Source organism: Sphingomonas sp. PSPC2-2 (genome assembly GCF_049897725.1).
Taxonomy (GTDB): domain Bacteria; phylum Pseudomonadota; class Alphaproteobacteria; order Sphingomonadales; family Sphingomonadaceae; genus Sphingomonas.
In genome coordinates this window covers 1-53,207 of record NZ_JAFCWU010000016.1, presented here as the reverse complement: position 1 = coordinate 53,207, position 53,207 = coordinate 1, and the positions used below count along the sequence as shown (strand labels likewise).

The window sequence follows — 53,207 nt, the reverse complement described above, 5'->3', positions numbered from 1 at the left end:
ATCTGGAGTGAAATCATGGAAAACCGAAGGAAACCTGCGTCTCTCGCCGCCACGCTCGACATAAACTGCGACTGCAAAGAAGCCGTGTAATGTGGAGCTCCACATTACACATATTCGCGGGGCGTGATGTCGACGCGAATGTCATTCCACTCCTCGGTCGGAACTTCGGCCAAGCGCCGTTCCATCAGCGCCTCGCCGGTCGAGACGATCTGGATGACCGCGGAATGCCCGGCCTCCAGGTCCGCCGCGATCGAGCGGATCAACGTCGGCGTCTTCATCGATGTTAGCAGATGACCGAAGAAACGCTGCTTGGCGCTTTCGAAGGCGGAGCGCGCGGCGGATTTGGCCTGGCGGTTCAACGTCCCGGTCGAGCCGGTGATGTTGGCCGCCTGCATGGCCGCATCGAGATGGTTGTGGATGATGGCGAAGGCGCCGGCATAAGCATCGTAGATGCGCCGCTGCTCGGCGGTCAGCTCGTGCTCGACCAGCTCATATTCGACGCCGTCGAACGACAGCGATCGGGCGGTGTAGAGGCCGAGCGCGCGAAGGTCGCGGGCAAGCACCTCCATCGCCGCGACGCCGCCGGCCTCGATCGCCTCGACAAACTCGGCGCGGGTCGAGAAGGGAAAATCGTCGCCACCCCACAGACCGAGGCGCTGCGCGTAGGCAAGGTTCTGGACCGTGGTGGCGCCGGTGGCGGAGACATAGACGACGCGGGCATTGGGCAAGGCGTGCTGCAGGCGAAGCCCCGCGCGCCCTTGCTGCGAGGGCGTGACATCGCCCCGTTCTCCCTTGCCGCCGCCAGCGTTCTGCATCGCGTGCGCCTCGTCGAAAATGATCACTCCGTCGAAATCGGAGCCCAACCATTCGACGATCTGCTTGACCCGCGAAACCTTCTCGCCGCGGTCGTCGGAACGCAGCGTGGCATAGGTTGTAAATAGGACGCCTTCCGGCAGAGCGATCGGCTTGCCCCGCGGGAAGCGCGAGAGCGGCGTGACCAGCAGGCGCTCCATGCCGAGTGCGGACCAGTCGCGCTGCGCATCCTCAATCAGCTTGTCGGATTTGGAGATCCAGACCGCCTTGCGCCGGCCCTGCATCCAGTTGTCGAGCACGATGCTGGCCGACTCGCGCCCCTTTCCGACGCCGGTGCCGTCGCCGATGAAGAAGCCGCGGCGGAAGCGGACGACGCCGTTTGCATCATCGGCGGCGGCCGCCACGACATCGAAAGTGTCGTCGATGGTCCAGGAACCTGCGAGAAAATCGGAATGGGCTTCGCCCGCGAAGATCAGGGTTTCGAGCTGGGAGTCTGAGAGCGAGTCCATGATGGTCGCTGGCAGCGTCGGCCGATAGCTCGGCTTGGGCGGGGCGACCGAGGCCATGGCGGCGGATTGCACGAGCTTGGTGGGATGGGCCTGAGAGCCGGGAATACGGATCGTCTGCAATCCGTATTGCTCGTAGATCGCGTCGCTGAGGCGGGCGCCCTCGGCCGGGGTCCAGTCGACGGTCTCATAGGCGAGCGGCACGCCCTCGGGATCGGCGAGGCCCACGCGGGTCGCCGATGTCGCCGCGGTGCGCGCGAGATAGCCGCGAACGGTGCGCGGCGTGGCGCCGGTCGGCATGACCTGAACAGCAGGCGCGACAGCCAGGCGCGGCGGCACATGCTCGGCGATCCACGTCATCAGCGTGGCGATGTCGGGAGCGGTGCCGGGGGACGCCGGAAATGCGGATGGCTCGTCGGCCGGGATCTTGTCGATCACGGTCAGCCGGGTTTCGACGGTCGTGCCGTGCTTGGCATAGACTGAGCCATGGACGGCGGCGGTGAACACGACGCGGCCCCTCTCCTGCAGGCGGACGAAGGCGTCGCGCCAGGCCGGTATGTCGGGGCCGAAATTCGCGCCGGTGATCGCGACCAGGCGCCCGCCATCGGCGAGCCGCGCGAGCGCGGATGCGAGATGGCGATAGGCTGCGTCGGCGACACGCCCCTCGACATTGGCGAGGACCGAGAATGGCGGGTTCATCACCACGATTGTTGGGACGGTCGCCGGGTCGAGATGATCGTCGATCTGGGCTGCGTCGAAGCGGGTCACGGGAATGGCCGGAAAGAGGGAGGAGATGAGTGCGGCCCGGGTTTCGGCGAGTTCGTTGAGGACAAGCGTGCCGCCGGCGATCTCGGCGAGGATGGCGAGCAGGCCGGTGCCGGCCGATGGTTCGAGCACGCGATCGGCGGGTGTGATGGCGGCCGCAGTGATCGCGGCCAGGCCGAGCGGGATCGGCGTCGAGAATTGCTGGAAGGCCTGCGCCTCCTCGGAGCGGCGCGTGTGGGTGGGCAGAAGTCCCGCGATCTTGCCGAACAGAGGAACCGCCGCAGCCGGAGACCCGGCTTTGCGCAAAAGCGCCTTTCCGTATTTGCGGAGCATGAGGACGGTTGCGGCTTCGCAGGCGTCATAGGCGTCCTTCCAGTCCCAGGCGCCGGCAGTATCGGACGCGCCGAAGGCGGTCTCCATGGCGGTGCGCAAGACCGCGGCGTCGATGCGCTCGCCGCGCTCGATGTGAGGAAGGAGGAGAAGTGCCGCGGCATGGATGGCGGCAGCGTCGGTCGGCTGATCGGCGGCGGTCGGCAGCGCCGCCGCAAGGGTGTGAGCATTCATGGGAGACGTCCTCGGGAGAGCGGAGCGGGAAAGCCCGCCGGCGCTCTCTCTCGGACCGGACGGGCTCAAACCCGTCCCGGCCTTCCTCTCGCTCTCAAGGGGCGCGGCCCGGCCGCGCCATCAAGCGACAGACAATGGTCTCGATGATGTCAGGCACCATCGCCGCCATCGATCACCTCGGCGAGCCAACCGTTGGTATAGATCCACGCCACAGTTTCGCCGGTCGCGAGATCGAGGACATGCGCGCCGCCACCGAAGCCATCGAGACGCGGCCGGGAGCAGGTGTTGGCGTACTGAAAGCCCCATCGGCCGGTGAGGTGGAATTCGGCGGCGCAGCGTATGACGAACTGGATCAGCCGTTCGGGATCGCCGGTGACATCGTCGCGCATCCAGAGTTTGGAGCCGCCATGCTCGGGCTGGATGGACAGGAGGAAGCCATCGGACGGCGGTTCCTCGGATGCTCCGTCCTCGGACAGTTGGTTGTAGAGATCGAGCGCGCGGGCTGCGGTCTCGGGCGTGCCGACATCGAGCAGGCATGAGAAATGGGTGAAATAGTCGGCCATGAGGCCACTCCCGGAGAGCAGGGAACGGGAGAGCCGGCAGGCGCTCTCTCCTCCATGTCCGGCTCGCCACGTCCGGGCCAAACTCTCCCTCTCGATCGGCGCGCATGAAAAAAGCCCGACGCCCCCGAAGGGACGCCGGGCTCGTCAAGTCAGATGAGGACCGCCGTCACTCCGCGGCGGCGAGGTGCCGTTCCTCCTCATCATCGGTGTTGGTCTCCTCGTCATCGCCGTCGAGGAAGTCCGGCAACGCCTCGTCGCCCTCGCCAGAGTCCGCCTCGGTGCTTTCGGCATCGGCGCCGGAATTGCGCAGCGGTTCGGGCAGCCAGCCCGTCTCGGCGAGGAGACGTTCGGCTTCGGTCGCCATGTCGCCCTTCTTCAGATGTGCGATGAGTTGGGCGGCGCGCTCGCCGGCGCCTTCACGCACCGCTTCGAGGATGCGGGGCTTGGTGACGCGGCCGAGATAGTTGGCGACGGTCGGCCGCCACCCGGCTTCGGCCATGTCGAGCCCGACCGCCAGCGACAGGCGATCGGCTTCGGCGATGCGCTGTTCGACACTATGCGCCGAGACACGGCCACCGTAGCGATCGGCCCGCTCATAAAGCGCATTGACGCCGAACGAAGCGCAATGGGCGAAGAGTTCGGCCTGTTCGGGGCCAGTCAGTGCGGCCAGCCCATCCCAGAGATCAGCGACTTTGGCCGGGAGCCGTTTGCGCCAGCTATCGTGCCGGGCCTCGATCGCCTTGGCATAGACGCTGTCACGAAGCCCTTCGGGCTGCGAATGGAAGGTCGTGCCCCGCACGCTGACCTCCATCGCGAAGCCGTACTGGCTGCCGCCGTAGAACACGTCCTGGCAGAACTTGTGCAGGACGGCGACGAAGGCGACCGAGGGATCGGTGGCGAGCTTGTCGCGGAGCGCGAGGGTGCGATCGGCGGTCAGCTCCGTGATCAGTCGATCGGGGAGCGGCTTGATCGTGTCGTCCTCGTCCTCCTCCTCGGGCTCGGCAGGTTTGCCGCAGATGGTGATGACCGCGCGCTGGACCGAAGGCGACGCCGGATAGTCAGCGTCATCGTCGCCGCCATCCTGCTCTTCACCCTCGCCATCGCCCGCCTGGTTGGCGATCTCGTCCTCGGGTCGGACATAGCCGCGGTCGATCGACAGCGTGCCGTCGGCGTCCAGGCTGACGAAGACCCCGGCGATCGCGATGTCGGCGGGTTCGTAGTGGACCGGCCGCTCGTCGAAGCTGGCGAGCGCGGTTTCGATTTCGCCAAGGCGCTGATCGATCTCGTCCGGCAACTCGTCGGCGTTCTCATATTCGGCCTCCAGCTTGGCGCACTCGGCGTTGAGCGCCTCGATGGTCGCCTGTTCGTCAGCCGTCAGGTCGAGCGGCGTGCCCACGATCTCGCGCAGGCCGTGGGTGGCGCCATAGGGGAAGCTCATCGCCACCTCGATCCATTTCCAGCCTTCGCCGGCGATCGCTTCGGCGGAGGCTTTCAGCTTGTCGGCGACCAGGCGATCGAGCAGCGCAGGATCCTGCAGCCAGCCGCCGTCGTCATCCTGGAAGAGATCGCGCAGCACGCAGCCGCCGTTGGTTTCATAGGCATCGATGCCGACGAATACGGCCCGCTTGTCGGATGCGCGGACGGCGGTCTCGGTCAGCATGCGCCGGATCTGGTAGGGTTCCCTCTGCCAGCTATTGCGAACCGACTCCCAGACCTGCTCCTGACGCGCATGATCGTTGGTGACGGTGAAGGCCATGAGCTGTTCGAGCGTGATGCCGTCCTCGGCATAGATATCGAGCAATGACGGCGAGACGGCCGCGAGGCGAAGCCGCTGCTTCACGACCTGGACGGACGCGAAGAATGCAGCCGCAATCGCCTCCTCGGTCATGCCCTTCTCGCGCATCGCCTGGAACGCGCGGAACTGGTCGAGAGGATGCAGCGGGGCGCGTTCGATATTCTCGGCCAGCGACACCTCGTCGACGAGGATGTCGGCATTGGCGTCCGACACCACGCACGGCACCTTGGAGGTCTTGGTGAGGCGCTTCTGCTTGACGAGGAGCTGCAGCGCGCGGAAGCGACGCCCGCCCGCCGGCACTTCGTACATGCCGGTTTCCTGGCCGTCGGCATCGAGCACCGGCCGGACGTGGAGGGACTGGATGAGACCGCGCCGGGTGATCGACTCGGCCAGCTCGTCGATCGAGACGCCAGCCTTGACGCGGCGGACGTTCGACTGGCTCAGCACCAGCTTGTTGAAGGGGATGTCCTGCGCCGACGACAGGGTGATCTTCTGAATGGCAGTTGCCATGAGACTTACTCCGCGACGGGCGCCGAAAGCCTCTCTCTCGACCCTAAACCCGTCACGAAGCGAAGCACCGCCCTCTCACTCTAGGAGGGCAGCGACACCATCAAACGCCATCGGTAAGGTCACTGCCAGAACCGGCGATGATCCCGCGCCAGTCCTTCGTATTCGCCCATGACGGCTTGATGCCGCCCTAGAAATTCGAGCGCGGTTCGATGCCGAGGAAGCGGATCATGTTGTCGGGCGCGACGAAGTTGACACCCGAACCCAAGCTGCGGTCGCCTGTTGCGACGAGGCGGCGGAAAATCGCTACCTTGTCAGGATGCATGGGGGCGCCGCCCCACACAGCGTCCTGTACATATCGCGCGATGAAACCGGCGAGGACGTCGGCGACCTGAATGCCGATAGAATCGTGCGATCGCTGGAATTGCAGGTCGGCCGCCTGCGAGAATTCGAAGTCGGCCGTCTGCAGGGGCAATTTCACGCCAAGCTGCGCCAGGTCCTCTGCGAGCTTCTTGTTGTGCAGAAGAATGTCTCCGAACTGCAATTGCTCGTCGTGGAACAGCGTCACGCCGGAAACCTGCTTTCGCGCGAAGCGATTGATCCGGGCGTAGATGTTGGTGAACGATGTCAGGTTCGGCAGAACCCAGAGCAGCTTCCCGGCGGGATTCTTGTCGGGAATCGGTAATGCCCGCTCGACGGCCTTGGCTTTCGGCAGCTTGCGGAAGTCCTTCAAGCTGTCGCGCGCAAAACGGATGATCCCCGCCGCCACGTCAGTAGGCGGAACTCCGCTTCCCTGCGCCCACCGAATTATTTGCTTGTAAAGTTCGCGTATTTCCGCGTGGTCTCTGCTTTGGCAACATGCGGCAAAGGCGTGAGCCAGCTCGGGAGGTGCATATAGCGCCATGTAGTTCGCCATAACGCCCTTCATCCAAAGGGCGCCAGGTTGAGTGTCGCATTCCCCCACATAGGGCACCACCATTCGCTCGATGATGTTCACGACAACGAAGAAGTGCTTGTCGACAAGCTCGATAAAGATTGGGGCGCGGCGCGTCTCAAGGAGGTCCAGAAGATCAAAGATGAAGCGCGGCTTGTCATAAGCCTGTTTTGATTTGAGCTCCGACGACTGGATGCGGTGCGCCTTTTTTAGTGCGCCCAATTTATCGGTGAAGTCCTGGTCGAGCGTGCAGCCGAATGCAGCCAAGGCGAACATGCGCTGTTCGACGAAGTAGGAGTCGATTTTGACCGTGCTCAGGTCGCCGGTATTGCCGCTTTCATCGATGTAATATTCCGCAGGCGCCTGCTCTAGCATTCTGTATCCAGTCGCTCGTTTGGCGATTGTGCTCCATGCCGCACCACTGAATAGGTGACCTGGATCTGGGCCACAAGACAGCCCGGAAACAGTATGGCTAGGGGACGCAAAGCCGGAGACACGGACAACCGCATCTCCGGCATTGCGGGGATCAGGCGGCGCGATCGAGCAGCTTCTTGGCCTTGCCTTCGAGCTCGAGCCGCGCGTCCTGGTGGGGCTTGTCGCGCGCGACGGCGGTGATGCCCTGGACGAAATCGAAGATGCTTTCCGGCGGGCGGCCTTCCTCGGCCAGCACCGCGTCGATGATTTTGCCCGTCTCGGCTTTCGAGAAGCCGCGGCGGCGCAGGAATTCGGTGCGCTCTTCGTCCTTGTGCGCGACGATGCGTTCGCGCGCCGCCTTGATGCCGGTGATGAACGGCTGCGGTGAGGAGTCCGCGAAGCTGAGCAAGGCCGGCGCCGCCTCATGGGCGAAGCGCGAAGCGGCGTATTTGGAATGGCGGATGGAGATCTCCTCGAAATCTTCGACGCCCCACAAATTGCGATTCTGGCACACGGCCCTGAGATAGAAGGACGCGATACCAAGGGTCTTGGCGCCCACTTCGCTGTTCCAGGCATAGAAGCCCCTGAAATAGAGATCGGGCGATCCATCCGCGAGCTTGCCGGCTTCGATCGGATTCAGATCGTCGACGAGGAAAAGGAAGACGTCGCGATCGGAAGCGTAGAGCGTCGTGGTGTCCTTGGTGATGTCGACGCGCGGATTATAGACGCCGGTCGACCAGTCGAGGACACCGGGCACTTTCCAACGGGTGTCGCCGGTGCCGTTGCCGGCGATGCGCTGCACGGCTTCGACCAGCTCGTGGTCGTAGATCCGGCCGTAGTCGGGGCCGGTCACGGCGCGCAGCTCGACGCGGCCGTCGTCGGTCTCGAGGGTCTTGATCTGCTCGGCGCGGTGGGCGGTCAGCCCATATTGCAGGTTGATGCCGGCGAGCGCGGCGGGGAGCTGCCGCAGATAGGCGGCCGGCGCGCCGACCTGGCTCGCGAGCTGACCGAAACTCCAGTGCGTCGGAGCGATGGGCTTGTCGGCGCCTGGTAGGATCAGGGCAAGCCGTTCGGGATCGGTGCGGCTGGCTTCGACATGGATAAGCGCGGATTCGACAACGCGCGTTCGGCTGCGCTCGGTGCGCTCGCGGACGGTCCGGCCGAGTTCGGCGAGCGAGAGATAGCGCTCGTCGTCGGGTCGCGAGAACCACTCCGAGGAAACCCGACCGATGCGCTCGCCGCGGTTGATGTCCACCTTCCAGCCGCCACTCACGTCGCGCCGGGCATCGAGAACCTGCATGTTCATGGGATCAAACTCCATGACGGGCGCCGGAAGACTCTCTCCCGACCCTCAACCCGTCACGGAAATCCGGTCCACACTCTCACTCTAATGAGGGCGTTGCGGGGTCTCCCCGCAGAAGGGGTCGGCCGAGACCCTGGGCTCGGCCGCAGGGGAAGGCTTTCCCCTCCAGGCCCCCTCTCAATCGCTGGCCCTTCCAGTCGGTTTGGGGGAGATTGAAAACTGTCAGAAAACCGCATATATTTCTGACAGGAGAAGTGCCGTGCAACGACTGACCGAACAGATTCTGGCGCACACCGAGGGCTTGCCCGAGGGCGCTCCGATCGCGGCGAAGAGCCTGCTCCATCTCGGCAATCGCGCCGCGGTGGATCAAGCCTTGTCGCGACTGGCTGAACGTGGCCGGCTGATGCGTGCCGGGCGCGGCGTCTATCTGCGCCCGGTTTCGAGTCGGTTCGGCGTCCGCGCGCCCTCCGTCGAGAAGGCCGTCGAAGCCCTCGCGCTCCAGCGCGGCGAAACCATCGTGTCGAACGGTGCCGCGGCCGCTAACGCGCTCGGCCTCACGACACAGGTGCCGGTCCGGTCGGTCTATCTGACATCGGGCCGTAGCCGGACGATGAATCTGGGCCAGCAGGTCGTCGAGCTGCGGCATGCGCCGCGCTGGCAGTTGGCGCTGGCCGATCGGCCCGCCGGACAGGCGGTGCGAGCGCTCGCCTGGCTGGGGCCGGAAAAGGCAGAAGCCGCCTTGATGACGTTGAAGCGCAAGTTGCCGTCTTCCACGTTCGGCGAACTCGTCGCGGTCGCGCCCCAGCTACCGAGCTGGCTCGCCAGGACGGTCGGCAAAGTTGCATACGGCCGAAGGAGCCATTCTCAGGTGGGCGGCCTACCTATTTAGATTGTCCGAAATTTGTATATTTATTTCGGACAATCCACTTGGTTCGCGTCCGAAAAAGGACTACAATTTTCGGACATGAACACCGACTCGCCCGATCTGAAGAAAGCCATGCTCGAGCGCATCCGTGCGGATGCGCCACGCAAGGTCTGGACGCCCAGTGACTTCGTCGATCTCGCCTCGCGGGACGCGGTCGATAAGGCGTTGCAGCGGCTGACGAAGGTCGAAATCCTTAGGCGGATTGATCGTGGGCTCTACGATCAGCCTGGCTTCAACAAACTCACCCAGAAACCCAATCCGCCTGATCCGCGCTCAGTCATCGACGCCGTCGGGCGACGTGACCAAACCCGGATGCTTGTCGACGGCATGACCGCGGCGAACGATCTGGGCCTAACTGACGCCGTCCCCGCCAAAATCGTGGTGCACACCGACGCTCGGCGCCGCGCGATCAAGCTCGGCAACGTAACGATCACCTTCCGTCCAACCGCGGCCAGCAAGCTATTCTGGGCCGGACGACCAGCGATGCGCGTCGTCCAAGCGCTTCACTGGCTGCGCGATCTCCTGGTTCGTGAAGGAGAAAGTGATCAGGTTAGGCGCAAGCTCGCCAATCTTTTCGAAGATCCCACGGTGGGACCGCCCCTCAAAGCGGATCTCACTGCCGGTATGACAGCTCTTCCGACATGGATGTGGGTGTTTCTCAAGCCGCTCGTTGAAAGCGACGCCGGCGTTCGTCGTCGGCACGTCGATGATGATCGTGATGATGCTGATCATGATCGTCATCAACAAAGAACGGCGGACGATGCCGATGATCAGCGTCATGCTGCCGTCGCCCGGCCCAAGCGAAAGCCGCTCTCCCCGCAGAAGGCACAAACTGCCAAGCGCGGTGCAGCCCGGGCGGTGAAGACATGAATCCGGCTTTCGACGAGGTTCTCGCGGCCGGGTCGGACGCGATGTTGAGCGCCTTCGATACGACGGCGCTACGCCTCGGCACGGCGTCTCAGAATATCGAGAAGGACTTCTGGGTCTGCTGGACGCTGGATGCCTTGTTCAATGGCTTGAAAGAGGGCGGACCCCGCCTCCTCTTCAAAGGTGGAACCTCCCTGTCCAAAGGGTTTGGTTTGATCAATCGCTTCTCCGAAGACATTGATGTCACGGTGTTTCGGGACGACATCGGCGAGCCGGCGACCATCGAGGAGCTCGAAGCGCTGAGTAGCAAAAAGCGCCGGGCGCGCCTCGATGCGATCAAGGACGCCTGCCAAGCCTACATCAACGGCCCGCTGCGGGCTGAGTTGACGCAGATCCTGCAGGACCGGCTTCAGGCTGCCGGCCTCGATGCCGGCGCGGCCCGAGTGGAAGCCGATGACGCTGATCCCGACGGGCAGACGCTTCTGATCTGGTATCCCGCGGCGACGCCGCGATCGGATTATGTGCGGGCAGCGATCAAGATCGAGTCGGGCGCGAAATCCGCGCTCGATCCGAACAGCGAAGTGCCGATCAAACCCTATGTCGATGATGATCTGCCGGCGCTCGACCTGACCGTGCCGGCCGTCCGCACGGTCGATCCGGAACGTACCTTCTGGGACAAGGTTGTCATCCTCCATGGGCTGCGGCGCTGGTTCGACAAGCGCGGCGAGCTGCGCGGGGGCGGCCAACGCGTTTCCCGTCACTATTATGACCTGCACCAGCTCGCCGCGGCCCGCGTCGGCGCCGCCGCCATCGCTGATCCGGCGCTCGGTGCGGATTGCGTCGCGCACGCCCGGATGTTCTTCAATCGACCGGACTTCGATCTCGCGAGCGCTGCGCCTGGCTCGTTTGCACTCGCCCCGCATGACGCGATGATCGAGCAACTGCGCGTCGACTACAGGGCCATGCAGGGCATGATCTTTGGCGATCCACCGGATTTCGAGGCGGTGCTCGACAGCATCGGCTCGCTCGAGACGCGTCTCAACAAGAAGGGCGATACGGGAGGCGGGGCCGCGCGATGAACCAGTTGGAGGGAGCTTTCGACACCGGGCAAAAGGCAGACGCGCGTGGCGCGGGCGAAGCGATCGTAACCCCGCTGCGCAAACGCCGCCTCAGCGGCGAACTCTACGAGCGCGACCCGAAGATAGAAGCCCTCATCGCCGAATTGGCAGTCCTGCCGCGTGATGGCTTGATCGCCAGGGCGGAAATCACCAAGCGCTCGGACCCGGGCTACGTCCCGAGCGAATGTCTCGTTTACTTCATTCGCGCGAGCCGTCGCGACAACAACGAGGTGTGGTTCGAGCGCCTCTATCGGATCTTGACCGAACGGGTGCTGCGCAGTTTGCCCAGGGCGGAAAGCTCCGATGGAAAGACGGAATCGCTGACGCGCGGGGTCGTGCGCGACAAGGTGTTCGGCCGGTTCGTCGAGCTCTTTTCGGCGGACCGCGCCGCCTACGACGAAAAGGTCGACTACTTCGAGGTGCGCTTCGATGGCGCGCTAGCGAGCCTGCGGCGCGATGCGCAGGAAAAGGCCTGGCGCGACGAAAACCGTTCCCAGCCCCTCGAATATGACGAGGAGAGCGGAGAACTGTCACCGGAGGTCGAGGCGGCCGCAGGGACCCACGATCCCTTCGCCGTGTCGGATTTCGACGACCCGTCTTACCGGTCGCGCCTGGATGCAGCGATTGAAGCTCTACCGACAGAACAAAGCAGGATCATTCACATGTTGAGACAGGGCTTCCCCATCGACTCCAAGGAGCCGGACGTCATGACCATCGCCAAGGCTTTGGGCCGCTCCGAAAAGACCGTCCGAACCTACCGCGACAAGGCCTTCGCCGCCCTGCGAGCTGCCATGGCCGACGGAGACGAGCGGTGAGCCCCGGCGGCGGACGTCCATCCCGCGAGGCCGTGCTCGACGCGTTCGCGGTCGAGAGCGAGCCTGGCCGGTCGACCTTGGAACGCTATCTGCGGCTATACCCGGAATATGCCGGGGAGCTCATCGACCTCTCGCGCGAACTCAGCCGCGAGGCTTATGAAGATGCCGCACCCCTCTCTGCTACCGATCGGGCGCTGATCGACGCTGCCTGGTCGCAACACGCGAAGGTTATGCCGGCGGCAGCAGCCGACCCTTTCGCGGCGCTGACGGTCGATGACTGGCGCGCCGTCGCGCAGCGTCTGGACGTGCCCCGGCAGGTCGTGACCGCACTGCGCGAACGGCGGGTCTCTCTCGTCAGTATCCCGCGACGCTTCCTGGCGATATTGGCGGATGCGATGCGCAGCTCTGTCGCACAGTTGGAGTCGTCCTGGGGGCCAGCGCACCTGATTGTCGCGCGCAGCTATAAGGCCGACAGCAAACCGGTGGCCGGCGAGCAGGTCACCTTCGAGCAAGTGCTGATCGATGCCGGCGTCCCGGCCGAGAAGCGCGCCCGGCTGTTGGCGGAGGCGGACTGACATGGACAGTGTGGAGCTCGCCAGGCAAGTCGCCGCCGAGCTTCACGCTCGCCTCGTTGCATCCGGCGCCGATCCCTGGTCGCCCTATGACTTTGCTGTCGCCGAGGCCAAGCGGCGGGGGATTGATGTCGAACGGACTGCCGCCGGCGCAGCCGTCCTCAATGGCGGCCGCGCGACTTTCGTCGCCGCCGACGATCTGATTCTTCACGAGAATATGGGCTCTCCGTTCGAGCAAGCTTTCCTCGTGGCGCATGAGATCGGCCATGTCGAGCTGGGCGACGATCCTGGTGGCGAAGCGGCGCCGATGATTGATCCGGCACGCCCGGCCGAGCCCTCACCAGTCGGAATGGATCGGGTTGTCGATTATGGACGCCGGCAACGCCGCGAAGTCCAGATGGACCTGTTCGCGCGCGAACTGCTGCTTCCGCGCACCGTCGCGCGGGCGCTCCATGTCGACCAAGGGCTCGCCGCGTCCGCCATCGCCGCGAAGCTCGGCGCGCCGTTCGAGGTCGTCGCGCAGCAGTTGTTCGATGCTTTGCTGCTGCCGCCCGTGCCTCCCGCCGCGACTGCGGCGCATGTCGAACGGCCGCTCAATCCGCTGCAAGCGGCCGCTGCGGCGCATCGCGGCGAAGCCTATCTGCTTGAGGCGGGGCCTGGCACCGGCAAGACGCAGACGCTGATCGCGCGCGTCGAGGGCCTTCTAGGCGAGGGCGTCGATCCACGGCGCATACTGCTGTTGACCTTTTCGAACAAGGCAGCGGGCGAGATGGCCGAGCGGATCGCGCGCAAGCGGCCCGAGGCTGCGGCCGCGATGTGGATCGGCACGTTCCATGCCTTCGGCCTCGATATCATCCGTCGTTTCCATGCGGAGCTCGGCCTGCCGAAGGACCCGCGGATGATGGACCGGACCGAAGCGGTCGAACTCCTCGAGGGGGAGTTCCCGCGGCTTAGGCTCGCGTACTACCGCAATCTTTACGATCCGACCCAGATCATTGCCGACATGTTGGCCGCCGTATCGCGGGCGAAGGATGAGGTGGTCGACGCCGAAACCTACGCCGCGCTCGCCGACGCCATGCAGGCGAAAGCCCAGGACTCGGATGCGCGCGAGGCGGCGGAACGCGCCGGCGAGGTTGCCCGCGTCTACGCGGCCTACGAACAGCTCAAGCGCAACGCGCATTGCATCGACTTCGGCGATCTTGTCGCCTTGCCGGTGCAACTGCTCGAAAAGGAGGCGGCCATCTGCGCGGCGCTGCAGGCGCAATATGATCATGTCCTGGTGGATGAGTATCAGGACGTGAACCGCAGCAGCGTGCGGCTGCTGAGCGCACTGCGGCCCGACGGCCGCAATCTCTGGATGGTCGGCGACGCCAAGCAGTCGATCTACCGGTTTCGCGGTGCCTCATCCTTCAACATAACCCGGTTCGGCAAGGAGGACTTCGCCGGTGGCAATCGCGGTCGATTGAAGCGTAATTATCGTTCGGTGCCGGAGATTGTCGCCAGCTTCTCCAGTTTCGCGATCACGATGCGCGCCGGCGATGCGGATAGTGGCCTCGACGCGGACCGCGACGCCAATGGACATAGGCCCGAGTTGCGCACGGTCCAGCGCGCCGAGCAGCAGCAGGTCGCCCTGGCCGACGCTATCGAGGAGCTGCGGCGTGACGGCTACGCCTATCGTGACCAGGCGGTCCTGTGCACCGGCAACGAAAAGCTGTCGACGATCGGGCAGGACCTGGAACGGCTCGGCGTGCCGGTCCTCTTCCTGGGAAGTCTGTTCGAGCGGGGTGAGGTCAAGGATCTCCTGGCTCTCCTCTCGATCCTGGTCGATCGGCGCGCCATGGGCCTGGTGCGCATTGCCTGCTGGCGAGACTTCGCCACCTCCTTTGCCGATGTGGTCGCGGTCTTCGACCATCTGCGGGCGGCCGAGCACGCGCCGGCGGGCTGGCTGCGGCATGGCGAGGCGATCCCCGGTTTGAGCGACAGGGGGCGGCAGACCGTTGCCAAGCTCGCGACTGCGCTCGATGGTTTCGATCAGACGGCCTCGCCCTGGACCGTGCTCGCGACGCTGTTGCTCGATCGCACACGCATCGCCGCGCGCCTGGGCGCGTCGGAGGATCTCGCCGACCGCACACGGGGCATCGCGATCTGGCAATTCCTCAACTTTGTGCGGGTACAACCGGCCGGACGCGGGCTGCCCATCACGCGCCTGCTCGATCGTGTGCGCAGGCTCGTGCGGCTCGGCGACGACCGCGACCTGCGCCAATTGCCGGCGGCCGCCCAGCATCTCGACGCCGTGCGGCTGATGACCATCCATGGCGCCAAGGGCCTAGAGTTCGGTGGCGTCCATATTCCTGGGCTTAACAGCGACACGATCCCACGCACGCCGCCGGCGCCGCCCTGTCCGGCGCCCGACGGGATGATCGCGGGGGCGGAGGGCAGTGCGCTGGAGGCGTTCCGCGCAGGTCAGGCCGAGGAGCAGGAGTGCCTATTTTACGTGGCGCAGTCGCGCGCCCGCGATCGCCTGATCCTTTATGCGCCGACCGAGAAGAGTAACGGCCACAACCGACCGCTTTCGCCATTCCTCGACCGTCTCGGGGCGACCTTAACACGCCGTTCGCTCGTGCCGGCACGGCCGCTTCCCGTGGCCGCGGAAGCTCGGGATATCGATTTGGTGGTCGACGGACGGCTGCGGTTAGGCGCCCCGCAGATCGCTCTTTATGAATCCTGCCCGCGTCGCTTCTTCTACACGCATGTCCTGCAGGTCGGCGGCCGGCGAACCGCGACCGCCTTCATGCATCTGCATGAGGCGGTTCGCGTGGTGGTCGAGGCGGTGATCGCGTCGGATGGACCCGTGTCCGAGCAGGCGCTGCAAGATCGCATCGATGCGGCGCTCGCCGGCGAGGGGCTCGGCGAGCACGGCTATCGCGCGGAATTCCGCGATCTGGCGCTGGCAATGCTGCGCTTCTTCCTGGCGAACCGCGCCGAAGCAGTCCCCGAAGCGCCGGTCGCGCTCAGCCTCAGTTTCGGCGGCGAGGAGATCATCGTTCGGCCGGACGAGGTGCTGGTGCGGCCGGACGGCATCCGCGCCGTGCGCCGCATTCGCACGGGTCACATGCGGTCGGCCGAGGGCAAGGATGTCGGCGCGGCGGCGCTGATGCTGGCGGTCAGGCAGTCCTTTCCCGGCGCGGTCGCAGAGCTCGTCCATCTTTCCGACGGCGAGGCACATGCGCTTGCCTTGTCCGATCGGGAGCTGAAGGGGCGCAAGGACAAGCTCGCAAAGTTTCTCGGCGACATCCGCGCCGGACGGTTTCCGGCCGAGGTTTCGTCGCGCACCTGCCCGAACTGCCCGGCCTTCTTCATCTGCGGGCAGACCCCCGACGGCCCCTTGCAAAAAAAGTTCGTCTGACCTTACCGGTCGGCCTCCCTCGCTCCGATTGGACCCTTAGAGCCGCGGCGCTGCCTCGGCCGAACCTAAGGACCCAATCTTATGAACACCGAAGAACTTCTTGATTACGACGATCTCGGCAACGCCCTGCGCGAAGGCCGGGCGTTGCGTCCGGCGCGGGGGTATCGCTTTCTCCTCGCGCAGGGCGATCTCAACTTCCAGTCCCGTGTGGTGAGCGATCCCGTGCCGCTCGGCCGCCAGTTGCTGGAAGCCGCGGCACTCGACCCGCGGGACGGTTACAGCCTCATCGCGATCCTGCCCTCGGGCGATTTCGAGGATGTGAGGCTCAACGAGCCGTTCGACCTGCGTGAGCGCGGCGCCGAGCGGTTCATCGCCTTCCAGACCGACCGCGACTTCAAGCTGACCCTCAACGACCACGAGCTGCTCTGGGGCAAGCCGGTCATCAGCGGCACGGTGCTCTACGGCCTCGCCAAGCCCGGCGAGGGGGAGGCCGTCTTCCTCGAGGTTCCCGGCGGTGAAGATCGCCTGATCGAGCATGGCGAGCTGATCGATCTGGTCCAGCCCCGCATCGAGCGGTTCATCACCGCGCGGCTGACGTTCGAGATCATCGTCAATTCGCGGCCGCGCACGGTGAACGCCCGCACGGTGACGTTCGAACAGATCGTCCAGCTCGCCTTCCCGGGCCAGCACGAACCCAACGTCGTCTTCTCGATGACCTATCGGCACGCGGCGTCGACGCCGCCCGCCGGTGAGCTCGGGGTTGGCGGCTCCGTCGACGTCAAGAAGAAGGGCACGGTGTTCAATGTCACGCGCACTGTTCAGTCGTAATCCGGACCTCAAGCGGCTGCGGGACGAAGGCTACTTCGTCCAGCAGCAGGGCGGGTATCTCGTTATGCGCGAGGTGCCGTATGTCGATGCGCGCCGGGAGGTGCGCATCGGCACCCTCATCTCCAGCCTCACGCTGGCCGGAGATCAGACGCGCCCGCCCGACACCCATGTCATCCACTGGGACGGCGATTTCCCGTGCCACGCCGACGGCAGGCCCATCCAGGGCATCTCGCATGCGGCCGGCGCCTTCGATCTCGGCCACGGCCTGAAGGCGACGCACAGCTTCTCCAGCAAGCCAGACGGCGGCTACTCGGACTACCACCACAAGATGACGAGCTACGCGAATATCCTCGCGGGCCCGGCCGCAGTGCTGAAGTCCGGCGCGACGCCTCGCACCTTCCGCGAACCGGAAGAGGAGGAGGACAGCGTCTTCAACTATGTCGAGACCGCCTCCGACCGTGTCGGGATCGGCGTCCTGACCGAGCGACTCGTCAACGAGCGGGTCGCCATCATCGGCGTCGGGGGGACCGGCGGCTACATCCTGGATTTCGTCGCCAAGACGCCTGTCCGGGAAATCCGGCTGTTCGACAGCGACGAGTTCCTGACCCATAACGCGTTTCGCGCGCCGGGCGCTCCGAGCCTGGAGGAATTGCGGGAAGCGCCCAAGAAGGTCGAATACCTGAAGCGCATCTACAGCCGGATGCACCGGAACATCGTGGCGCACGATGTCGCGCTCGGCGTCGACAACATTCACCTTCTCGACGGCGTCACCTTCGCGTTCCTGTCCCTCGATGCGGGTGACGCTAAGCGGCTGATCGTAGAGAAGCTCGAGGCGATCGGCGCCGCGTTCGTCGATGTTGGCATGGGGCTCGAGCTCGACGAGGGGTCGCTGGGCGGCATCCTGCGCGTCACCGCCAGTACGCCGGAGAAGCGCGATCACGCGCGGCAGCGCATTTCCTTCGTCGGCGGCGGCGCCAAGGACATCTACGCCTCCAACATCCAGGTCGCGGATCTCAACGCCCTGAATGCTGTCCTCGCGGTCGTCAAGTGGAAGAAGATTCGCGGCTTCTACCGCGACCTCGAGCGCGAGCATCACTGCACCTACACCACCGACGGCAACATGCTGATCAACGGGGATCTCGCGTGATACGGCACAAGCGACTCGAACATCGTTTCGTCGAACACATCCCTGAGCGCCTTGAGGCAGGCATTCTCTATGTTTCGATGGAATATGCCACATCAGCCCACAGCTGCTGCTGCGGTTGCGGCGAGGAGGTCGTCGCCCCCTTCACGCCGACGGACTGGAAGATGACGTTCGATGGCGAGACCGTCTCCCTTCGGCCGTCGATCGGCAATTGGACGCTGAAATGCCGGTCACACTATGTGATCGACCGCAGCAAGGTGATCGAGGCCGGCCCCTGGAGTGACGAGCAGGTCGAAGCCGAGCGTCGTCGTGACCGCGCTGCCAAAGCGCGCTTCTACGGGCAGACGCCAGCGATCGAACTTGCCGTTCAGCCCGCTCCCGTCAAGGCGGCTCCCGGCTTCTGGCGCCGCGCCTGGCGTTGGCTATCTGGCAGATCGTGACGATAGGCCCGACGGCAGGTTGCCGTCGGGCTATCCCGCTTCGGAACGCAGCGCAGCCCTAAGAGACAAATCAAGAACATCTATCAGGAGCTTACACGGTCTTCGCCGAAATCCTTGTGCAAGGAATGACCGACACACCATATATTGATGTTAGGCATGGGGCGATCTCCTAGCACGTGCGCGTCTCCACTCATGGTGGTGGGGACGTGGGCGAGCTTCTTGCGACCTCCTCCGGTGCCTGGCGAGGACAGATAGGCATCGAGAAGGAGCGTGGAGAATGGATGCTACCGAATTCAAGCCCGGCGATCTTGTGCGGGTGAAGTCAGGCGGGCCGATCATGACGGTCGAGCAGGTCGGGAAGACGGCCATGCTGGAGGAGGATGCCGTCTGGTGTGTCTGGTTCGAGAAGGTGGGCAACAAGCAGGTCGCGCGGAAAGACACGTTCGCGCCGGTCGTGCTGGAGAAGGCTGAGAAGCCACGAGCCGCGTTCTCCGTCGGCGTCGTTCGGGCGTAGCGTGGTGCCTCATGCCGTTTCGCGGCCTGTTCATCGGCATCGACCGTTATAGCTCGACCGGCATTGATGAGCTGACCTGCGCGCGTCGCGACGCGACGGCGCTGGAGGCACTGTTCTTCGACACGCTGGGCGGCAGCACAGTCTTGCTGGCAGATGCGGAGGCCACGCGGCAGCGGATTGAGGACGCATTTGCCGACCTGGCCGGCTGCGGCCCCGAGGATACGGTGGTGATCGCGTTCTCCGGCCATGGGTCGGAGACACATGAGCTCGTCACCCACGACGCGAATCCAGATGATCTCGCCGGCTCCGCGATCCCGCTCGAGCTGTTGCAGGAATGGTTCTCGCGGATACCGGCAAAGCGCCTGATCCTGTTCCTCGACTGTTGTTTTTCCGGCGGCATTGGGGCGAAGGTTCTGCACGTCGATGCGAAGCCGCGCAGCCTTTTGTCCGCCGAAGCGCGCCTGGCTCAGCTTGGCGGCGCTGGTCGGATCATCTTCACCGCCTCCGCGGCGACCGAGCCCGCCTATGAGCACCGCCGGTTCGGGCACGGCTTTCTGACCCACTTTCTGCTTGAGGCGCTATGTGGCGCCGAGGAAGTCGTGAGCGGCGGCAAGCTCTCGCTCTACCGCCTCCTCGAGCATGTCACGAGCCGCGTCCGGGCGGCCGCGCTGCAGGGCGGCAAAGAGCAGAACCCGACCATGCGCGGGAGCATCGACGGCGATGTCGCGTGGCCCGTGTTCGTGCCGGGCGCTAAGTATCGGGCGGCCTTCCCGGCGCGTCTGCCTGCCAAGGTGACGTCCGATCTTGCCAGCCTCTCGTCGGCCGGTTTCCCCGACGCGCTTGTCACCGCCTGGGCTGGAGCGATCCCGTCCTTGAATGCGCTTCAGATCTCCGCCATCACCGACTTCGGCGTGCTGGACGGCGAGAACCTGGTGGTGTCGGCCCCGACATCCTCGGGCAAGACGATGGTGGGCGAGCTCGCGGCGCTCCGGAACGTGCTGGATCGCAAACGGGCTTTGTTTCTGCTGCCGCTTAAGGCCCTTGTGGCAGACAAGCGGCGGCACTTCGAGAGCGTCTATGGCGGTTTCGGGGTCCGCACGGTGGAAGCGACGGGCGAGACGGACGACATCGCGCCTCTGCTGCGGGGCCAATACGATGTCGGTCTCCTGACCTATGAGAAGTTCGCCGCGATCGCGCTGACATTCCCTCATGTGCTGGCGCAGGTCGGCGCGATCGTGATCGACGAAGCGCAGATGATCGCCGACCGTGGCCGCGGCGCGAATCTGGAGTTCATTTTGACGCTCATCCGGATGCGCCGGCGTGAGGGGATCGAGCCCCAACTGATCGCGCTTTCGGCTGTGATCGGGGACACGAACGGCCTTGAGCAATGGCTCGGCGCGCGGCTCTTGCGGCGCACGGAGCGGCCCGTTCCGCTTGAGGAGGGCTTGTTGCTCGGCACCGGGCATTTCCGCTTTCTTGACCCGGAGAATGGCAATGAGCAGGTTGAGGGGCCGCTCGTTCGGCGTCTTGTCGGCGGCAAAGGATCCAGCCAGGATTGGATCATCCCGCTGGTGCGCAAGCTTGTCGCCGAAGGCCAGCAGGTGATCGTGTTTCGCGAAACCAAGGGCGAAGCCCGCGGCTGCGCCAACTATCTCGCAGAGTCGCTCGGATTGCCTCCGGCTGCCGAGGCGCTGACGCAGATGCCCGGCGGCGATCCCTCGCAGGCCAGCGCCGACTTGCGGAGCGCGCTGGGGCGCGGCGTCGCTTTCCACAACTCGGATCTCGACCGCGAAGAGCGGCGCGTCATCGAGGAAGAATTTCGCCGTAGCGGCTCGGGCCTGCGCGTCATCGCAGCCACGACGACGCTGGCGATGGGCGTGAACACGCCCGCGTCATCGGTCATCATCGCCGGCTTGAATCATCCCGGCGACGAGCCCTATTCGGTAGCCGAATACAAGAACCTAGTCGGTCGCGCGGGAAGGCTTGGCTTCGCCGAGAAGGGAGCTTCGTATCTGCTGGCGCTCGATCCGCGCGCCGAGCATGATCTGTGGTCGCGATACGTGACCGCGGAGCCGGAAGACTTGGTGTCCCGCTTCCTCGACGGTACAACCGACCCACGCTCCCTGATTATCCGCGTCCTAGTCGCGGCACAACGAGCGGCCGGCGAAGGCGTGCCGAGCGAGGAGATTGTCGAATTTCTGGAATCGAGCTTCGGCGCGTTCCAAGCCCGGCGCGCCCATAGCGCGTGGCAGTGGAGCCGGCCGGATCTGCTTTCGGCCCTAGCGGATTTGGAACGCCACGGCCTGGTGCAGAAGAACGCTACAGGCGCGTATGAATTGACCAAGCTGGGCCGTCTCGCTGGCGAAAGCGCGGCAGAGGTCGGGTCCATCGTCGCGCTCGTAGATTGCCTCGGCTCGCTTCAGCCCCAAGAAATCAGCGATCCCGTCCTGATTGCCGCAGCTCAAACGACGGTCGAGGTCGATCAACTCCTTTTTCCGATCAACCGAAAAAGCACGCAGAAAGAGCCTCAGCTATGGCCCAACGAGCTGCAGAGGCAGAATGTGCCGTGGCACGTCCTGAACGCGCTTCAGCGCGGGACAACAGAAGATCATCAGGCGACCCTGCGTGCGAAGAAGGCGGTCGCTTGTCTTTTGTTCGTGTCCGGTCGTGCCATGAGCGAGATCGAGCGCGTGCTGACGCAGTTCGGTGGTGCGTTTGGCGGCGCCGCCGGCCCCATACGCGCGGTCGCAGCGCGGACTTGCGATCTGATGCCGGTCGCGGCTCGCGTCGCCGAGATCCTGCACCCCACGCTCGATCTCGGTGACCGTGTGAGACGTCTGGCGATCCGGTTGACATATGGCGTGCCCAGCGCCGCCGTCGACCTCGCCCAATTCGCTGGAGCCGATTTGCTGCGGGGCGACTATTGCCGCTTGGCCGCCGCGCAGCTCTGTGAGCCCGAACAGATCGACGCCGCAACTGATGACCAAATTCTGGCATGCGTGGACAAGGACAGGCGCAAGCTTGCACTTGTCCGCGATGCGGCGAAGCGCGTTGCCAAGCGTCGGGCCGAAGCGGTGGCGCCTTCCGCCCCGATCCTTGAAGTATATGTGCCCTAAATTGCGCGCAACGGGGGCGTGAGGCGATTGCGTCAGATGCCCCCTCTGCGAGACGTTCCTGCCTCAGAAAGTCTCCAATGCTGGCGGAGCCAATGCGGCAGCGGGCGATCAAGCGGTCGAACGAGACAACGCGCCGCTACGGCTGCGCTCGGTGTGCAGGAGTGTCAGGATGGTCTGCCGGTTCGGAGCAAATGACCTGGTCGCCGATGGCGCCAAACCGAAGATCGTCGATTTCTTCAAAAAGCTTTTTCGACTGCATCGTGGGCGGCGATGAATTGCTCGCCGACCAGTGGCTGATCGCAAGCCTCAAGCTGCCAAGCGACGCTCCTCGTCCTCGGCTTCGTTCCCCGGCTCTCCAACCGCTTTGGTCAGGAAGAGGTCAAGCGCAGCTCGACGAGAATCACGATCCAATGCGTAGGCCGTCTGTTTGAATTCGATCCCCTCGAGTAGCCCTTGGATGTAACCGGAGATCGTGTCGGCGGCCATGATGAGCGCAGTGTCGAGCGTGTGAATGTATTTGCTCGTCACCGAGCCCTTGGAGTGGCCGACGAGCGCCGCGATGGTCACCTCGGTGAAACCGAGATCGTTGGCGATGCTGGCAAAGCTGTGACGCAGGACATGCGGGGTGACGCCGGCGAGCGGACTGTCGCTGAAAATCTGTTCCCAATGGTTCGGGAAGCTGCCGAACGCATGGTCCTCGCCCTGACCTGGGAAGACATAGGTGCCCGCTGCGGTCTTGCGCCGTTCCTCCAGATACTCGACGACGGGCAATCCGATTGGACGAATGGACTCACCTTCCTTGCTGTCCACCAGGCGCATGCAGCTCGCGTCGGTGTCAGCTTCGATCCACATTAGCGAGATCATTTCCGAGCGGCGGCAGCCGGTGAGCGCGATCTGCCGGATGATGTCCACGGTCATGGCGTATTTTTCGTTCGCCGCGGCATCGCGAAGCATTTGCCCGAGGGTGCGATACTCCGCCTCGGTCAGCCTACGATTCCGAACATTGTCCTTGGGCTTCTTGATGCCGTGCGCCGGATTGACCTCTATAATCCCAGCATCGACAGCGTAGGTGAGGATTCCGCCCAATAGGCCGACGGTGCGCGTGGCGGTGCCCGCGCCACCACGAACAATGGCCTTTCCTCGCAGCTTTTTCGTCTTGACGGCGACGCGCGTCTTGCCGGCCATGATGTCCTTCAAGACCTTGTTGATGTCGGCCTTGGTGAGATCCTTGACCCGGCGCGCGCCGATCAGCGGGATGATGTGCCGCTCGATACGGCCAGTGTCGGTGACGATGGTGGTGGGCTTTTTCGGTCGCCCGCCCTTACCCAGAATGAGGCCCGCGTTCAGATCAGCGGTATAGAGGGCGCAAAGCTCCTTGACCGTGATGGCCTTGTGATCGAGCTGACGTTCTTCGGAAGGGTTGTCGCCGCGCGCGACGCGCCCGAGTTGGACCTTCGCTTCTTGCCGGGCTGTCTCCGGCGTCCACACGCCATGCAGGCCGATGGTGTAGCGTCGCGTGCGTCCAACAGCGCGATATTGGATGAGGTAGCTGCGCTTGCCGGAGGCGAACACGCGGAGGCCGAAACCGGGCAGTTCGTCGTCCCAGATAAAATAGTCCTTCTCGCGAACATCGGCAGCGTCCACGATCCGCTTGGTCAGCTTTGCCATGAGGTGTTCCCCTCGCTAGTGAGGGGCTGCTTCCGCGGAAGCACCACGGAAGCAACCGGATGGATATCGGAGCGAAATTCTGGATAGACAGTTCGGCGCGGAAATACGAATTGTCTAGTATCTTCAGTTACATATCGCATTGTAGCGTGCCCTGTCGTGCATTTAGGATAGGCAGGCTAAATTGCTCCGAAGGCACGTCTCAAGCGCCAGAGCGGGTAAAAAGTACCAGAAAGTCATACGTTTAGGAAGATTGAAAAACGGACTCGAAGAAAAACTCACCAGAAACTCACCGCGATTTTCCAAGGTGGATTGATCTTTCCGAGACCCCCAAATAGGTCAGTTACCCAAGGCACCCGTAGCTCAGCTGGATAGAGCGTCGCCCTCCGAAGGCGAAGGCCACTGGTTCGAATCCAGTCGGGTGCACCAATTTTCTCTTGAAAATCAGTGCTTTGTGCCGTCGAAGTCGGCCGAAGCGCGACCTCGCGTAAGCGCAATTCTCACCATAATCTCAGGCCTGCTTCCTTAAGCAATTGAAAGTGCGAAGAAATATCGCGCACCGCTTCTCACCAGCGTCAAACGAAGCGACATCGGGCTGTCGATGCTGGGCGATCTACGCCATCACCTGTATTTCTGCGCCGGACTGCTACGACGCTAAATCCTTGTTGAACTTCACCTTTTTCTGCGTCTCTTAATCATCCCCATCGCGGCGGGCGCTTGGACCCGCCGCCGAATTGGGAATGTATATGGGCGCGGAGCCGATCCGATCGGAAGCCATCGTCAGGGGCGCACGGATGCTGCGCACCGCGATGGGCACCTCGATTGCGCGCTGGCTCGCCGAGCCCGCAGTGATCGAGGTGATGCTCAATCCCGATGGCCGGCTCTGGGTCGACCGGCTCGGTGGCGGCATCGCCGATAGCGGTGAGCGTTTGACGCCAGCGGACGGTGAGCGCATTATCCGTCTGGTCGCGCACCATGTCGGGGCCGAAGTCCACGCCCGCGCGCCACGCGTGTCGGCCGAGCTGCCCGAAACCGGAGAGCGGTTCGAGGGGCTGCTGCCGCCCGTGGTCACCGCGCCGGCCTTCGCGATCCGCAAGCCTGCGGTCGCAGTATTCACGCTCGACGATTATGCGCAGGCCGGGATCATGTCCCGCTTCCAAGCGACGGTCCTGTGCAGCGGCGTCGCGACCCGCGCCAACATTCTCGTCGCCGGCGGCACCGGCACCGGCAAGACGACGCTCACCAACGCGCTGCTGGCCGAGGTCGCCAAGACCACCGACCGCGTAGTGCTGATCGAGGACACGCGCGAGTTGCAATGCGCCGCGCCCAACCTTGTCGCAATGCGGACCAAGGACGGCGTCGCGTCGCTATCTGAGCTGGTCCGATCAAGCCTGCGCCTGCGTCCCGATCGAATCCCGATCGGTGAGGTTCGAGGAAGCGAGGCGCTTGACCTGCTGAAGGCCTGGGGCACCGGACATCCCGGCGGCGTCGGCACTATCCATGCAGGAAGCGCGATCGGCGCGCTCCGGCGGATGGAGCAACTCATCCAGGAAGCGGTGGTGACGGTGCCGCGGGCGCTCATCGCCGAGACCATCAACCTCATCGCCGTGCTGGTCCGCGACGGCGCCGGCCGGCGGCTCGCTGAGCTGGCGCGGGTCGACGGCCTCGATCCCGTGACCGGCGACTACCGCCTGACCACTCTTTCCGCCCCCAACAATGGAGAACCCCAATGACCGCAGCTTTTCGGCGCCTCCTTCGGCGCGCCTGCCATACCGGCGTCGGCCTGGCCCTGAGCCTGCCGCTGCTCACCAGCCCGGCTTATGCTTCCGGCTCCTCGATGCCGTGGGAAACGCCGCTCAATTCGATTCTTCAATCGATCGAAGGGCCGGTCGCCAAGATCGTCGCGGTAATAATCATCATCGTGACCGGACTTAGCCTCGCGTTCGGCGAGACGTCGGGCGGCTTTCGTCGGCTGATCCAGATCGTGTTCGGCCTGTCGATCGCATTCGCCGCGTCATCCTTCTTTCTGTCCTTCTTTTCGTTCGGCGGTGGGGCGCTCATCTGATGAGCGACAGCGGCGATATCGTGCTGGGCTATTATGCGCCGGTCCACCGGGCGCTCAGCGAACCGATCCTGCTCGGCGGCGCGCCGCGCGCGGTTGCGATCCTCACCGGCACGCTAGCCGGCGCGGTCGGTCTAGGCCTGCGGCTGTGGTTCGCCGGGCTGGCGATTTGGGCGATCGGTCACGCGCTCGGCGTATGGGCGGCGCGGCGCGATCCACAGTTCGTCGACGTCGCTCGCCGGCACCTTCGCTATCCGACGTGGATGCGGCCATGATGAGCCTGCGCGAATATCGCGGGCATGCGGCCTGCCTTGCCGACTTCCTGCCTTGGGCCGCGCTGGTCGCGCCGGGCGTGGTGCTCAACAAAGATGCGAGCTTCCAGCGTACCGCGCGCTTTCGCGGTCCGGATCTCGATAGCGCGACGCCGGCCGAGTTGGTGGCGGTGACCGGCCGCCTCAACAATGCCCTGCGCAGGCTGGGCACCGGCTGGGCGGTGTTCGTCGAAGCACAGCGCACGGCGGCACTCGATTATGCGGACTCAGTCTTTCCCGATGCCGCCTCGGAACTGGTCGATCTCGAACGGCGCGAGCAATTCCGTGAGGAAGGCGCACATTTCGAGAGCCGCTATTACCTGACGTTACTGTGGATGCCGCCTGCCGAAGACGCCGCACGCGCGGAAAGCTGGCTCTATGAAGGCTGCTCCGGCAACGGCGTCGATCCGAACGCGCTGCTCAAGGGGTTCGTCGACCGAACCGACCGCGTTCTACATCTGGTCGAGGGCTTCATGCCCGAGGTCGCCTGGCTCGATGATGGCGAGACGCTGACCTATCTGCACAGCACGGTCTCGACCAAGCGCCAGCGCGTGCGCGTGCCCGAGACGCCGGTCTATCTCGACGCGCTGCTGACCGATGAGCCGCTGACTGGCGGCCTCGAACCGAAGCTGGGCGCGCATCATTTGCGCACGCTCACCATCACCGGCTTTCCGACCGAGACCTTTCCCGGCCTGCTCGATGAACTGAACCGGCTGGCGTTCCCCTACCGCTGGTCGACCCGCGCGATCATGCTCGACAAGACCGACGCGACCAAGCTGCTGGGCAAGATCCGGCGGCAATGGTTCGCCAAGCGCAAGAGCGTCGCGGCGATCCTCAAGGAGGTGATGACCAATGAGGCATCGGTGCTGACCGACAGCGACGCGGCGAACAAGGCGGCGGATGCCGACCTGGCGCTGCAAGAGCTGGGCGCCGACCATGCCGGCATCGCCTATGTGACCGCGACCGTGACGGTTTGGGACCGCGATCCGGCACTGGCGTCGGAGAAACTCCGGCTGGTCGAAAAGGTCATCCAGGGCCGCGATTTCACTTGCATGATCGAGGGGCTGAATGCGGTCGAAGCCTGGCTCGGCAGCCTGCCGGGTCACACCTATGCCAATGTTCGCCAACCGCCCATTTCCACGCTCAATCTCGCCCACCTGATCCCCCTGTCAGCGGTATGGGCGGGGGCGGAACGGGACGAGCATTTCGATCTGCCCCCCTTGCTGCATGCAAGGACCGAAGGCTCCACCCCGTTCCGCTTTTCCCTTCACGTCGGCGATGTCGGCCATAGCCTGATCGTCGGCCCGACCGGCGCGGGCAAGTCGGTGTTGCTCGCCCTGATGGCGCTGCAATTTCGGCGTTATCCTGACAATCAGATCTTCGCCTTCGACTTTGGCGGCTCAATCCGCGCCGCGACCATCGCCATGGGCGGCGACTGGCAGGATCTCGGCCATGCGCTGCACGATGCCGATCTCGGCGAGGCCGTCACCTTGCAGCCGCTGGCGCGGATCGACGAAGCTGGTGAGCGCGCTTGGGCAGCGGAGTGGCTGGCAGCGATTCTCGCGAACGAAGGTGTCGTGATCGACCCGCAGGCCAAGGAGCATCTCTGGTCCGCGCTGACCTCACTGGCCTCGGCGCCGATCCCTGAGCGAACCCTGACCGGGCTCGCCGTCCTCCTGCAATCCTACGCGCTCAAACAGGGGCTGGCATCATATTGCGTCGGCGGCCCCTGGGGCCGTCTTCTCGACGCAGAGACCGAGTTTCTGGGCGAGGCGTCGGTCCAGGCGTTTGAGACGGAAGGTCTGGTTGGCGCTGCCTCCGCAGCCGCGGTGCTCGCTTATCTCTTCCACCGCATCGAAGGCCGGCTCGACGGGCGGCCGACGATGATCATCATCGACGAAGGTTGGCTGGTGCTCGACAGCCCGGCATTCGCCGCCCAACTCCGCGAATGGCTCAAGACGCTGCGCAAGAAGAATGCGAGCGTGATTTTCGCGACGCAGAGTCTGGCCGATATCGAGACCAGCTCGATCGCCCCGGCGATCATCGAAAGCTGCCCGACGCGTATCTTCCTGCCCAACGAGCGCGCGGCCGAACCACAGATCGCGCGCATCTATGAGCGGTTCGGCCTCAATGCCCGGCAAATCGACATCCTCGCGCGCGCGACACCGAAGCGGGATTATTATTGCCAGTCGCGGCACGGCAATCGCCTGTTCGATCTTGGACTTGGCGAAGTGGCGCTGGCCTTTGCCGCCGCCTCCTCGAAATCCGATCAGCTTCGCATCGCTGAGCTGGTGGCAACCCATGGCCGCGATGGCTTCGCCCGCGCCTGGCTACGGCATCGCGGTCTCGAATGGGCGGCGGGTCTGCTCGCTGACTCGGAGCCGGCACCGCCCAGCGCATCCCCAGACTTCACCCCAGAGGAGAATGTATCATGATCCAGTTTCGCATGCGGCGGCTGAAGGCCGCAGCTCTTGCCCTTTCGGCACTGCTCGCTGTCGCGGTCAGCGTGCCGGCACACGCCCAGTTCGGCGGCATCGTCTATGATCCGAGCAACTACGCGCAAAATGTTCTGACGGCGGCGCGCAGCCTCCAGCAGGTCAACAATCAGATCCAGCAGATCCAGAACCAGGCGACCTCGCTGATCAATCAAGCGAGGAATCTGGCCAGCCTGCCGATTTCAACGCTGTCGACCTTGCAGGCCCAGGTCCAGCAGACCCGACAGCTTCTCGCCCAGGCGCAACGCATCGCCTACAGCGTGCAAGACATCCAACAGGCGTTCACGACGCGTTATAACGGCGCCAACCTGACGGCGCCGCAGGCGCAGATGGTCACGAACGCCAATGACCGCTGGCAGGACAGTGTCGGCGCGCTGCAAGATGCGCTCAAGGTGCAGGCCGGCGTGGTGGGCAATATCGACGGCGCACGCAGCTCGATCGATACGCTAGTGACAGCGAGCCAGTCGGCAAGCGGCGCCCTCCAGGCGACGCAGGCGGGAAACCAGCTTCTCGCGCTGCAATCCCAGCAGCTCGCTGACCTGACTGCGGCTGTCGCGTCGCAAGGCCGCGCCCAGGCGCTCGAAGCAGCGCGCAACGCAGCGACCGAGGCCGAGGGGCGCGAGCGCTTCAAGCGGTTTCGCGGCAATTGAGATGCGGCCGGTGGCGAAGATCGCGGTTGGCGGTGGCATCGGCGGGCTAATGCTCGCTGTCGCGATTGCGTCGGCGCTGCGCGGGCCGCCGCGGCCCGTCGCGTTCCCGGCGCCGCAGGAAATCGCGCCCAGGCAGGCTGACTCAACACCCGCACGCTGCCGAACGATCACCATGCCTGACAGCGGGTGCGATGCGGCGTGGGAAGCACGCCGGCGGCATTTCTTCGGTGAGGATCAAGCCCGATGAACGACACCGGCGTCATCGACAATTTCCTGTCGGTCTTCACCAGCTATATCGAGAGCGGTTTCGGCCTGCTCGGCGGCGAGGTCGGCTTCCTGTCCTCGACATTGATCGCGATCGACGTGACGATCGCTGCCCTGTTCTGGGCATGGGGAACCGACGAGGATGTCCTACAGCGCCTTGTGAAGAAGACGCTCTATATCGGCGTCTTCGCCTATATCATCGGCAACTTTTCCAACCTCGCCAACATCCTGTTCCAAAGCTTCGCCGGGATAGGCCTCAAGGCATCCGGCAGCGCGATGGCGGTGGGGGACTTCCTGAAGCCCGGCACGGTCGCCGCGACGGGGCTCGATGCGGCTAAGCCGCTGCTCGATGCGACCGCCGACCTGCTGGGACCGATCGGACTGTTCACCAACTTCGCGCAGATCGTGATCCTGCTATTGGCCTGGGTGATCGTCGTACTCGCCTTCTTCGTGCTGGCGATCCAGGTCTTTATTACGGTCATCGAGTTTAAGCTGGTGACGCTGGCCGGCTTCATCCTGCTGCCGTTCGCCTTCTTCGGCCGCACCGCCTTCATGGCGGAGCGGGTGCTGGGCCACATCATCTCGTCGGGCATCAAGCTGATGACGCTGGCGGTGATCACCGGCATCGGCACGACGCTGTTCAGCCAGTTCACCAATGCCGGCCTCGGGGCTACGCCGACCGTCGAGCAGGCGATGGCGATCGCGCTCGCCGCGCTCACCTTGCTTGGACTCGGGATCTTCGGACCAGGCATCGCCAATGGCATCGTGAGCGGTGGGCCTCAGCTCGGCGCCGGTGCGGCGGCGGGGACCGCCCTCGCGGCCGGGGCGACCATCGCAGGCGGTGCAGCCGTCGCGGGTCTTGCCGGTGGCGCGGCTGCGGGCGCGATCGGCGGGGCCGCCATGGGCAGCGCGCGAACGGCCGGCGCCGCTTCGACCGCCTATCAGGCTGGGGCTGCCGGAAAAAGCGGCGGCTCGGCAGTGGCGGGCGGGCTCGCCAATGTCGGCAAGAGTGCCGGTAACGCCGCCATGTCACCGCTGCGCAAAGCCGCCAGCTCGATCCGCGAGAGCTTTGCGTCGGGAGGCGGCGGCGCATCCGGCGCTGCCACTACCGCTTCGTCTGCCGCCACGAAAAGCACCGACGGCCCGCCGGCCTGGGCGAAGGCGATGAAGCGGCGCCAGACGGTCACGCATGGCGTGAGCGTCGCCAGCCACACCCTCAAATCGGGCGACAGCCATGGCGGCGGCGCCGGACCCGACATCACGCAAAAGGATTAAAACCCATGTTTCGACGGCCCTCGATCCGGTACGGGCAGACACCCGAGCCCGTCACGCCTTACCAGCGCGCGCAACAGGTCTGGGACGACCGGATCGGATCGGCGCGTGTCCAGGCAAAGAACTGGCGGCTGGCCTTTTTCGGTTGCCTTGCCTTGTCCGGCGGCCTCGCGGGCGGTCTGGTCTGGCAGTCGGCACGCGGCACGATCGTTCCCTGGGTGGTGCAGGTCGACAAGCTCGGCGAGGCGCAGGCGGTAGCACCAGCGTCGGCGGACTATCGGCCGACCGATCCTCAGATCGCGTTCCACCTCGCGCGCTTCATCGAGAATGTGCGCTCGATCCCTGCCGATCCGATCGTGCTGCGTCAGGATTGGCTGCGCGCTTATGATTTTGCGACCGATAGGGGCGCGCTCGCGCTCAACGACTATGCGCGCAGCAACGATCCCTTCGCGCAGGCTGGCAAGGTGCAGGTCGCCGTCGATGTGTCGAGCGTGATCCGCGCGTCGCCGGACAGCTTTCGGGTGGCCTGGACCGAGCGGCGCTATCAGGACGGCTCGCTCGCCGAGACCGCGCGCTGGTCGGCGATCCTGACCATCGCGATCCAGACACCGCGCACGCCTGATGGCCTGCGCAAGAACCCCCTGGGCGTCTTTGTCGATGCCCTCAACTGGTCGAAGGAACTCAGCCAATGACAACGCCCAAGATGGCCGGCGTGCGCCGGCTCGTTACCCCCTGTCTGATCGCAGTGACACTGCTGGCCGCCGCCGCAGCGCCCGCCTGGGCACAGGATGGCGGGCCACCAGCGCCGTCAGCCAGGTCTGCCGGACAGCCCGCCCAGCCGGTGGAGATCGTCGCAATCCCCACGCCCCTTCCGCTTCCCGGCCAGTTGAAGCCGATCGAGCCAGCGCAGTCGCAAGGCGATCCGAAGGAGCGGGTCGGCCGGGCCAATGCGACCGCGCGGATCGAGCCGGATCACAGCGCGTGGCTCAACGCGATCCAGCAATATCCCTATGCCGATGGCGCGCTCTATCAGGTCTATGCCGCCCCTGGGCGCGTCACTGACATAACACTTCAGGCCGGCGAGGAGCTGGCCGGTCCCGGGCCGGTCGCAGCGGGTGATACCGTGCGCTGGATCATCGGCGACACGGTGAGCGGCGCCGGCGCGAGCAAGCAGGTCCATATCCTCGTCAAGCCGACGCGCGCCGATCTGGTGACGAACCTCGTCATCAACACGGACCGGCGGACCTATCATCTGGAACTGCGGGCAACGCCTGCGACCTATATGGCCGCGATCTCGTGGACGTACCCGCAGGACATGCTGGTGGCGCTGCGCGTGAGCCGAGCCGAGGCCGATCGTGTCGCGCCGGTCGCCGCGGGCATCGATCCCGCCGCTCTCAATTTCCGCTATCGGATCAACGGCGACAAAGCGGCGTGGCGTCCGGTACGTGCATTCGACGATGGCCGGCAGACCTATGTCGAGTTCGCCGAGGGGATCGCGACAGCCGAGATGCCGCCTCTGTTCGTGCTCGGTGCTGACGGCAATGCAGAGCTGGTCAACTACCGCGTGCAGGGCCGCTACATGATCGTGGACCGACTGTTCTCGGCGGCCGAGCTGCGGCTTGGCGGCAAGAAGCAGGCGCAACGCGTCCGGATCGTCCGCGACGAACCTCGGCGTCGGGGGCGGTCATGAGCGACGAGCCCAACGAAGCGCCGCCGCGGGAAGAGCCAGCTCCGCCCGAGGCACCGGTGCCAAGCAGCGCCGGGGATTTCCGCCTGCGCGGCGCGCCGCCGCGCGTGACCCGGCTGTCGCGCAAGGCGCTGGCAGTGGTCGGCGTCATCGCCGGACTCGGCATCGGCGGATCGCTGATCTATGCGCTGCAACCGCGCGGACCGGCCGCGCCGCCGCAGAATCTCTACGGCAGCGACCACGGCGCAAAGGCCGATGTGGTGACCGCCGCGCCGGCCGACTATTCCAAGGTGCCCAAGCTCGGACGACCGCTGCCTGGCGATCTCGGTGGCCCGATCCTCAGTGCGCAGGCGAACGGTCAGGCCGTTCCGGTGCCGCCGATGGGCGCACAGGCCGCGCAGCCGCCTGACCCGCGCGTGGCAGCAGCGGAGCAGGCACGCCAGCGGGTCGCGCAGGAGCGGGATTCGGCCCGCACCAGCAATCTGTTTCTCGGTGGCGCCAATACCAGCGGGTCGGGTGGCGCAGCAACGCCGCAACCATCGACAGGCACCCAGACAACAGCGATTTCGAGCGATGCGGCAACGGCAGCGACCGCGTCAGCCGCGTCGGGACAGTCAGCCAACCGGGCTTTCCTTCAGGTCGCCGCGAACAGGACGACGGCGAGCAGCGAGCGGATCACCGCCCCAGTGTCACCCTATGTCGTGCAAGCTGGCAGCATCATTCCGGCAGCGCTCATCACCGGCATCCGCTCGGACCTTCCCGGCCAGATCACTGCCCAGGTGACCCAGAATGTTTATGATAGTCCGACCGGCAAGATACTGCTCATCCCGCAGGGGTCGCGCCTGATCGGCGAGTATGACAGCGACGTCTCGGCCGGACAGAATCGGGTGCTGCTCGCGTGGGATCGGCTCATCCTCCCCGGCGGTCGATCGATCCTGCTCGACCGCCAGCCTGGTGCCGACGCGGCCGGCATGGCGGGATTGCAGGACCGGACCAATTACCACTGGGGCAATATGCTCAAGGCTGCTCTCGTTTCGACATTGCTCGGCGTGGGCAGCGAGTTCGCGACCGATGGCGACGACAGGCTGACGCGCGCGCTGCGCTACGGCACCCAGAACACGGTCAACCAGTCCGGCCAGCAGCTCGTCCAGCGTGAGATCGATGTGCCGCCGACCCTGACCGTTCGGCCGGGCTATCCGCTGCGGGTGATTGTGACGCGCGATTTGGTGCTCGAGGCGGAGGGAGGCAAGCCATGACGAAACTGCGTCTGGGCCGGATCGAGGACGACAAGCCCGTCAAGCTGACGGTCGAGCTGCCGGGCACGGTGCATCGCGATCTTGCCCGCTATGCCGAGGCCCATGCTCGGGAAACCGGCCTTGAGCGGCCCTTTCCGCCCGAACGGCTGATCCCGCCGATGCTTGAGCGGTTCATGGCCGCAGACCGGGCTTTTGTCCGCAAGCGGCCGACATAGCCCGGCTGATCTCTCCATTTTGGATCAGTGCGGAATCGATAATGCTTGTCATTATCTCATAAATTTTGGAAACTCTTTCGGCGCTCCCCCTCTGGTTGCGCGTGACCGGGTCCTGGCGCGTATGTCCAGGCTTTCCGCTAAAGGTGCCAGTGCGCGCTCCCAACGCGCGTTTCCCAATGCTCGGTCACTTGCGCGAAATAAATCCGTCGTCTGCAATACGGCGAGTTCGTCGCGGCACATTATAATCGGATTATAAAGTGGAACGGTGGCGGACCATCGGTGAACATTTGATTGCGGCAAGTGAGTCGCAGCTCAGAGGAACCGATGGAGGTTATTATGACGGATCGTGAAGACCGCAACGACGACGTGATCGATCTCGGCCGCATGGTCGACGAGACGAAGGGCGGCGGCGTCAGAAATGACGACGGGCTCGGCCTGGAGCAAATCCAGGCGGGGCTGTCCGACGATTGATCACGAGCGCGTGCGGACCTGACAGTCCGCACGCCATCGTCGCTGGGGGATATCCTATGAGCTACGCCCTTCGCGATGGTCTTGCCTATTGTATCCCTGGCGATCGGACCGTCTTTCTCGACATTCCTGCGGGGCGATATTTTTCACTATCCGAATCGAAGGATCTGGCGCTGCAGCGATGGCTCGATGCGCAAGCATTGGACGAGGAAGATTTCGCGCATCTCGCCGCACTGCTGCGCCAAGGGGTCTTAGTTGCCGCGCCCCGCGATCCGATAGGTCCGCGTAGGCGCCAGCCATTGATCGCGCCGGCCAGCACGCAACTCGACATTCCGCCAGTTCGGGCGTCCAGCGTTGGTGTTCTTCGGGCGGTCGGAGCCCAGCTCATCTGGGCACGGCGCACCGAGAGTTGGCCGATAGCGCGGGTCATCAAGGCGCTTCGATCGACGAGGCCTCGCCCTAAGAACCGTGAGCCGCAGCATGGCCTCGACAGGCTGGCGACGCTCGTGCGAGATTTTGACAGCGCCGATTTCTTGCTTGGAAGTCATGACCGGTGTCTGGTTCGTTCGTTCGCGTTCGCGGCAATGGCGCGCAAACGATCGATTCAGGTCTCAGTCGTCCTTGGTGTGCAATCAGATCCTTTCGCCGCGCATTGCTGGGTTCAGCACGGTGACGTCGTGGTCAACGACCGCCACGAGCGCATTCGACCGTTTACGCCAATCATGGTTATCTGATGCGCCCGCGCTACCTACTCTTGGCGCACCCGCGGCGGACAGTATCAACCGAATGGCTGGATCTTCTCAGCGGTCGCACGGGGCTCAAGCTCGCGTTTCAGGACAAGGGCATAGCGCTGCTGGTCAGCGACACAACCGACCTGATCGCACTTCCCGGGCAAAATGGCGTCATCGTCGGAACGCTGTTTCACCGCTACGGCCTTCCCGAACGAATTCGAGTGTTCCCGCCGGACAGTGCGAACAGCGTCACCGCCACTGCTGGCCGACACTTGGTCGAGCGTTTCTGGGGCGGCTATGTCGCAGCGATTGCGACGACCGACGGGATATGCGTCTTGCGCGACCCCTCTGCTATGGTGCCCTGCTATCACAGCGGTTGCGAGAACGGGGTTGCCTTCGCTTCTGACGCGCCACTGTTGGTCGATGCCGGACTGGTCACGCCGACGATCGATTGGGATGCGGCTGGACGGGTGCTTTATGAGCATGACCTTCCATCAGCGGGGACCGCCATCGCCGGCATCGGCCAGGTGCGCGCAGGCTTTGCGCGCGTGGTGAAGGCGGATGACGTTCGGGACGAGGAATACTGGACCCCATGGGATCACGTTAGGAGCGGCTACGGCCGATCCGCGGAAGAGAATGTGGAGGTGCTAGGGCGCGCTGTCCGTCAGGTGATCGCAGCCTGGGCGTCTTGCTATGATAACGTCCTTGCCGGGCTTTCAGGCGGGCTGGACTCGTCGATTATCGCGGTGTGTCTTGCTGCCTCGAAAGCAAACCTCACTTGCCTGACGCTCGTTACCGAAGACCCAGTCGGCGATGAGCGGGATTTTGCGCGAGCAATTTGCGAAAGCATCGGCGCCGAACTGATCGAGAAGCAATATGCAATGCCAAGCGTCGATCTTGGTCGTTCCGTCGCCGCTGATGTTCCCTGCCCCAATGGCAAGGTACACGAGGAGGCCTATAATTCAGCAGTGCGGCGGGTCGCCGACCGTCACGGGGTCGACGCTTTTTTCACGGGACTCGGGGGCGACAGCGTCTTTTATCTGACCCATTCCTCCCGACCGCTTGTGGATCGGTATATGGAGGACGGCTGGTCGATCGGCCTTTGGAGCACCGCGCAGGATATCTGTTCGATTACCGGTGCGAGCGTCTGGCAGGTATTGCGCGAGGCCAGGCGGGTTCATCGGATTCGTCGCGCGGGATACCAATGGCATCTGTTTGAGGATTTTTTGCACGCCGACTTTGTTGCGGCCGAACGAAAACGTCCCGTGTCGCACCCTTGGCTGGATCGGTCCGGAGAAATGCCGCCCGGCAAACAAGGTCACCTGGCGACATTGTTACGGGCGATCAACCACATGGAGCATCGCGATAAGGCTCTTGCCGTTCCGCTCGTCAGCCCGCTGATGTCGCAGCCCATCATCGAGGCGGCCCTGGGGATTCCATCGTGGGAGTTCTGCAGAGGCGGAGTCGATCGCGCAGTGGCGCGGCAGGCCTTTGCTCGCCGGCTTCCCCCGAAAATCGTCAATCGGAGGGGCAAAGGCGGGCCGGATGGATTTGTAGCGCAGATCATCCACCGCCATCGCGCCGAAATCCGCGAACGGCTTCTGGAGGGTAGGCTGGTGCGGCATGGCCTGCTGGATCGGGCAGCGCTTGATCACACGCTTCAGTTCGGGACGCGGCTACGCCCACAAGACTACCCGCGCATCATGGCGTTGCTTGATACTGAGGCCTGGGCGAGCCATTGGGCAGATCGCTCGGCTGGCCCATTATCCGCGGCAATGAGCGGTTAAGGCCGCGGCTCGGTCCCAGGTTGCGATCGGCCGCGCTCCTCAAGCCGAGATGCGTGCTGCCCGCGCATTGTCGCCCATCTCGCTGCCTCGGCCTGCCCGTGCGGCCCGCTCGGAAGCAATCCGCGCAGCCAAAAATCAAACCAGGCCATATTGCGCCGATAGACTGCCAGCCGATGAGCCGGTTGCCATTTGACGTGGTCCTCGCCGGCGAAGATGAACAGATCGACCGGCACGCCTGCACGCAAAAGGGCAGTGTAGCTTTGCAGCGCGAAGAGATATTCGTTGTCGGCGGCTTGCATGAGAATGGGGAACGCCACCCGGCCGGCGTTGCGCGACAATGACATGCGCGACCAGAATTCGGTCGCCTCATCATTGATAGCGGGCCAGCCGACCGCATGGAAATGGTCCGCGATGACCGGGCCGATCAGGCCATCCTGAGTCGGTTCCCAGCAGCACCCTGTTGCGGAGCCCGCGGCAAACAAGGTGCTGTTGAGCGCAGCGAACTGGACCGTTGAAGACCCGTCGCTTAGGCCGGTAATTCCGATGCGGTGGTCATCGACCAACCCGCGCGCAATCAGGGTTCGTACAGCCTGCTCGATCGAGGACAGCACGCCGGCCCGCCCGACGAAGTCGCGATTGAAAGCCTGTGCCGTCTCGACCTGGGTTCTGTGTCGCCCCACGATCGCCTCATAGCTCGGGTTTTCGACGCTCAAGACGAAATAACCTCGGTTGGCGAAGGCCTGGATCGGGAACTCGTCGCCTACCCCGCCGCGCAGAAATCCCCTGGTGCGATATTGCACCACGATGAGCGGGTAATGACGTCCCTGCTGGAAACCGACGGGATAGACGAGATCACCATAGGCCTCGGCGCCAGTGGCGGTCGACCAATGGAGTCGTTCCACGTTGCCGAGCCTAAGGCTGGAGAATTCCGGGTTAGGATCGAAAAGGACGCTCGCGCGGCCGCTGGAAAGGTCGATCCGCACGAAGTGGCGCGGTCTGCGGGACTGTTCGCGCAGGCAAATCAGATCGTCCTTGATCGGGTGGCATTCGATCAGCGCGTCCTCGGTGCGATAGAGGCGCCGCGGTGCCGCGGCGCCGGGAATCCATTCGTAGATAGCGGTTTTGCTCTCGCCCCAGCCTTCGCGGCGGAGGTAGCGCAGCTTCCTGCCATCGGCGGACCACCAGGTCATCGACGACGAATCGACTACACAGTTCTCGAACGCGCAGAAGACGCGACGATCGCCGCTGAGCCGGGCAACGACGCGCGATTGCGGCGGCGACCATTGGGTGTCCGCTGGCTCGACCCACGCCATGCGTCCGTTCGGCGTCATCGACACGCCCGTTGCGCGCGTGGGAATCGCCGGTATCGGACCGAATTGGGCGGCCTCTTGAGGTGTTGCAGGACGTTGATCGCCGGTCGCGACGTCGACCGCAAAATACTGGACCGGCGCCGTATCGGGGGTCTGGGGGCGCGCGCCCCGCACCGGGTAAGCCCGCGCATCGAAGTGCCAGCCGCCAAGGCTTTCCCGGTCGATCGCCGCTTCTGCCGCGGCCAATCCGGGCCGCGCGGCAAAGAGGATCGTTCGCCCGTCGCCGGCAAATCTAAAATCCTCGACATCGCCGCCGCTGCGCGTGATTTGTCTGCCCTTGCTTCCCGACAGATCGGCGCGCCAGACTTGGGTCGATCCATGCTCGCGTTTGAGGAAAGCGATCCAGCGTCCTTCCGGTGCCCAATGGGGTGAGATCGGCATCGGCATTCCCGATGGAAGCGCCGCCCAGCCATATTGGCGAAAGGTGGCGGGGATCAATTCCCCGCCAAGATCCAGCAGTTGTGGAGTGCGATCATCAACACGTGCGATCGGGAGCGCGGCGAGCGCCACGCAATAGTCGTTCGTGTCGGGGTTTGCCCGATGGATTTCGAAAGCGAGCCATTGCCCATCCGGCGAAATCGAGAAGAGGTTGCGGTCGGACCCGGCGGGATATTGAGGTCCGATATCGCGCAGCCCTGCCAGATCTTCGGCGGTCAGCCCGCGCGGGCTGGCGATCTGCGTTCCTGCGGGCGGCAGACTGCCACATTGTTCACCCTGCGCCAGCGCGTTCGTTGATGCGCAAGCTGCGCACAGAAAGCCAAATGTGACTGGTGCGATCGCCTTGGACAGCGACATCTCACCACGCCTTTGTGAGCGTAAAGCTGATTGACCGGCCCAATGTTGGATAGTTGATCGAGTCGTAGCGAAGACCGAGCGGATCAGTGTTGCGGACCGCCGAAGGGCGTCGATTGAACAGATTCAAAACGGCGATCGACCAATCGAGATTGGCGAGCAGCCCGCTGGTCGCGGTCGTGCGGATGCGAGCGATCGCATCGATATCGGCGAAGGAATCGATGCCGACGACGGGCGCGGTGCGGCTGTCCTGCGTCCCGCCGATATAGTTGCCGACCGCTGTGAGCGTGACATTGTCTTTCTCCCAGCTCGCGCTCATCCGCGCGCGCCAGTGCGGCGGATTAAAGATGGTCCCGGCGATTTCCTGCCACGGCAATGTCGGAGTGATCTGACGGTTGCTGGTGAAATAGGTCGCCGACCCCTTGATGGTCAGGCGATTGCTTTCACCGAAGTGGCGAAGGTACTGGGCCGAAATATCGACGCCGCTTGCGTTCAGCACCGAGACGTTTTGAAGCGTGTCGTTCACGATCGCCGAGACCGAACCGGGATCGAGCGCGCCGGACGTTAGGTTCGTGAAGTTGCCGGTGACGCCGTTGATCGCCGCCAACACGTCCTGGGCACTGGGATTGCGCTGCACGAAGTTGCCGTAGATGCCCTGGAATGCGCCGCTGGTTGACAGAAGCGGTGCGGCGACCCGATCGCGATAGCGAATATTGAAGTAGCTGGCCTCGAATTGGAAACCGGCAAGGAATGGCGGCGTGATCTTGCCTGAGATCGTCCAGGTCGTCGCGCGCTCCGGAGAGAGATTCTGGTTGCCGCCATAAAGGTATAGGACCGGCGAAGCGCTTGGGGGTGCCGGTATGAAGGTGGTGCTGTTGATCAATTGCGCATTCGAGGTCTGGCCGGTCTGGTACAGTGTCGGCGCCTTGAAGGATCGACCCCAGCTTGCCTTGAGTTCGAGGATGGGGTCGGGCGAATAAACGAGCCCCAGTTTCGGCGTGGTCACGGCGCCGAGATGGCGGTAGTTCTCATAACGGATGGCACCGACGAGCTGAAGCTTGTCGATGAACGGTATTCGATTGGATGGCGAGACGATCGGGACAAATAACTCGCCATACCCGAAGCCGATATCTTGGGTTTGGGCAAAGACATTGATGACCGATACGACGCCGCCAGTCACACGGCGGGAGTCGACGACAAGTCTATTGGACCGAAAGCCGGCTCCGAGCGCCAGCCGGACGTCGCCGCCTGGCAGCGTGAACAGCGGGCCTTCGCCGCTCAGTTCTATATTTTTGAGCGTGTTGTAATATTTGGGAAGAGCGATGGTGACGTTTTTCCCGCCAGCATAGACGCTGGTGGCGATTGAGGTGTCGCTCTTGCTATACGTCCCAGCCAACTTGGCAGACCAACCACCGGCTATCTCCGCGACCAGCGACGGCGTCGCGGAAAAACTGTCAACCTTCGTCGCGATCGTGTTGCCCTGAAAACGGCAGTCGGCCGTCGCTGTGGTCGTCAAACAGCGCTCGGACGTGCGGTGCAGATAATTGCCATCCACTTCGACCCGGATCGTGTCAGTAATTCGTTGATGCCCCGCCACCACGGCGCTGACCTGCTTCTGCGCCGGGATGAGGGTGTAGGTCGGATAGATATTGGCGGTGTAGGCGCGTTGGCCGGCGGTGATCTGCGTCGACCTCTGATAATTGGCCGCGACCATGAACCCGCCGGTCTGCCACTTGTGCCCTGTCACAGCATCATATTGCTGCGTGACGGCGCCGCCGTCAGTCGCGGTTCCGAGACGCGCGGAGGTGGTCAGGCCGTCAAAATCCCGGCGCAGGATGATATTCGCAACGCCAGCGACAGCATCGGATCCGTAAAGGGCTGAAGCGCCATCAGCCACCACATCCACCCGTTCGATCGCCGCTAGGGGAATTGCCGAAATGTCGATGCCCTGGCTGATCGCGTCGAACGCCACCCGGTGGCCATTAAACAGGGTCAAAGTCGCGTCAGGCCCGAGTCCCCGCAGGTTGATCGTGGACGACGCGCTGACGTTGGTGAAGCCGCCTTGCCCACCGCCCGCGATGGTTGGGTTTTGGCCTCCGGAGAAGTTTTGCGGCAGGTCGCGAATGACTTGGCCGAGATCAGATTGGCCCGACCGTTCGGCCTCGCCACGACTGACGGTCGTCAGGGGAGAAATCGAGGGCGCGCCTCGAACCCGCGAACCGGTCACAACGATATCGTCGCCTTCGGCTCCGCTCCCCGCGAGCGTTGCCGTTTCCGATCGCCCCCGGATGATCACCGCCCCTTTGGTGAAGCGCACGGAGAGAGTTGTGCCGGCGAGGAGTTGCTCAATGGCCTGGCGAGCGGTCAGCGCGCCTTGCAGGTGAGGCGCTTCGATCCCGTTGATGTCATCGGCGGATGCGTAGAGTTCCCATCCGGCACGCGCCGCGACCGCCCGAAGCGCATCGCCGAGATTCTGTGCCGGTAGATCGAACTGATAGACTTCCCGGTCCTGGGCCAAGGCGACGCTGGGTAACCCAACTCCCGCCACGCCCGCCAGCAGCGCCATGACCAATACACGCCGTCCCGCCATTCAAAGCCCCCTTTTTGGCTGAGGCGAGCCAGAAGGGTTCGCCATTGAAGGGGCGTTGACGCTGGATTTCGGACGACCTTAGTCGTCAGGCGAAATAATTATCGTCGGCCGAGATGAATGCCGTCCGAGCGATGCTTGACAGAAAGGTCGAGCGCTTCGGCTATCCGAGACACGAAGGCATCTGTGTCGGTCAGCTTGAACCGTCCGCTCGCCGACATATTGCCTACCGCCGGATCATCGATAACAATGGGCTGGTCGGAATAGCGATTGGCCTGCGCGACAAGGTCTCGGAGCGTGATTGAGCGGTACTCGACCCAGCCATCGGGCCAGTCGCGGGTATCCGCAGGGGCGTCGTCCGCTTGCGGGGTAAAGGCATCGACAGGATAGAAGACCGGCCTGCCGGGCTGAAGCGGCCTGTCGGGAACTGTATAGACGGCGGACTGGATCAGCCCGCGCATATTGGCACGACCGGCAATCAGATTGACGGTTACCCGGTCGCTCCGGTCGAAGGCCATATCGAACACCGCCTGGTCCGCCGTGACGGCGCCGACCGCAGCCTCGACGATGAAGGGTCTCCGTTCGCGCGCCACCGAAAAGCGCGCTTTGCCTTGTCGCAGCCGCAAACGGCGCTCCTTGTTCGTCATCGCCACTTCGACGCGGCTGTCGGCGTCGAGAGTCACGCTCGATCCATCGGGGAGCTGCCAAGTGCGGATTTCTCGCGCAGCCGTCACCAACGGCTTGGCCATGTCATCGGACGCAATGCTCGTATTGTCGATCGAGACGGTGCGGCTGACCTGCATCCCGAACGCGAGCACCAGCACGGCGGCCGCGGCCGCGCCGGCCATCAGCCAGTGAAGCGGTCTATGGTGCCACGCTGTTTCGAGCTTACTCGATTCCCTGACCACAGCAGACGCGCCGAAATGCGCTTCGGCCCAATGATAGGCGCGCTGATGCTCAGGTGACGCAGTGTACCAGGCGTCGAAATCGGCTTTCATGCCATGATCCACGTCGCCGCGCATCTTGACGAACCAGGCGATTGCCTCATCCTCGATCACGGTCTTGGGGTCGGTTGGCTCCTCACGATAATCGTTCATCGAGCGGCATCCACGGCTCGCGCGATATGCGCGAGCGCCTTGATCATGTGATATTCCACGGTCGCGATGCTGATGCCCAATTTCTTGTGAATCTCTCGATAGCTGAGTTCATCGACACGATGGAGGAGAAAGACACGTCGGGTCTTGTGGGGCAAGCCGTCGATCGCCGATTCATAGAGTTTGAGGAGGTCAGCGACCTCGATTCCCCACTCCTGCTCGGCAGGGCTCGCAGTATCGCGTTCCTCTTCAAACGGAAAGACGACGACATTGTCGCGGGCGCGCCTCCGGGAGCGGTCGATCAGGAGATTGCGAGCGATGCGTTGCAGAAACGCGGCGGGGTTCGCCAGACGCCGCGACTGTCCGCTGCCGATGGCGCGCAAGAATACCTCCTGAACAAGATCGGGAGCCGCGTCTTGGCCGGCGCGGCGCCCGAGATACTGGAGCAATCGCGACCGCTCGGTGACGAAGGCGTCTTCGAGACCGGCATCACGTGGGGCTTCGCTTTCGAGCGGCGGCCCGAACACGGTGACGGGGCTGTTATGGCAGCCGGACGAGACCGATAGCGGCGGACGTTCGATCGCGAATGGTGGAATGCGCGAAGATGACACGGGCGGTTCCGAGCAGGCAATACCAAAGAGACCGGAATTGACCGGCCTTATTGGTTCCCAGCGCTATGCCGCCGTTTAGCCGCCAATCTGACGCCTTTGCCCGGTTCGGCCGCCTGTCCCTCGCGGACCGGCGTTCTTGATGCCTGGCGGATATCTCCACGCCGCGAGGGCCAGAATATTCGCGGCGCGGGACGATGATGACGAGAAGGAAAGCCGGTGGCAAGACGGGCGGCGCCGGAATCAACTAGCGCTGCGCTGAGCTTCCCGCTCAAGCTGAGCGATGCGCTCAATACAGATCGCGTGAACGATCTGGCCAAGCTCTTCGACCCGCTCCACGATCCATTCGAGCTGCTCGACGCTGATCTTGTAGTGCTTGGAGTAGCGCGCCTTTACATAGGCTTCCTTGAGCTTCTCGAAAATCGCTTGCTCCGCGCGCTTCTCACGCGGCCAGGCCTCGATCAGGCTCCGGTCGAGCCGCTCCGCCTGGGTGCGCAGAAAACCGAGATTGTGAACGTGGGGCGTGTAGAAGGTCACCACGAGCAAGACACAATGATAAAGTGACTCGGTCGATTGATGGAGCAGGAAAGCAGCCTTCTTGTTCCATCCGCGTTGGATCGCGAATTTTGCGGTTTCAAGGAATTGCTCCCCGCCAGGCAACCATTCCTCGAAATAGTCGCGAGCCATCGTTAGCGCCTGTTCGGCCGTCTTCGGCTTAGGCTCGTGCAGCTCGTCATCTACCGCCTGATAGAGCGCAATCCCGTCGCGCCGGACGTCCATGAAGAAGTAGCGACCGTGGGCGAGCCCATCGTTCACTTCCTGCAAAGTATGGACGATAAAGTTCACCGGCGTCTTCAGCACCTTGGTGATCGCCAACTCGCGATTGAGATGGTCTTCAAGTTTCAGCCAATAATCGACACGGTCGGTCAGGCGTTTGTCGTTGACGATGATAAGCAGGTCAAAATCGGACTGATAGCCCTTGGCTGTATGCGGCTCGTCGACCCAGCCGCCGCGCGCATAGCTGCCATAGAGGATGATCTTTTCGATCCGCCCGCGCTTCTTCCACTCGTGCTTGGCAAGAGCGAGCGCGTCCTCGAATTCCTCGAACACGATCTGCACGACGCGCTCCAGCTCGCGGCGCTTTTGCGGGGGGAGATGATCGAGGTCGCTGCGCACGCCCGGCTTTCGCGTCACTGGCCTGGGGCGTCGGGAGCGCCCCAGGGGTTGATCAGACTGACACCGGTCCCAGCGAAATCATCGACGTTGCGCGTGACGACCGTCATATCATGGACCAGCGCCGTGGCCGCGATCCAACTGTCGCGCTCGCTGCGCGGATCCGGCACATGGAGGCGCGCGCATTGGATCGCCACCTCGGCCGACATCGGCACTATCCGCCCTTCGAAGGCAGGATGGACGGTTTCGACGAGCCATCGGCGCAGCATGGCACCCTGGACCCGATCGCGCCTTTCCATGAGCAGGACGCCATGTTCGAGTTCGAAGAGTGTGATCGCCGATATATGGGTCAAGGCCGGTTCGCTCGCCGACATCCAGGCAACGACATTCGGATCGGCGCGGCCGGTCGCCAGCTTGCGGCTTTCGGAAACGACATTCGTATCCAGCAAGTACATCAGTCGGAGAGATCCGCTTCACGGAGCGTCAGATTCGACCGCGGCGGCTCCCAATCGAAATCGAGCGCAACCTTGGGCGTGAGCAGTTCGGCAAGCGAGCGCCCCCGGGCCGCCATCTGTTCGAGCGCTTGCTCGATCACCTCGGCCTGGCTGCGGCCTGGCCCAACCAGCGTGCGCAACAATTCGACCGCTCGTGCGGAGCGGATTGTGATCGGTGGCTGTTGGCGTCGGGCCGTGCTGCCCATCGAGTCCTCCTGCGGATGCGGACGGAATATAGTCCCGTGCAAGCACGCATACAAGCACGGAATGGATTGTCGTGCGCGCACAGCCCTCCATCGAACCGATCCGGACAGTTAGTGGCGGTTCGATGGAGCGCGGGAGTCACTTGCCGCGAAACCGCTTGAACCGCTCCCTGGCGTCGGCCTCCTGCACGGCGGCGTCCGCATTGGCGCATTCCTCGCCGCCCGCCGCGCTACTCTTGCAATCAGCTACCACCTTGCGCGCCTCGTCCAAATGCGCAGCGAAATAGGTCGTGGCGCGAGGCTCGTGCTTGCCGCAGCCAGCCAGCAGCACTGTCAGGGCAAGCGCGGTCGCGATCGGCGTGAATTTCATGATTTTCCCTTTCCTGCGATGATCCTGATGTAGCGCCCGGCTCCAAGCCTGCGAGCGAGATGATAGCGCGTGAGGAGATCGCGGCCATTGCTTCGCCATTGGCCTGAGGAAAATGACGCGCGCAGATCGTCCAGCTCTTCCAAGGCCTCGGGCAGGAAGCTCTCATCAAGCTGGCGGAGCTGGTGCAGGCGGTCGTTCAGGGATTCCACGGCCGCGACAACTTCGCCATTTCCCGCGAGACTGGCGATCGCGAGGAACAGCGATGCGATTGCCGTAGCGTGATCCATTTCACCATCTGGAGACATCGCGAACGGGATCGCGTCAGCGTCAATCGCTCCGAGAAGAAGGAGCAGATTGAAATCGAACATCTCGCGCAAGCCTTGCTCGGACAGGCTCGGGACGCGGAAGCCTTCGCCCGGTATCGTATCGACCAATCGTTCACCGGCCAGACGATAGAGGCTATCCCTGACCGGCGTGATGCTGACCCCCAGATCACCGGCAAGGCGGACGGCTTCGAGACGAAAGCCCATCGGCCAGTCGCCGACGACAAGCCGGCGCTTGATCGCTTCATATGTCGGCTCAAGAACATGGGCGGGGCTCATCGTCCACACTCACCGGGCTTCGTCAAAGCCGGCAAGCATGGCCTCCTGGTCAGGGCGGAGGGCATCGACGGCGCCGATATGCGCCGGCACGTTGTCGCGCAGTAGTATCGATGGACATTGACCTTCGTAGTTGCCGAGATTCGGGCGATGCTGCGCATAGCCCGCGAGCGCTGCCAGCTCCGGCGTGAAACTCCGGGCCACGTCGGGCGGATAGGCGAGCCACAGATTCTCGTAAGGCTTTAGCCAGCCGAGGCTATAACCGATGACCACGCCGCGCCGGACCTTGCTCGTGCGATTGGCGCCTGCACCGTGGGCGGTCGAGCCAAGAAAGCAGATCGCAGAGCCGGGTTCGCACGCTGCGACGATTGGATCGCCGGGGTCATCCTTACCAAGCCCGGCAGCGCCGTGGCTGGCTGGGTAGATTTGGGTCGCGCCGTTTTGCTCCGTGAAGGATGTGAGTGGCCAGATCACGTTCAGGAGATATTCGTGTGCCCCTTTTGCACCAGCCCACATATCATGATCACGATGCGGAAATTGGCGAACTTCCCCGGGGTGAATTTCGATCGCCTGGGCGACGTTGAGCTGAATGCGATCGCAGGCCGAGCCCAATATGGTCTCCGCCATATCGAGAATGACCGGGTCCAGCACTAGTGCCTCGGCATGCTGGGATCGTCTGAGCAAGCTGCCGAACCTTTTGGTGCGAAAGCCGTAAAAGCGTCCCTGGCCGAATGGAGTGGCGGCGAAGACGGGGTCGAGATCAGCATTCAATGCCGCGATCGAGGCGCTCGGTGCGGCATTGGGTATGATGCAGTAACCCTGGCGAAGGAGCTGGTCGGTCCAACCAGCGAAGGTCGTGCTGGTCATGCCCGTGCACCATCGACAAGCCGTAATGCGAGAGGCTCGTACACGCCGGTGCGCCTGAGCCCGTCAATGGTGAGGTCGTCGATCTCAATTTGCAGAGCGGCTAACGGGCGTCCACTTTCGAGCACCGCGGCTCCGAGCGGTGCGCAGCGCCAACCGAAACACAATATCTGCCGGAACCAGCTCAGCTCGGCGACGCCCGTATAGATCGTGATACCTTGGGCCAGAGCATATTCGGCGAGCGCCGTGATCAGTTGGTTACGCGCCGAACGCCGTTCCAAGACCGTCTGGTGACGATCGAGACAGAATCGGGTAATTTCGCGGGTTGAGGGGCCGCTCGGCACCGGGCCATCGCACAGGAAGGGATAGAGGTCGGCGAGCAGATGGGGGCGATCGGTCTTGAGCAGTCTTGCCGACGCACGATGTCTCCCGTCCTCATCGACCAGGATTAGATACTCCGCGTCGGGATCGTCGAACTGGTCCAGTTCGTATTCTCCGGCGAGAACCGGCAAGTCCCATTTCAGCAGGTCAACAAACACCTGTTTGCGCGCAGCGAACATGGCGCGCAGAGCAACGTCGCCGGGCACCACTGGTGCCCGTTCGAGAAGATCGATCATGATTGACGGCTCCTTCGAGTTTTGAAGTTCCGCCTACCCGATCATTTTTCGGCCGATCCCGGCATCCCAAGAAAGGGGGATGGCTACGCCCTCACCCTTGCCAGGCTCAGTTGAAATACCACCAGCGCCGGATGTCGGCGAAGCTGATCAACCCGTCGAACAGGGAGCATAGGATGAGAGCGTGGCGAGAATGGACATCGTAGCGTTCGCGCGCGGTCCTGAGATGCTGAACCACCGTATCTTCGCCGATGCCAAGAATCGCAGCCGTTTCGGCGGCAGTCTTGCCGCGGGCTGACCAGAGCACGCATTCACGTTGGCGCGGGCTCAGCGAAGGTCGGCGAGCGACCAGCATATCGCCGGCGATGCGCCTCGCAGCCGTCAGCGCAAAGGCGCCTACGACCTCTGCGACGTGCAGCATTGCCGAGGGCAGTACCCTGTCGGGGCGCGTGGCAAATGTGCAGGAGCCGCTGGCATGTCCCGGCAGATGGCGCGGGACGGTATAGCCATCGCCAATACCGTTGGCGCTTCCAACGGAAAGCATCCGATGATCGCCCTTGGTTAATGGCACAAGCTGTTCGAGCTCGCGCCACGCAAAACCCTTCATGCTTCGTTCGCAAGCGCGCCGAACCGGATCGTTCCCTGAGAGATCGAATTCCGTATAGGTCTTGGCCCAAGGCTCTGGGTAGTCGTGGATGAGCACACCGGCCCTGGTGGTGCTTAACGTGTGGTGCTCGTAGCTCAGGGCGAAATGATCGAAATCCATAAGGCGCGCGGCGCGGCTCATGGACTCTGTGAGTTGATCGCTAGAGTTGGCGTTGGAGACTTCCATCGCCAGTTCGTCGATAAGATGGAGACGCATGGGTTTACTCGATCGCCAGGGCATTCCCAGCCTGCATCCAAGCCGATCGTCCTTGAGGTGTCCAAAAACAGTTCCCATCTGTTTTCAGACGACAGTAGATCCAATTGTGATCGATTAGCTGCCTGGCATCCGTATTTCTTGAATGCCGGCCCTTTCGTCGCCGGTCACGACGGATGATCGTGCGATGCGTCCATAGCGTTCCTCCTAGCTAGGGGCGGAGCCGCCCGGAACTTCCAGTTGCCGGCGGTCCTGTTCAAATGCCTATATGCTGCTTCCCCCGATATTGGCATGATTCGCGCTCAGGGTCCGGGATCTACTTCAGTGGCGATCTCGTTCCTGAGCCGGGGACCCGACTCCATTCGGCGAGTGAGGCTTTCGACGAACCGTTCCCAGCGCTCCTTTCCCATCGCCTGGGCCGCCTTCATCGCGGTGTCAGGGAGTGGCGCCGTGGTGGTCAGCCAAAAGCGAATGAACAAGGCTAACGTCTCGTTCGACAATTCGACGTGCCATTCGAGCCGGTCGAGCTGGCGGGAGATACGATCGAGGCGTCGACTGACTGCCGCCTCGAGCCGCTCGGCGCCGTCGGGCGACAGGTAGGAGGCCAGCGCCGCCTCAACGATAGCGGTCCGCGATACATGCTTGGTTCGTGCGTACCCGTCCAGTTGGCGGATCAATTCGGGCGGGAGCCGGAAGCTGCCCTTCTCGCGCGCGCTGGTCATAAGGCGACTCCGTCGTCGGGATCGAGCGAGGCGGCGCGCGCATTGCGCGCCATCAGGCGATCAGCCTGGCGCCGACTCTGCGCCGCCTCGTTTTCGATCTCCTCAGCGTCGAACTCGAATTCTTTCGCGGGCGCGCGGGGCAATGGCACGACTTCTTCGTGGTCGCCCAGCTCGGGCTCGCGACGGATGCCCGCATTGGCAGTGTCGGATGTGTCTGCGGGGGTGGGATCATCGGCCAGTGTCGGTGGTTGCTCGGATGATGCCGCTGACGGTGCCGCCGGCGTCGGAGGTTCGGGGGCCGCGATCGGGGCCATCGCGGTCCAGTCGTCCCCAGGACGCTTCCTTGCGTCGAGAGGCGCGGTTTCGGGCGGCGGCAAGAGCCGCGCGGTCAGCCGGGGATCGACATAGTAGCGCGCCTTCTGCCCCCGGATCGGCAGCACGCCGGCGGTCATCACGATCTCCTCATGCGGCGGGAGTTGCATGATCTCGCCAGGCGTGAGCAGCGGCCGGGCGGCTTCGCTGCGCGACACCATCAGATGCCCGAGCCAGGGGCTGAGCCGGTGTCCGGCATAATTCTTCATGGCGCGCAGCTCGGTCGCGGTGCCGAGTGCATCGGAGATCCGCTTGGCGGTGCGCTCGTCATTGGTCGCGAACGCGACGCGCACATGGCAATTGTCGAGGATCGCGTTGTTCTGGCCGTAAGCCTTCTCGATCTGGTTGAGGCTCTGCGCGATCAGGAAGGCCTTGATGCCGTAGCCGGCCATGAACGCGAGCGCGGACTCGAAGAAGTCGAGTCGACCGAGCGCGGGAAATTCGTCGAGCATCAACAGCAGCCGGTGCGGCCGATCCCTGGCGTTCAACTCCTCGGTCAAGCGCCGGCCGATCTGGTTGAGAATGAGCCGGATGAGCGGCTTGGTCCGGCTGATGTCGCTGGGCGGCACGACCAGATAGAGCGAGACCGGGCTGGCGCCGCCCACCAACTCGCTGATCCGCCAGTCGCAGGCGCGCGTCACGCGCGCCACGACGGGATCGCGATAGAGGCCGAGGAACGACATGGCGGTCGAGAGCACGCCCGAGCGTTCATTCTCCGACTTGTTGAGCAGTTCGCGCGCCGCCGACGCCACGACCGGGTGAACGCCGGCCTCGCCCAAATGCGGCGTCGTCATCATCGCGCGTAGCGTGGTCTCGATCGGGCGGCGCGGATCGGAGAGGAAAGCGGCGACCCCGGCGAGCGTTTTGTCCGCCTCGGCATAAAGGACGTGAAGGATCGCACCGACCAGCAAGGCATGGCTGGTTTTCTCCCAGTGATTGCGCTTCTCCAGGCTCCCTTCAGGATCGACCAGCACGTCGGCGACATTCTGGACATCGCGCACCTCCCATTCGCCCTTCCTGACTTCGAGCAGGGGGTTGTAAGCGGACGACGAAGGATTGGTCGGATCGAATAGGAGGACGCGGCCATGGGCCGCCCGAAAGCCCGCGGTGAGCTGCCAGTTCTCGCCCTTGATGTCATGGACGATGACCGAACCCGGCCAGGTCAGCAGCGACGGCACGACCAGACCGACGCCCTTGCCTGACCGCGTCGGCGCGAAGCATAGCACATGCTCCGGTCCGTCATGACGCAGGTAATGCGCGCCATGGCAGCCGAGCACGACACCGTCCTCGCTCAGTAATCCAGCACGCTCGATCTCTTGGCGGTTCGCCCAGCGGGCCGACCCGAAGGTCTCCGCCTTCTTCGCTTCGCGCGCGCGCCAGACCGACATGCCGATCGCGACGATGACCGAGAGAATGCCACCCGACGCCGCGATATAGGCGCCGGTCAGGAAGATGTCGGGCGCGTAAGCGTCAAAGCTGAAAAACCACCAGAAGAAGGCCGGCGGCGGATAGACCGGGAAGCCCGCCAGCCAGAACCAGGGGCGACCAAGCTCGGGTTGATAGGCGAGTGCATGGGCGGTCCACTGGGTCGCGGTCCAGATCGCTGCGAGGATGATGGCGAAGACCGTGATGACCTGGCCCCAGAGGATTTTCGTGGCGTTCATTGGAAAGGACTCCCGATCGAGCGAAAATGGATCACAAGCCGAGCCCCCGGCCGCGGCCAAGTGACCAGTCGACAACCCCGCTGCGTCCCATTGTGCCGCTGATGTGGTTGCCGAGATGCGGGTCGAGCGCCGGCCGCCAGGGGACGAGCTGAAAGCCCATGCCGTCGTCGATCATGGCGAAGCGGCCCGAAGCGAGCGTGATCCGCTCGCGATAGACGCCACTCACATAGTCGCCCTCGGTCGATGGACGGTGCGCGAGTCCCGAGCGCTGCGCGATCGCATCCGTGGCCTCGCCGATCTCGCGCGACCGCAGGGTCTCGATCAAGTTGCGTTCGAAGCGGTATCCGCCGCCTTGCCGACGCGCCAGGCCGACCGCTTCGAGTTCGCGCGAGCGCGCCTCCATCGCATCGCGGATCTCGGTGCCGAAGCCGTTGCCGGTCGCGACGGGATCGCGCGCAATGAGCTGGCGATCAAGCCAGGTCGCGCCGGATGCCGTGACTTGCCGGTCGAGCGGCAGATCGCACCGGGTCGCGAGCGACTGGCGGGCGTTGCCACTGGCGTCACCCCAGGAGCGCAGTTCGACGATCGCGCCAGGCCGGGCATCGCCCGTCATTCCCAGATCGTCGAAACGAACGTGGTGGGTGCGGCCGTCCGCGCCGTCGATCACCGCATAGGCCGTGCCTTCCAGCTCGTCATGGAGGCCGCGTTCGACCAAGCGGCCGACGATCGGATCAGTTGGTGTCGCGCCATGGAGCGCGAAGGCTCCAACGTCGGGCGTGTGCCCGTCCTGGCTCATCGCGCGGTGCATGGTCCTGATGATATCGGTGCGGATCGAAAGGTCGCGCAGCGTCTGCTCGGCGTCGGCGCGGATCGTCCAAAGCCCCGGCGCCTGTTCCTCGGCGAGCCCCAGGCGCTCCAGCTTGTCGGCGCGCCCGCACAGCAGGCGGCTGTCCTCGTCGCTGCCGCCGGGGCGCAGGTCTACCGTGCCGGTGAGTGCGTTGGCTCGATCCTTCAACCGCTGGTCGAGACTGGTCCAGCGATCGGCATCGACTTCCCGTTGGAGTGCGGCGTGGATGTCGCGCTCGCTGCGCGGCCCAAGCTCAAGAGTGGCGCGTTCCTCGGCGCGGCCGCGCACGCCGTCCTGAATATACTCGCCATCGATGACGAGATCGGAACCGTCGCCGACGCGGCCTCGGACGAGGACATGGATATGCGGGTTGTCGGTGTTCCAATGATCGACTGCGACCCAATCGAGGTCGGTGCCGAGGTCACGCGCCATGTCGTCCATCAGCTCGCGGGTGAACGCGCGCAGGTCCGCCATGTCGCCGGCGTCCTCGGGCGAGACGATGAAGCGAAAATGATGGCGATCATCCGCGCAGCGCTCGGCGAAGGCATCCCCGTCGGCATGATCTGATCGCGCATCGAACAGCTCGGCATGGCGCCCATCGCGCGTCACACCGTCGCGCTTGAGATAGGCGATGTGACGGCCGAGCGGCGCCGCCCGAAAGCGCGCGCCCTTGTGCCGCACCACGCGGGCCACCACCGCGACCCGCCGGGCGTTGGCCGGTCGGCTGATCCGCAAGAGGGCATTGCGACCGCGCCCGCGCGCACCGGGGCGCCGAGTGCGTCCAGCCGTCCGCAGCGATCGGCCTCGGCCCGAGCGTGCCGCCGCGCGCCGAACCTGGGCGGCAAGGCTCTTGGCCTTGCCGCCAGAGGCGTGACCTGAGTCCCGGTTCCTTCCCGGCCGAACCCGGAAATCCTCGTCGTCGCTGCTCACGATGAGGCCCTTGGGAGGGGCGTCCGACAGATTGTCCGCGCAAAACGGCGGATAGCGTGATGGAACGTCCGACGCCCGGCGCGGCCGTCGGACAGGTAAGCTATTCTTCTACAACCACAAAAGCGTCGATGCCCGACGCGCCTTTTATCTTGCGTTCTTAATTGGGCTCTTCCTGTTCGCCGTCTCTACCATCGTCGTTCTCCTACCATATTTGCGAAGCGCGCCACAGCCGCCCGCGCTGCTGGTCCCTGTCGGCATTCGAGGTCTGGTACG

Annotated in this window: 45 protein-coding genes, 1 tRNA gene and 1 pseudogene; 26 read left to right on the top strand and 21 right to left on the bottom strand. The window is 64.1% G+C overall.

The annotated features are described in order from the left end of the window. Positions 1–107: 107 nt before the first annotated feature. The 5 genes and pseudogenes from ACP7BY_RS19950 to ACP7BY_RS19930 all read right to left on the bottom strand — a co-directional run. Positions 108–2,648: pseudogene (locus tag ACP7BY_RS19950) on the bottom strand (strawberry notch-like NTP hydrolase domain-containing protein); the annotation flags it as partial. Between the two features lie 149 nt (positions 2,649–2,797). Continuing rightward, the gene (locus ACP7BY_RS19945; RefSeq protein WP_006022619.1) at positions 2,798–3,211 is read right to left on the bottom strand and encodes a hypothetical protein; all 414 of its coding nucleotides are present in this window, start codon (positions 3,209–3,211) and stop codon (positions 2,798–2,800) included. A 166-nt stretch (positions 3,212–3,377) separates the two neighbouring features. After that, positions 3,378–5,516 carry a ParB/RepB/Spo0J family partition protein gene (locus ACP7BY_RS19940; RefSeq protein WP_006022620.1) on the bottom strand — a complete coding sequence of 713 codons (2,139 nt, stop codon included), beginning with the start codon at positions 5,514–5,516 and terminating at the stop codon, positions 3,378–3,380. 187 nt (positions 5,517–5,703) lie between these two features. Beyond that, positions 5,704–6,822: a DUF3800 domain-containing protein gene (locus tag ACP7BY_RS19935; RefSeq protein ID WP_006022621.1), complete on the bottom strand. Its 1,119-nt coding sequence runs from the start codon at positions 6,820–6,822 to the stop codon at positions 5,704–5,706. Positions 6,823–6,973: 151 nt separating this feature from the next. Continuing rightward, on the bottom strand, positions 6,974–8,167 hold the full coding sequence (locus ACP7BY_RS19930) for a hypothetical protein (protein WP_024338475.1): 1,194 nt from the start codon (positions 8,165–8,167) through the stop codon (positions 6,974–6,976). Positions 8,168–8,423: 256 nt separating this feature from the next. Between ACP7BY_RS19930 and ACP7BY_RS19925 the strand changes: the two genes are divergently transcribed. The 11 genes from ACP7BY_RS19925 (at position 8,424) to ACP7BY_RS19875 (ending at position 21,909) form a co-directional block, all read left to right on the top strand. Next, a complete protein-coding gene (locus ACP7BY_RS19925; protein WP_006023614.1) occupies positions 8,424–9,053 on the top strand; it encodes a DUF6088 family protein in 630 nt (209 codons plus the stop codon). Positions 9,054–9,128: 75 nt separating this feature from the next. After that, a complete protein-coding gene (locus ACP7BY_RS19920) occupies positions 9,129–9,959 on the top strand; it encodes a DUF6088 family protein (RefSeq protein WP_006023613.1) in 831 nt (276 codons plus the stop codon). Continuing rightward, on the top strand, positions 9,956–11,035 hold the full coding sequence (locus ACP7BY_RS19915; RefSeq protein ID WP_006023612.1) for a nucleotidyl transferase AbiEii/AbiGii toxin family protein: 1,080 nt from the start codon (positions 9,956–9,958) through the stop codon (positions 11,033–11,035). The genes ACP7BY_RS19920 and ACP7BY_RS19915 overlap by 4 nt, the downstream gene beginning before the upstream one ends. Further along, a complete protein-coding gene (locus ACP7BY_RS19910; RefSeq protein ID WP_006023611.1) occupies positions 11,032–11,889 on the top strand; it encodes a response regulator transcription factor in 858 nt (285 codons plus the stop codon). Before ACP7BY_RS19915 ends, ACP7BY_RS19910 begins: the two co-directional genes overlap by 4 nt. Next, positions 11,886–12,464 (top strand): hypothetical protein, encoded by a 579-nt coding sequence (locus ACP7BY_RS19905; protein WP_006023610.1) that lies wholly within the window; start codon positions 11,886–11,888, stop codon positions 12,462–12,464. Before ACP7BY_RS19910 ends, ACP7BY_RS19905 begins: the two co-directional genes overlap by 4 nt. 1 nt (position 12,465) lies before the next feature. Beyond that, positions 12,466–15,867, top strand: coding sequence for a UvrD-helicase domain-containing protein (locus ACP7BY_RS19900; protein ID WP_006023609.1), 3,402 nt, complete (start codon positions 12,466–12,468; stop codon positions 15,865–15,867). Positions 15,868–15,948: 81 nt separating this feature from the next. Then, a complete protein-coding gene (locus ACP7BY_RS19895; RefSeq protein WP_033965417.1) occupies positions 15,949–16,695 on the top strand; it encodes a multiubiquitin domain-containing protein in 747 nt (248 codons plus the stop codon). Further along, positions 16,670–17,842 (top strand): ThiF family adenylyltransferase, encoded by a 1,173-nt coding sequence (locus tag ACP7BY_RS19890; protein ID WP_006023607.1) that lies wholly within the window; start codon positions 16,670–16,672, stop codon positions 17,840–17,842. Before ACP7BY_RS19895 ends, ACP7BY_RS19890 begins: the two co-directional genes overlap by 26 nt. After that, the gene (locus ACP7BY_RS19885) at positions 17,839–18,279 is read left to right on the top strand and encodes a DUF6527 family protein (RefSeq protein WP_006023606.1); all 441 of its coding nucleotides are present in this window, start codon (positions 17,839–17,841) and stop codon (positions 18,277–18,279) included. The genes ACP7BY_RS19890 and ACP7BY_RS19885 overlap by 4 nt, the downstream gene beginning before the upstream one ends. Before the next feature lie 277 nt (positions 18,280–18,556). Beyond that, on the top strand, positions 18,557–18,793 hold the full coding sequence (locus ACP7BY_RS19880; RefSeq protein ID WP_006023605.1) for a DUF2158 domain-containing protein: 237 nt from the start codon (positions 18,557–18,559) through the stop codon (positions 18,791–18,793). A gap of 11 nt (positions 18,794–18,804) precedes the next feature. Continuing rightward, positions 18,805–21,909, top strand: coding sequence for a DEAD/DEAH box helicase (locus ACP7BY_RS19875; RefSeq protein ID WP_006023604.1), 3,105 nt, complete (start codon positions 18,805–18,807; stop codon positions 21,907–21,909). 306 nt (positions 21,910–22,215) lie between these two features. Here the strand turns inward: ACP7BY_RS19875 and ACP7BY_RS19870 are convergent, their stop codons facing one another. Further along, the gene (locus tag ACP7BY_RS19870) at positions 22,216–23,577 is read right to left on the bottom strand and encodes a tyrosine-type recombinase/integrase (protein WP_006023603.1); all 1,362 of its coding nucleotides are present in this window, start codon (positions 23,575–23,577) and stop codon (positions 22,216–22,218) included. A 349-nt stretch (positions 23,578–23,926) separates the two neighbouring features. Between ACP7BY_RS19870 and ACP7BY_RS19865 the strand changes: the two genes are divergently transcribed. The 15 genes from ACP7BY_RS19865 (at position 23,927) to ACP7BY_RS19795 (ending at position 36,772) form a co-directional block, all read left to right on the top strand. After that, positions 23,927–24,003, top strand: a tRNA-Arg gene (locus ACP7BY_RS19865). Between the two features lie 317 nt (positions 24,004–24,320). After that, positions 24,321–25,307 (top strand): P-type conjugative transfer ATPase TrbB, encoded by a 987-nt coding sequence (trbB, locus tag ACP7BY_RS19860; protein WP_033965420.1) that lies wholly within the window; start codon positions 24,321–24,323, stop codon positions 25,305–25,307. Continuing rightward, positions 25,304–25,639: a TrbC/VirB2 family protein gene (locus ACP7BY_RS19855; protein ID WP_033965416.1), complete on the top strand. Its 336-nt coding sequence runs from the start codon at positions 25,304–25,306 to the stop codon at positions 25,637–25,639. Before trbB ends, ACP7BY_RS19855 begins: the two co-directional genes overlap by 4 nt. Next, complete coding sequence (locus ACP7BY_RS19850; protein WP_033965415.1) at positions 25,639–25,911, top strand: VirB3 family type IV secretion system protein; 273 nt, start codon at positions 25,639–25,641, stop codon at positions 25,909–25,911. Before ACP7BY_RS19855 ends, ACP7BY_RS19850 begins: the two co-directional genes overlap by 1 nt. Continuing rightward, entirely contained in the window at positions 25,908–28,382 is a 2,475-nt protein-coding gene (trbE, locus tag ACP7BY_RS19845; RefSeq protein ID WP_033965419.1) for a conjugal transfer protein TrbE, read from the top strand. The genes ACP7BY_RS19850 and trbE overlap by 4 nt, the downstream gene beginning before the upstream one ends. After that, on the top strand, positions 28,379–29,092 hold the full coding sequence (gene trbJ / locus ACP7BY_RS19840) for a P-type conjugative transfer protein TrbJ (protein ID WP_033965414.1): 714 nt from the start codon (positions 28,379–28,381) through the stop codon (positions 29,090–29,092). The genes trbE and trbJ overlap by 4 nt, the downstream gene beginning before the upstream one ends. A gap of 1 nt (position 29,093) precedes the next feature. Next, a complete protein-coding gene (gene trbK-alt, locus ACP7BY_RS19835) occupies positions 29,094–29,339 on the top strand; it encodes a putative entry exclusion protein TrbK-alt (RefSeq protein WP_033965413.1) in 246 nt (81 codons plus the stop codon). Continuing rightward, positions 29,336–30,631 carry a P-type conjugative transfer protein TrbL gene (gene trbL / locus ACP7BY_RS19830; protein WP_137903185.1) on the top strand — a complete coding sequence of 432 codons (1,296 nt, stop codon included), beginning with the start codon at positions 29,336–29,338 and terminating at the stop codon, positions 30,629–30,631. The genes trbK-alt and trbL overlap by 4 nt, the downstream gene beginning before the upstream one ends. A 5-nt stretch (positions 30,632–30,636) precedes the next feature. Beyond that, a complete protein-coding gene (trbF, locus tag ACP7BY_RS19825) occupies positions 30,637–31,320 on the top strand; it encodes a conjugal transfer protein TrbF (protein ID WP_033967098.1) in 684 nt (227 codons plus the stop codon). Continuing rightward, positions 31,317–32,318, top strand: coding sequence for a P-type conjugative transfer protein TrbG (gene trbG / locus ACP7BY_RS19820; protein ID WP_137903184.1), 1,002 nt, complete (start codon positions 31,317–31,319; stop codon positions 32,316–32,318). The genes trbF and trbG overlap by 4 nt, the downstream gene beginning before the upstream one ends. Continuing rightward, the gene (locus ACP7BY_RS19815) at positions 32,315–33,571 is read left to right on the top strand and encodes a TrbI/VirB10 family protein (protein WP_137903183.1); all 1,257 of its coding nucleotides are present in this window, start codon (positions 32,315–32,317) and stop codon (positions 33,569–33,571) included. Before trbG ends, ACP7BY_RS19815 begins: the two co-directional genes overlap by 4 nt. Continuing rightward, positions 33,568–33,786 carry a DUF2274 domain-containing protein gene (locus ACP7BY_RS19810; protein WP_033967097.1) on the top strand — a complete coding sequence of 73 codons (219 nt, stop codon included), beginning with the start codon at positions 33,568–33,570 and terminating at the stop codon, positions 33,784–33,786. Before ACP7BY_RS19815 ends, ACP7BY_RS19810 begins: the two co-directional genes overlap by 4 nt. A gap of 336 nt (positions 33,787–34,122) precedes the next feature. Continuing rightward, positions 34,123–34,257, top strand: a complete 135-nt coding sequence (locus ACP7BY_RS19805) for a benenodin family lasso peptide (protein WP_171010595.1) — start codon at positions 34,123–34,125, stop codon at positions 34,255–34,257. Between the two features lie 56 nt (positions 34,258–34,313). Beyond that, positions 34,314–34,988, top strand: a complete 675-nt coding sequence (locus tag ACP7BY_RS19800; protein WP_052192534.1) for a lasso peptide biosynthesis B2 protein — start codon at positions 34,314–34,316, stop codon at positions 34,986–34,988. Beyond that, positions 34,988–36,772 (top strand): asparagine synthase-related protein, encoded by a 1,785-nt coding sequence (locus ACP7BY_RS19795; RefSeq protein WP_137903181.1) that lies wholly within the window; start codon positions 34,988–34,990, stop codon positions 36,770–36,772. The genes ACP7BY_RS19800 and ACP7BY_RS19795 overlap by 1 nt, the downstream gene beginning before the upstream one ends. Here the strand turns inward: ACP7BY_RS19795 and ACP7BY_RS19790 are convergent. From ACP7BY_RS19790 to ACP7BY_RS19720, 15 genes are all read right to left on the bottom strand, one after another. After that, positions 36,769–38,937, bottom strand: a complete 2,169-nt coding sequence (locus tag ACP7BY_RS19790) for an Atxe2 family lasso peptide isopeptidase (RefSeq protein WP_137903180.1) — start codon at positions 38,935–38,937, stop codon at positions 36,769–36,771. The two genes, ACP7BY_RS19795 and ACP7BY_RS19790, sit on opposite strands and share 4 nt — an antisense overlap. 1 nt (position 38,938) lies before the next feature. Continuing rightward, a complete protein-coding gene (locus tag ACP7BY_RS19785; protein ID WP_033967093.1) occupies positions 38,939–41,524 on the bottom strand; it encodes a TonB-dependent receptor in 2,586 nt (861 codons plus the stop codon). Positions 41,525–41,622: 98 nt separating this feature from the next. After that, positions 41,623–42,618 carry a FecR family protein gene (locus ACP7BY_RS19780; protein WP_033967092.1) on the bottom strand — a complete coding sequence of 332 codons (996 nt, stop codon included), beginning with the start codon at positions 42,616–42,618 and terminating at the stop codon, positions 41,623–41,625. After that, the gene (locus ACP7BY_RS19775) at positions 42,615–43,142 is read right to left on the bottom strand and encodes an RNA polymerase sigma factor (protein ID WP_137903188.1); all 528 of its coding nucleotides are present in this window, start codon (positions 43,140–43,142) and stop codon (positions 42,615–42,617) included. The genes ACP7BY_RS19780 and ACP7BY_RS19775 overlap by 4 nt, the downstream gene beginning before the upstream one ends. Before the next feature lie 324 nt (positions 43,143–43,466). Continuing rightward, positions 43,467–44,399, bottom strand: coding sequence for a HEPN domain-containing protein (locus ACP7BY_RS19770; protein WP_033967102.1), 933 nt, complete (start codon positions 44,397–44,399; stop codon positions 43,467–43,469). Positions 44,400–44,413: 14 nt separating this feature from the next. Next, entirely contained in the window at positions 44,414–44,851 is a 438-nt protein-coding gene (locus tag ACP7BY_RS19765) for a type II toxin-antitoxin system VapC family toxin (RefSeq protein WP_033967089.1), read from the bottom strand. Then, positions 44,851–45,096: a hypothetical protein gene (locus ACP7BY_RS19760; protein WP_033967087.1), complete on the bottom strand. Its 246-nt coding sequence runs from the start codon at positions 45,094–45,096 to the stop codon at positions 44,851–44,853. The genes ACP7BY_RS19765 and ACP7BY_RS19760 overlap by 1 nt, the downstream gene beginning before the upstream one ends. 136 nt (positions 45,097–45,232) lie before the next feature. Further along, positions 45,233–45,463 carry an EexN family lipoprotein gene (locus ACP7BY_RS19755; protein WP_156143086.1) on the bottom strand — a complete coding sequence of 77 codons (231 nt, stop codon included), beginning with the start codon at positions 45,461–45,463 and terminating at the stop codon, positions 45,233–45,235. After that, the gene (locus ACP7BY_RS19750) at positions 45,460–46,065 is read right to left on the bottom strand and encodes a GntR family transcriptional regulator (RefSeq protein ID WP_033967100.1); all 606 of its coding nucleotides are present in this window, start codon (positions 46,063–46,065) and stop codon (positions 45,460–45,462) included. The genes ACP7BY_RS19755 and ACP7BY_RS19750 overlap by 4 nt, the downstream gene beginning before the upstream one ends. Before the next feature lie 9 nt (positions 46,066–46,074). Then, the gene (locus tag ACP7BY_RS19745) at positions 46,075–46,929 is read right to left on the bottom strand and encodes a phytanoyl-CoA dioxygenase family protein (protein ID WP_033967086.1); all 855 of its coding nucleotides are present in this window, start codon (positions 46,927–46,929) and stop codon (positions 46,075–46,077) included. Continuing rightward, positions 46,926–47,543 (bottom strand): acyl-homoserine-lactone synthase, encoded by a 618-nt coding sequence (locus ACP7BY_RS19740; RefSeq protein WP_052192530.1) that lies wholly within the window; start codon positions 47,541–47,543, stop codon positions 46,926–46,928. The genes ACP7BY_RS19745 and ACP7BY_RS19740 overlap by 4 nt, the downstream gene beginning before the upstream one ends. Positions 47,544–47,649: 106 nt before the next feature. After that, entirely contained in the window at positions 47,650–48,402 is a 753-nt protein-coding gene (locus ACP7BY_RS19735; protein WP_137903179.1) for a LuxR family transcriptional regulator, read from the bottom strand. 299 nt (positions 48,403–48,701) lie between these two features. Continuing rightward, on the bottom strand, positions 48,702–49,121 hold the full coding sequence (locus ACP7BY_RS19730) for a ribbon-helix-helix protein, CopG family (protein ID WP_033967084.1): 420 nt from the start codon (positions 49,119–49,121) through the stop codon (positions 48,702–48,704). Next, complete coding sequence (locus ACP7BY_RS19725; protein ID WP_033967082.1) at positions 49,118–51,157, bottom strand: conjugal transfer protein TraG; 2,040 nt, start codon at positions 51,155–51,157, stop codon at positions 49,118–49,120. Before ACP7BY_RS19725 ends, ACP7BY_RS19730 begins: the two co-directional genes overlap by 4 nt. 31 nt (positions 51,158–51,188) lie before the next feature. Next, entirely contained in the window at positions 51,189–52,934 is a 1,746-nt protein-coding gene (locus ACP7BY_RS19720) for a relaxase/mobilization nuclease domain-containing protein (protein ID WP_137903178.1), read from the bottom strand. Positions 52,935–53,207 lie beyond the last annotated feature (273 nt).

Coding starts and splice junctions, on each gene's coding strand:
- ACP7BY_RS19740 (WP_052192530.1), bottom strand. CDS start 47,543: ATGATCGATCTTCTCGAACGGGCACCAGTGGTGCCCGGCGACGTTGCT.
- ACP7BY_RS19850 (WP_033965415.1), top strand. CDS start 25,639: ATGAGCGACAGCGGCGATATCGTGCTGGGCTATTATGCGCCGGTCCAC.
- ACP7BY_RS19790 (WP_137903180.1), bottom strand. CDS start 38,937: ATGTCGCTGTCCAAGGCGATCGCACCAGTCACATTTGGCTTTCTGTGC.
- ACP7BY_RS19765 (WP_033967089.1), bottom strand. CDS start 44,851: ATGTACTTGCTGGATACGAATGTCGTTTCCGAAAGCCGCAAGCTGGCG.
- ACP7BY_RS19815 (WP_137903183.1), top strand. CDS start 32,315: ATGAGCGACGAGCCCAACGAAGCGCCGCCGCGGGAAGAGCCAGCTCCG.
- ACP7BY_RS19945 (WP_006022619.1), bottom strand. CDS start 3,211: ATGGCCGACTATTTCACCCATTTCTCATGCCTGCTCGATGTCGGCACG.
- ACP7BY_RS19780 (WP_033967092.1), bottom strand. CDS start 42,618: ATGAACGATTATCGTGAGGAGCCAACCGACCCCAAGACCGTGATCGAG.
- ACP7BY_RS19890 (WP_006023607.1), top strand. CDS start 16,670: ATGTCACGCGCACTGTTCAGTCGTAATCCGGACCTCAAGCGGCTGCGG.
- ACP7BY_RS19795 (WP_137903181.1), top strand. CDS start 34,988: ATGCGCCCGCGCTACCTACTCTTGGCGCACCCGCGGCGGACAGTATCA.
- ACP7BY_RS19935 (WP_006022621.1), bottom strand. CDS start 6,822: ATGCTAGAGCAGGCGCCTGCGGAATATTACATCGATGAAAGCGGCAAT.
- ACP7BY_RS19880 (WP_006023605.1), top strand. CDS start 18,557: ATGGATGCTACCGAATTCAAGCCCGGCGATCTTGTGCGGGTGAAGTCA.
- ACP7BY_RS19760 (WP_033967087.1), bottom strand. CDS start 45,096: ATGGGCAGCACGGCCCGACGCCAACAGCCACCGATCACAATCCGCTCC.
- trbK-alt (WP_033965413.1), top strand. CDS start 29,094: ATGCGGCCGGTGGCGAAGATCGCGGTTGGCGGTGGCATCGGCGGGCTA.
- trbG (WP_137903184.1), top strand. CDS start 31,317: ATGACAACGCCCAAGATGGCCGGCGTGCGCCGGCTCGTTACCCCCTGT.
- ACP7BY_RS19930 (WP_024338475.1), bottom strand. CDS start 8,167: ATGAACATGCAGGTTCTCGATGCCCGGCGCGACGTGAGTGGCGGCTGG.
- ACP7BY_RS19745 (WP_033967086.1), bottom strand. CDS start 46,929: ATGACCAGCACGACCTTCGCTGGTTGGACCGACCAGCTCCTTCGCCAG.
- ACP7BY_RS19810 (WP_033967097.1), top strand. CDS start 33,568: ATGACGAAACTGCGTCTGGGCCGGATCGAGGACGACAAGCCCGTCAAG.
- ACP7BY_RS19920 (WP_006023613.1), top strand. CDS start 9,129: ATGAACACCGACTCGCCCGATCTGAAGAAAGCCATGCTCGAGCGCATC.
- ACP7BY_RS19800 (WP_052192534.1), top strand. CDS start 34,314: ATGAGCTACGCCCTTCGCGATGGTCTTGCCTATTGTATCCCTGGCGAT.
- ACP7BY_RS19915 (WP_006023612.1), top strand. CDS start 9,956: ATGAATCCGGCTTTCGACGAGGTTCTCGCGGCCGGGTCGGACGCGATG.
- trbE (WP_033965419.1), top strand. CDS start 25,908: ATGATGAGCCTGCGCGAATATCGCGGGCATGCGGCCTGCCTTGCCGAC.
- trbF (WP_033967098.1), top strand. CDS start 30,637: ATGTTTCGACGGCCCTCGATCCGGTACGGGCAGACACCCGAGCCCGTC.
- ACP7BY_RS19900 (WP_006023609.1), top strand. CDS start 12,466: ATGGACAGTGTGGAGCTCGCCAGGCAAGTCGCCGCCGAGCTTCACGCT.
- ACP7BY_RS19940 (WP_006022620.1), bottom strand. CDS start 5,516: ATGGCAACTGCCATTCAGAAGATCACCCTGTCGTCGGCGCAGGACATC.
- ACP7BY_RS19875 (WP_006023604.1), top strand. CDS start 18,805: ATGCCGTTTCGCGGCCTGTTCATCGGCATCGACCGTTATAGCTCGACC.
- ACP7BY_RS19785 (WP_033967093.1), bottom strand. CDS start 41,524: ATGGCGGGACGGCGTGTATTGGTCATGGCGCTGCTGGCGGGCGTGGCG.
- ACP7BY_RS19755 (WP_156143086.1), bottom strand. CDS start 45,463: ATGAAATTCACGCCGATCGCGACCGCGCTTGCCCTGACAGTGCTGCTG.
- ACP7BY_RS19805 (WP_171010595.1), top strand. CDS start 34,123: ATGACGGATCGTGAAGACCGCAACGACGACGTGATCGATCTCGGCCGC.
- ACP7BY_RS19895 (WP_033965417.1), top strand. CDS start 15,949: ATGAACACCGAAGAACTTCTTGATTACGACGATCTCGGCAACGCCCTG.
- ACP7BY_RS19750 (WP_033967100.1), bottom strand. CDS start 46,065: ATGAGCCCCGCCCATGTTCTTGAGCCGACATATGAAGCGATCAAGCGC.
- ACP7BY_RS19910 (WP_006023611.1), top strand. CDS start 11,032: ATGAACCAGTTGGAGGGAGCTTTCGACACCGGGCAAAAGGCAGACGCG.
- ACP7BY_RS19870 (WP_006023603.1), bottom strand. CDS start 23,577: ATGGCAAAGCTGACCAAGCGGATCGTGGACGCTGCCGATGTTCGCGAG.
- trbB (WP_033965420.1), top strand. CDS start 24,321: ATGGGCGCGGAGCCGATCCGATCGGAAGCCATCGTCAGGGGCGCACGG.
- ACP7BY_RS19855 (WP_033965416.1), top strand. CDS start 25,304: ATGACCGCAGCTTTTCGGCGCCTCCTTCGGCGCGCCTGCCATACCGGC.
- ACP7BY_RS19735 (WP_137903179.1), bottom strand. CDS start 48,402: ATGCGTCTCCATCTTATCGACGAACTGGCGATGGAAGTCTCCAACGCC.
- trbJ (WP_033965414.1), top strand. CDS start 28,379: ATGATCCAGTTTCGCATGCGGCGGCTGAAGGCCGCAGCTCTTGCCCTT.
- ACP7BY_RS19730 (WP_033967084.1), bottom strand. CDS start 49,121: ATGACCAGCGCGCGCGAGAAGGGCAGCTTCCGGCTCCCGCCCGAATTG.
- ACP7BY_RS19725 (WP_033967082.1), bottom strand. CDS start 51,157: ATGAACGCCACGAAAATCCTCTGGGGCCAGGTCATCACGGTCTTCGCC.
- trbL (WP_137903185.1), top strand. CDS start 29,336: ATGAACGACACCGGCGTCATCGACAATTTCCTGTCGGTCTTCACCAGC.